The 56,501-nt window shown below is 72.2% G+C and carries 47 protein-coding genes and 4 pseudogenes (1 of these 51 running past the window's edge); 18 read left to right on the forward strand and 33 right to left on the reverse strand.

What is annotated here, in order from left to right; genetic code table 11:
- Positions 1–5: 5 nt before the first annotated feature.
- Positions 6–890, forward strand: coding sequence for an ABC transporter permease (locus ACIGDI_RS28420; RefSeq protein WP_399903077.1), 885 nt, complete (start codon positions 6–8; stop codon positions 888–890).
- 6 nt (positions 891–896) lie between these two features.
- The gene (locus tag ACIGDI_RS28425) at positions 897–1,646 is read left to right on the forward strand and encodes a sirohydrochlorin chelatase (protein WP_399902281.1); all 750 of its coding nucleotides are present in this window, start codon (positions 897–899) and stop codon (positions 1,644–1,646) included.
- Between the two features lie 21 nt (positions 1,647–1,667).
- Here the strand turns inward: ACIGDI_RS28425 and ACIGDI_RS28430 are convergent, their stop codons facing one another.
- The 4 genes from ACIGDI_RS28430 to ACIGDI_RS28445 form a co-directional block, all read right to left on the reverse strand.
- Positions 1,668–2,294, reverse strand: coding sequence for a DsbA family protein (locus tag ACIGDI_RS28430; protein ID WP_399902284.1), 627 nt, complete (start codon positions 2,292–2,294; stop codon positions 1,668–1,670).
- A 72-nt stretch (positions 2,295–2,366) separates the two neighbouring features.
- Complete coding sequence (locus tag ACIGDI_RS28435) at positions 2,367–2,960, reverse strand: TIGR03086 family metal-binding protein (RefSeq protein ID WP_399902287.1); 594 nt, start codon at positions 2,958–2,960, stop codon at positions 2,367–2,369.
- A 25-nt stretch (positions 2,961–2,985) separates the two neighbouring features.
- A complete protein-coding gene (locus ACIGDI_RS28440) occupies positions 2,986–4,008 on the reverse strand; it encodes a ketopantoate reductase family protein (protein ID WP_399902288.1) in 1,023 nt (340 codons plus the stop codon).
- A gap of 54 nt (positions 4,009–4,062) precedes the next feature.
- On the reverse strand, positions 4,063–4,611 hold the full coding sequence (locus ACIGDI_RS28445) for a DUF1697 domain-containing protein (protein WP_399902291.1): 549 nt from the start codon (positions 4,609–4,611) through the stop codon (positions 4,063–4,065).
- A gap of 408 nt (positions 4,612–5,019) precedes the next feature.
- Here ACIGDI_RS28445 and ACIGDI_RS28450 point away from each other — a divergent pair, with 408 nt between their 5' ends.
- Positions 5,020–7,275, forward strand: coding sequence for an MMPL family transporter (locus ACIGDI_RS28450; RefSeq protein WP_399902294.1), 2,256 nt, complete (start codon positions 5,020–5,022; stop codon positions 7,273–7,275).
- A gap of 54 nt (positions 7,276–7,329) precedes the next feature.
- Here ACIGDI_RS28450 and mgt read toward each other — a convergent pair.
- The 5 genes and pseudogenes from mgt to ACIGDI_RS28475 form a co-directional block, all read right to left on the reverse strand.
- Positions 7,330–8,575: pseudogene (gene mgt, locus ACIGDI_RS28455) on the reverse strand (macrolide-inactivating glycosyltransferase).
- Between the two features lie 10 nt (positions 8,576–8,585).
- Positions 8,586–8,690: pseudogene (locus tag ACIGDI_RS28460) on the reverse strand (23S rRNA (adenine(2058)-N(6))-methyltransferase Erm(O)); the annotation flags it as partial.
- Positions 8,684–9,967, reverse strand: a complete 1,284-nt coding sequence (locus ACIGDI_RS28465) for an ABC transporter substrate-binding protein (protein WP_399902297.1) — start codon at positions 9,965–9,967, stop codon at positions 8,684–8,686. The pseudogene ACIGDI_RS28460 and the gene ACIGDI_RS28465, both read right to left, overlap by 7 nt.
- The gene (locus ACIGDI_RS28470; RefSeq protein WP_399902300.1) at positions 9,967–10,800 is read right to left on the reverse strand and encodes a carbohydrate ABC transporter permease; all 834 of its coding nucleotides are present in this window, start codon (positions 10,798–10,800) and stop codon (positions 9,967–9,969) included. Before ACIGDI_RS28470 ends, ACIGDI_RS28465 begins: the two co-directional genes overlap by 1 nt.
- Complete coding sequence (locus tag ACIGDI_RS28475; RefSeq protein WP_399902304.1) at positions 10,797–11,738, reverse strand: carbohydrate ABC transporter permease; 942 nt, start codon at positions 11,736–11,738, stop codon at positions 10,797–10,799. The genes ACIGDI_RS28470 and ACIGDI_RS28475 overlap by 4 nt, the downstream gene beginning before the upstream one ends.
- 186 nt (positions 11,739–11,924) lie before the next feature.
- Here ACIGDI_RS28475 and ACIGDI_RS28480 point away from each other — a divergent pair, with 186 nt between their 5' ends.
- Positions 11,925–12,788: a phosphotransferase enzyme family protein gene (locus ACIGDI_RS28480; protein ID WP_399902307.1), complete on the forward strand. Its 864-nt coding sequence runs from the start codon at positions 11,925–11,927 to the stop codon at positions 12,786–12,788.
- Between the two features lie 61 nt (positions 12,789–12,849).
- Here the strand turns inward: ACIGDI_RS28480 and ACIGDI_RS28485 are convergent, their stop codons facing one another.
- On the reverse strand, positions 12,850–13,758 hold the full coding sequence (locus ACIGDI_RS28485; protein WP_399902310.1) for a LysR family transcriptional regulator: 909 nt from the start codon (positions 13,756–13,758) through the stop codon (positions 12,850–12,852).
- Between the two features lie 94 nt (positions 13,759–13,852).
- Here ACIGDI_RS28485 and ACIGDI_RS28490 point away from each other — a divergent pair, with 94 nt between their 5' ends.
- The gene (locus ACIGDI_RS28490; RefSeq protein WP_399902313.1) at positions 13,853–14,812 is read left to right on the forward strand and encodes a DMT family transporter; all 960 of its coding nucleotides are present in this window, start codon (positions 13,853–13,855) and stop codon (positions 14,810–14,812) included.
- Complete coding sequence (locus tag ACIGDI_RS28495; protein WP_399902317.1) at positions 14,782–15,279, forward strand: YbaK/EbsC family protein; 498 nt, start codon at positions 14,782–14,784, stop codon at positions 15,277–15,279. Before ACIGDI_RS28490 ends, ACIGDI_RS28495 begins: the two co-directional genes overlap by 31 nt.
- Positions 15,280–15,304: 25 nt before the next feature.
- Here ACIGDI_RS28495 and ACIGDI_RS28500 read toward each other — a convergent pair whose 3' ends face one another.
- The 4 genes from ACIGDI_RS28500 to ACIGDI_RS28515 all read right to left on the reverse strand — a co-directional run bounded on the left by ACIGDI_RS28500 (position 15,305) and on the right by ACIGDI_RS28515 (position 19,671).
- Positions 15,305–16,027 (reverse strand): 3'-5' exonuclease, encoded by a 723-nt coding sequence (locus ACIGDI_RS28500; protein ID WP_399902320.1) that lies wholly within the window; start codon positions 16,025–16,027, stop codon positions 15,305–15,307.
- A 102-nt stretch (positions 16,028–16,129) separates the two neighbouring features.
- On the reverse strand, positions 16,130–17,377 hold the full coding sequence (locus ACIGDI_RS28505; protein ID WP_399902323.1) for an SAV2148 family HEPN domain-containing protein: 1,248 nt from the start codon (positions 17,375–17,377) through the stop codon (positions 16,130–16,132).
- A gap of 103 nt (positions 17,378–17,480) precedes the next feature.
- Positions 17,481–18,800, reverse strand: a complete 1,320-nt coding sequence (locus ACIGDI_RS28510; RefSeq protein WP_399902326.1) for a copper amine oxidase — start codon at positions 18,798–18,800, stop codon at positions 17,481–17,483.
- Positions 18,801–18,858: 58 nt separating this feature from the next.
- Positions 18,859–19,671, reverse strand: coding sequence for a Tat pathway signal sequence domain protein (locus ACIGDI_RS28515; protein ID WP_399902329.1), 813 nt, complete (start codon positions 19,669–19,671; stop codon positions 18,859–18,861).
- A gap of 179 nt (positions 19,672–19,850) precedes the next feature.
- On the opposite strand from ACIGDI_RS28515, the gene glgX reads away from it, so the two are divergent.
- The 4 genes and pseudogenes from glgX (at position 19,851) to ACIGDI_RS28535 (ending at position 26,684) form a co-directional block, all read left to right on the forward strand.
- Positions 19,851–21,977, forward strand: a complete 2,127-nt coding sequence (gene glgX / locus ACIGDI_RS28520; protein WP_399902332.1) for a glycogen debranching protein GlgX — start codon at positions 19,851–19,853, stop codon at positions 21,975–21,977.
- Positions 21,978–22,069: 92 nt separating this feature from the next.
- Complete coding sequence (treY, locus tag ACIGDI_RS28525) at positions 22,070–24,424, forward strand: malto-oligosyltrehalose synthase (RefSeq protein WP_399902335.1); 2,355 nt, start codon at positions 22,070–22,072, stop codon at positions 24,422–24,424.
- Positions 24,425–24,566: 142 nt separating this feature from the next.
- A pseudogene (locus tag ACIGDI_RS28530) lies at positions 24,567–25,199 on the forward strand (FAD-dependent oxidoreductase); the annotation flags it as partial.
- Between the two features lie 234 nt (positions 25,200–25,433).
- The gene (locus tag ACIGDI_RS28535; RefSeq protein ID WP_399902338.1) at positions 25,434–26,684 is read left to right on the forward strand and encodes a M14 family zinc carboxypeptidase; all 1,251 of its coding nucleotides are present in this window, start codon (positions 25,434–25,436) and stop codon (positions 26,682–26,684) included.
- Positions 26,685–26,776: 92 nt separating this feature from the next.
- On the opposite strand, the gene ACIGDI_RS28540 is transcribed toward ACIGDI_RS28535, so the two are convergent.
- From ACIGDI_RS28540 to ACIGDI_RS28550, 3 genes are all read right to left on the reverse strand, one after another.
- Entirely contained in the window at positions 26,777–27,199 is a 423-nt protein-coding gene (locus ACIGDI_RS28540) for an SSI family serine proteinase inhibitor (RefSeq protein ID WP_399902341.1), read from the reverse strand.
- Positions 27,196–28,560 carry a M14 family zinc carboxypeptidase gene (locus ACIGDI_RS28545; RefSeq protein ID WP_399902344.1) on the reverse strand — a complete coding sequence of 455 codons (1,365 nt, stop codon included), beginning with the start codon at positions 28,558–28,560 and terminating at the stop codon, positions 27,196–27,198. Before ACIGDI_RS28545 ends, ACIGDI_RS28540 begins: the two co-directional genes overlap by 4 nt.
- 161 nt (positions 28,561–28,721) lie before the next feature.
- Positions 28,722–29,273 (reverse strand): DUF1707 and FHA domain-containing protein, encoded by a 552-nt coding sequence (locus tag ACIGDI_RS28550; RefSeq protein WP_200703647.1) that lies wholly within the window; start codon positions 29,271–29,273, stop codon positions 28,722–28,724.
- 173 nt (positions 29,274–29,446) lie between these two features.
- Between ACIGDI_RS28550 and treZ the strand changes: the two genes are divergently transcribed.
- Positions 29,447–31,192, forward strand: a complete 1,746-nt coding sequence (gene treZ / locus ACIGDI_RS28555; RefSeq protein WP_399902348.1) for a malto-oligosyltrehalose trehalohydrolase — start codon at positions 29,447–29,449, stop codon at positions 31,190–31,192.
- A 41-nt stretch (positions 31,193–31,233) separates the two neighbouring features.
- Here treZ and ACIGDI_RS28560 read toward each other — a convergent pair whose 3' ends face one another.
- The 3 genes from ACIGDI_RS28560 to ACIGDI_RS28570 all read right to left on the reverse strand — a co-directional run bounded on the left by ACIGDI_RS28560 (position 31,234) and on the right by ACIGDI_RS28570 (position 34,093).
- The gene (locus ACIGDI_RS28560; protein WP_399902351.1) at positions 31,234–32,175 is read right to left on the reverse strand and encodes a phosphotransferase family protein; all 942 of its coding nucleotides are present in this window, start codon (positions 32,173–32,175) and stop codon (positions 31,234–31,236) included.
- A gap of 46 nt (positions 32,176–32,221) precedes the next feature.
- Complete coding sequence (locus ACIGDI_RS28565) at positions 32,222–33,349, reverse strand: M24 family metallopeptidase (protein ID WP_399902354.1); 1,128 nt, start codon at positions 33,347–33,349, stop codon at positions 32,222–32,224.
- A gap of 117 nt (positions 33,350–33,466) precedes the next feature.
- On the reverse strand, positions 33,467–34,093 hold the full coding sequence (locus ACIGDI_RS28570; protein ID WP_399902357.1) for a LysE family translocator: 627 nt from the start codon (positions 34,091–34,093) through the stop codon (positions 33,467–33,469).
- A 136-nt stretch (positions 34,094–34,229) separates the two neighbouring features.
- Here ACIGDI_RS28570 and ACIGDI_RS28575 point away from each other — a divergent pair, with 136 nt between their 5' ends.
- On the forward strand, positions 34,230–34,985 hold the full coding sequence (locus ACIGDI_RS28575; protein WP_399902360.1) for a metallophosphoesterase: 756 nt from the start codon (positions 34,230–34,232) through the stop codon (positions 34,983–34,985).
- Here the strand turns inward: ACIGDI_RS28575 and ACIGDI_RS28580 are convergent.
- From ACIGDI_RS28580 to ACIGDI_RS28610, 7 genes are all read right to left on the reverse strand, one after another.
- A complete protein-coding gene (locus tag ACIGDI_RS28580) occupies positions 34,978–35,562 on the reverse strand; it encodes a PDZ domain-containing protein (protein ID WP_399902363.1) in 585 nt (194 codons plus the stop codon). The genes ACIGDI_RS28575 and ACIGDI_RS28580 overlap by 8 nt on opposite strands.
- A 203-nt stretch (positions 35,563–35,765) precedes the next feature.
- Positions 35,766–37,640: an O-aminophenol oxidase PhsA gene (phsA, locus tag ACIGDI_RS28585; protein ID WP_399902366.1), complete on the reverse strand. Its 1,875-nt coding sequence runs from the start codon at positions 37,638–37,640 to the stop codon at positions 35,766–35,768.
- Positions 37,641–37,759: 119 nt separating this feature from the next.
- A complete protein-coding gene (gene cyc2 / locus ACIGDI_RS28590; RefSeq protein ID WP_399902369.1) occupies positions 37,760–39,916 on the reverse strand; it encodes a germacradienol/geosmin synthase Cyc2 in 2,157 nt (718 codons plus the stop codon).
- A 140-nt stretch (positions 39,917–40,056) separates the two neighbouring features.
- Positions 40,057–40,809: an ABC transporter ATP-binding protein gene (locus tag ACIGDI_RS28595; protein WP_399902372.1), complete on the reverse strand. Its 753-nt coding sequence runs from the start codon at positions 40,807–40,809 to the stop codon at positions 40,057–40,059.
- The gene (locus ACIGDI_RS28600) at positions 40,806–41,618 is read right to left on the reverse strand and encodes an ABC transporter permease (protein ID WP_399902375.1); all 813 of its coding nucleotides are present in this window, start codon (positions 41,616–41,618) and stop codon (positions 40,806–40,808) included. The genes ACIGDI_RS28595 and ACIGDI_RS28600 overlap by 4 nt, the downstream gene beginning before the upstream one ends.
- On the reverse strand, positions 41,615–42,421 hold the full coding sequence (locus tag ACIGDI_RS28605; protein WP_399902378.1) for an ABC transporter permease: 807 nt from the start codon (positions 42,419–42,421) through the stop codon (positions 41,615–41,617). The genes ACIGDI_RS28600 and ACIGDI_RS28605 overlap by 4 nt, the downstream gene beginning before the upstream one ends.
- A 6-nt stretch (positions 42,422–42,427) precedes the next feature.
- Positions 42,428–43,420: an ABC transporter substrate-binding protein gene (locus ACIGDI_RS28610; RefSeq protein ID WP_399902381.1), complete on the reverse strand. Its 993-nt coding sequence runs from the start codon at positions 43,418–43,420 to the stop codon at positions 42,428–42,430.
- A 190-nt stretch (positions 43,421–43,610) separates the two neighbouring features.
- Between ACIGDI_RS28610 and ACIGDI_RS28615 the strand changes: the two genes are divergently transcribed.
- The gene (locus ACIGDI_RS28615) at positions 43,611–44,873 is read left to right on the forward strand and encodes a cytochrome P450 (RefSeq protein WP_399902383.1); all 1,263 of its coding nucleotides are present in this window, start codon (positions 43,611–43,613) and stop codon (positions 44,871–44,873) included.
- A gap of 3 nt (positions 44,874–44,876) precedes the next feature.
- On the opposite strand, the gene ACIGDI_RS28620 is transcribed toward ACIGDI_RS28615, so the two are convergent.
- Together ACIGDI_RS28620 and ACIGDI_RS28625 are read right to left on the reverse strand one after the other, a co-directional pair.
- Positions 44,877–46,046 carry a damage-control phosphatase ARMT1 family protein gene (locus ACIGDI_RS28620; RefSeq protein ID WP_399902386.1) on the reverse strand — a complete coding sequence of 390 codons (1,170 nt, stop codon included), beginning with the start codon at positions 46,044–46,046 and terminating at the stop codon, positions 44,877–44,879.
- A 63-nt stretch (positions 46,047–46,109) separates the two neighbouring features.
- Complete coding sequence (locus ACIGDI_RS28625; protein WP_142143446.1) at positions 46,110–46,757, reverse strand: ScbR family autoregulator-binding transcription factor; 648 nt, start codon at positions 46,755–46,757, stop codon at positions 46,110–46,112.
- Positions 46,758–47,228: 471 nt separating this feature from the next.
- Here ACIGDI_RS28625 and ACIGDI_RS28630 point away from each other — a divergent pair, with 471 nt between their 5' ends.
- Entirely contained in the window at positions 47,229–48,158 is a 930-nt protein-coding gene (locus ACIGDI_RS28630) for a lytic polysaccharide monooxygenase (protein WP_399902389.1), read from the forward strand.
- An 18-nt stretch (positions 48,159–48,176) separates the two neighbouring features.
- On the opposite strand, the gene ACIGDI_RS28635 is transcribed toward ACIGDI_RS28630, so the two are convergent.
- Positions 48,177–48,830 carry a Tat pathway signal sequence domain protein gene (locus tag ACIGDI_RS28635; RefSeq protein ID WP_399902392.1) on the reverse strand — a complete coding sequence of 218 codons (654 nt, stop codon included), beginning with the start codon at positions 48,828–48,830 and terminating at the stop codon, positions 48,177–48,179.
- Positions 48,831–49,503: 673 nt separating this feature from the next.
- Between ACIGDI_RS28635 and ACIGDI_RS28640 the strand changes: the two genes are divergently transcribed.
- The gene (locus tag ACIGDI_RS28640; protein ID WP_142143441.1) at positions 49,504–50,175 is read left to right on the forward strand and encodes a DUF6230 family protein; all 672 of its coding nucleotides are present in this window, start codon (positions 49,504–49,506) and stop codon (positions 50,173–50,175) included.
- Positions 50,175–50,627 (forward strand): DUF6114 domain-containing protein, encoded by a 453-nt coding sequence (locus ACIGDI_RS28645; RefSeq protein ID WP_399902396.1) that lies wholly within the window; start codon positions 50,175–50,177, stop codon positions 50,625–50,627. Before ACIGDI_RS28640 ends, ACIGDI_RS28645 begins: the two co-directional genes overlap by 1 nt.
- 138 nt (positions 50,628–50,765) lie before the next feature.
- On the opposite strand, the gene tatA is transcribed toward ACIGDI_RS28645, so the two are convergent.
- From tatA to ACIGDI_RS28660, 3 genes are all read right to left on the reverse strand, one after another.
- Positions 50,766–50,990: a Sec-independent protein translocase subunit TatA gene (gene tatA, locus ACIGDI_RS28650; RefSeq protein ID WP_200703255.1), complete on the reverse strand. Its 225-nt coding sequence runs from the start codon at positions 50,988–50,990 to the stop codon at positions 50,766–50,768.
- Between the two features lie 126 nt (positions 50,991–51,116).
- Positions 51,117–53,954 (reverse strand): HAD-IC family P-type ATPase, encoded by a 2,838-nt coding sequence (locus tag ACIGDI_RS28655; RefSeq protein WP_399902399.1) that lies wholly within the window; start codon positions 53,952–53,954, stop codon positions 51,117–51,119.
- Positions 53,944–54,294: a metalloregulator ArsR/SmtB family transcription factor gene (locus ACIGDI_RS28660; protein WP_200703257.1), complete on the reverse strand. Its 351-nt coding sequence runs from the start codon at positions 54,292–54,294 to the stop codon at positions 53,944–53,946. Before ACIGDI_RS28660 ends, ACIGDI_RS28655 begins: the two co-directional genes overlap by 11 nt.
- Positions 54,295–54,618: 324 nt before the next feature.
- On the opposite strand from ACIGDI_RS28660, the gene ACIGDI_RS28665 reads away from it, so the two are divergent.
- Entirely contained in the window at positions 54,619–55,632 is a 1,014-nt protein-coding gene (locus ACIGDI_RS28665) for a substrate-binding domain-containing protein (RefSeq protein ID WP_399902403.1), read from the forward strand.
- 170 nt (positions 55,633–55,802) lie between these two features.
- Positions 55,803–56,501, forward strand: a pseudogene (locus tag ACIGDI_RS28670) (nitrate- and nitrite sensing domain-containing protein) (its annotated part continues 1,240 nt past the right edge of the window); the annotation flags it as partial.

Here is a 56,501-nt window from a genome sequence, read left to right on the forward strand (position 1 = left end):
CCGCCATGGCCAGCACTGACACCACACCGGCCCAGGACGCCGGCAGCGTCGAAGCCGGCCTCGACGCCCTGGAGACCACGGCCACCGGCCGGGCGTCCCTGCGGCAGACCCTGGTCAACAAGGTCCTGCCGCCGGTCATCGCGATCGGCGTGGTGCTGGTGGTGTGGCAGGGACTGATCTCCTTCGAGATCGTCGACAACCCCTCCAAGCTGCCCTCGCCGGCCGACGTCTGGCACGTGCTGCGCCAGTCGTGGCTGGAGGGCACGCTGCTGGGTTACATCTGGACGAGCGTCTCGCGGGGCCTGCTCGGCTTCTGCCTCGCGCTGCTCATCGGCACCCCGCTGGGCCTGCTGGTGGCCCGCGTCAAGTTCATCCGCGCCGCGATCGGACCCATCCTGTCCGGCCTGCAGTCCCTGCCCTCGGTCGCCTGGGTACCCCCCGCCGTGATCTGGCTGGGCCTGAACAACTCCATGATGTACGCCGTCATCCTGCTCGGCGCGGTCCCCTCCATCGCCAACGGCCTCGTCTCCGGCGTCGACCAGGTCCCCCCGCTCTTCCTGCGCGCCGGCCGCACCATGGGCGCCACCGGGCTGAAGGGCACCTGGCACATCACCCTGCCCGCCGCCCTGCCCGGCTACGTCGCCGGCATGAAACAGGGCTGGGCCTTCTCCTGGCGCTCCCTCATGGCCGCCGAGATCATCGCCAGCTTCCCCGACCTCGGCGTCGGCCTCGGCCAACTCCTCGAAAACGCCCGCACCGCCTCCGACATGGCCATGGTCTTCGAAGCCATCCTGCTCATCCTCTTCGTCGGCATCGCCATCGACCTGCTCGTCTTCAGCCCCCTCGAACGCTGGGTCCTGCGCAGCCGCGGCCTGCTCGTGAGGAGTTGAGGTTCCATGCGTACGAAGTCCGGCCGCCCCGTCCTGGTGGTGATCGCGCACGGCAGCCGTGACCCGCGGCATGCCGCGACGGTGCACGCCCTGGTCCGCCAGGTGCGCGCGCTGCGCCCGGAAGTCCGGGTGGAGACCGGTTTCCTGGACTTCAACATCCCGTCCGTGCAGGGGGTCCTGGAGTCGCTGGCGGCGGACGGCGTCCGTGAAGTCGTGGCCCTGCCGCTGCTGTTGACGCGCGCGTTCCACGCGAAGGCCGACATCCCGGCGGTCCTGCGGGAGGCGCCGTCGCGGCTGCGCATCCGCCAGGCGGAGGTGCTGGGCCCCTCGCCACTGCTGCTCTCGGCCCTCGAACGGCGGTTGTACGAGGCGGGGTTGTCGCCCGCCGACAAGTCCTCGACCGGGGTCGTGCTGGCCTCGGCGGGGTCCACCGACCCGGAGGCGATCGCGGTGATCGCAGAAATCGCGCGGGAGTGGCGGCACACCGGTTGGTGCGCCGTGCGACCCGCGTTCGCCTCCGCCGCTCTGCCCCGCACCGAGGACGCGGTACGCGAACTGCGGGCCCTCGGCTGCGCGCGGGTGGCCGTCGCTCCGTACGTGCTGGCCCCCGGCTTCCTCCCCGACCGCATCGCGCGGGGCGCGGCCGAGGCGGACGTGCTCGCCGACGTCCTCGGCCCGGCGCCAGAGGTGGCCCGCGTGCTGCTGGAGCGTTACGACGCGGCGCGCACACCCGCGCTGGCGGCTCTCGGCGCCTGACCCCGCGCCCGGCCCGGGCCGTCAGTCGAAGCGGAGCGATCCCGTGCGGGTGCGCTTGAGTTCGAAGAAGTCGGGGTCGGTGGCCAGGACGCGGAAGCTGTCGAAGAGCGCGGCCGCCCGGGCCCCTCGGGGCACGGCCCGCAGCACGGGGCCGAACCACACGGTGCCGTCGACGTGGAGGGTGGGCGTGCCGACGTAGCCGCCCGAGTCGGGCTCGGCGCCGGCCTCGTGGCTGCGGCGGACGGCCTCGTCGTGCGACGGGTCGTGGGCGGCGGCGGCCAGCTCGGCCGGCAGGCCCAGTTCCGCCAGGGACTCGGCGATCACGGCGGCGAAGAGGTCGGTGGAATCGGCCTTGCGCTCGTGGATGCGCGTACCGAACGCGGTGTACAGATCGCGCAGCACCTTCTCCCCGTGCCGCTCCGCCGCGGCCGCGGCCACCCGCACCGGGCCGATCGACCGGTCCACCAACTCCCGGTACCAGTCGGGGAGTTCGTTGCCGATGTTGTGCAGGTACAGGCTCATCGGGTGGAAGCGGAGGTCGAGCGGGCGCTCGCGCTCGACCTCCAGCAGCCAGCGGGAGGTGATCCAGGCGAAGGGACAGGCGGGGTCGAACCAGAAGTCGACGCGGAGGGGTGCGGTGTCGGTCATACCGTCGACGCTAGCCGTGAGGCGGTACAGGGTCTCGTCCCAATCGTTCACGTTTTCATTGGCCCAATTTTTCTATTGGCCCAATTTCGGGTCCCGTCCGCTGGCGGCGAGGGCGCGGTCGAGGACGGGAGCGTCGTCCGGCACCGGCACGGGGTCGGCGAAGCCGTCGTACTGCCGGTAGAGGTCGCCGTGCTTCTCCACCACGTGGAGGACGAAGCGGGCCGCGTCGTCGGAGATCCGGAACGGCTGGCCGGTGGCGGTGGCGACGTCCCAGCCGTGCACCGCCATCTCCTTGATCACCATGGAGGCGATGTCGAGGGCGGGCACCTTGGCCATGCCCAGGTCGACCTCGCCCTCCCACACCGCCGGGTCGGCCCAGGCGGCGACGGCGCGGTCCAGCTGGGTGGCGTAGGCCTCGGCCCAGTCCGGGTCGGCGGTGAAGTCGCGGGCGGTGAGCTCCTCCGGGAGCTGCTTGCGCAGGGCGCGGTGCTCCAGGCCGTGGGAGGTGTAGAGGACCCAGTGATCGACCAGGGCCCTGACGTCCCAGTCGGGGCAGTGGGTGGGTTCGCCGAGGCGTGCCGCCGGGACGCCGCGCGCCACGCGGGCCGCCTCGGCGGCGCACTCGGTCATGTACGTGTGCAGGTGCTTGGGGTCGTCGTACGTCATGCACCCCACGCTAGGAAGGGGCCGCTCAGGACTCTTGAACAAACGCGACAGCCTCGTCGGCGAGCCGGACCAGTTCCTCGACCGGCATCGAGCCGGGCGTCCGGCGCTCGCGTGCGAAGGTGTTGGCGAGCCGCTGGAGGAGGTCGTTGAGCGGGGTCGGGACGCCGTGCAGCCGGCCCAGCAGCGCGATCTCGCCGTTGAGGTAGTTGGCCTCGATGCTGCCGGTGCCGCGGCTGAGGGACTGCCAGGAGGAGCCGCCGCCGCGCGGGGCGCCGTCGAGCGGGACCAGGTCGACCTTGTGGCCGCGCGTCTCCCGCTGCTCCTCGGCGCTCGCGTACGCGATCCCGGCGGCGTCGAGCACGGCCTCGCCCTCGGCCCGCACCCGGCGGTACAGCTCCCCCGCCTCGTCACCGGCGGTCGAGGTGACCGCCTCCAGCGCGTTGGCCAGGTTGGACAGCAGCTTGGCGTACTGCCAGCGCGACACGTCCGGGACGACCGGCGCCTCGAGGAACCGCGTCTTCTCCAGGTCCGCGGCGATACGCCGGGCGGTCTCGTCGGTGCCGTGGGGATAGCGGCCCAGGTGCAGGATGCCGGTGAGCGGGGCGCCGGCCGCGGAGACGCGGCCCGGTTCGACGAAGGTCGCGGGCAGCCACACGCAGACGCCGTACACGTGCCGGAAGACGCGCAGGGCGAGCCGCTGTCCCTCCACGCCGTTCTGGGCGCACAGCAGCGGCAGCCGCTCGGCGGCCGTACCGCCGCCGTCGACCGGCGCCGGTCCCCAGTCCCGCAGGGCGGCCACCGTGTCCTGCGTCTTGACGGCGAGGACGAGGACGTCGTCGGCCCGCAACTCGCCCAGCTCGCCGGGGCCTTCGACGGCCGGCAGCCGGTAGGTGTGCCGCCCGTCCGGCACGGTCAGCCGCAGCCCGCTCTCGCGCAGTGCCGCGAGGTGCGCGCCGCGGGCGACCACGACGACCTCGTGCCCGGCCCCCGCGAGCCGTCCGCCGATCGCCCCGCCGACGGCGCCCGCTCCGATGATGATGTAGCGCATGGCAGGAGCCTCGCACACCGGCGGGGACCACCTGTGGTCCGGGCCCGGGCGCGGTCAACCCGCCGTGAGCTCCACCAGTTTCACCACGGTGTTCCAGTTCCGGGTGGTGGCGATCAGGCCCTTGTTGACGCGGGGCCTGGCGAGCAGTTCGGCGAGCCTGGAGCGGCCCAGGCCGTTCGGCGCGTAGAGGTACAGGGCGCGGTCCCCGAGGCGGAACTCCTCGGGCAGACAGGCCTCCTGGTCGATCTCCGCGAACCGGTCGGCGGTGACCGGTTCGGAGAAGTAGGTGACGTGCAGCTGCTTGGCCTCCAGGTCGGCGGCCGGGAAGGGGCAGGCGTCGGCGATCGCCTTCAGATAGGCGTGGTCGCGCACGATCACGTCGACGGGGAAGCCGAAGTGTTCCTCGACGGCCTGCGTGAGCTCGGCGGCCAGGGACTCCTCGTCGCCGTGACCGGACGCGAAGACGGCCTGCCCGCTCTGCAGGTGGGTGCGTACGGCGTCGTACCCGAGGCCCTCCATGAGCTGCCGCAGCTCGGCCATCGGGACCCTCTTCTTGCCACCCACGTTGATACCGCGCAGCAGCGCCGCGTACATCGTCGTCATGGCGCACACCCTAGGACGGCCGTCGTGCCCCGTGGGGGTGGGCACGACGGCCAAGTCCGCGTGGGGGCGGACTCCGCGAAACTCTGGCCGACCGGGCGGGCCCTCGGCAACCGCTACACGCAGCTGTGACTTGTTCAACAAGGTTTCGTAATCACAAAGAGGAGCGAGACCGGCGGACCGGACACGGCACGGCAGAGGCCGCCACCCTGATCACTACCTCCGAGTAGCCCGGATAGATGTAAGGGGCCTGGGTCCTCCCCAACGGTGAGGGGACCGGGTCCGCGGGGATGAGTTCTGGCCACGGCACTTCACCGGGGAGCACGACGAGAAGGCCTTACCTCGCCCATACCTTCGAAACGGAAGGTGGCGGCACGGGGCTGTCACCGCTCACGAGGGGGCAGGCCCGTCATGGGGAACGAGGAATCGCGGGTACGGGGCATCGCCGCCCGGGCCGGCGGCTGGAGTGCCCGGCACCGATGGGCCGCCGTCGGCATCTGGGTGCTGTTCGTCGTCCTGGCGATGGGACTCGGCTCGGCGGCCGGCCGGGTGGATCTCAAGGACAGCGACCAGCTCAAGGGCGAGACGCACACCGCCGCCAAGATCATCGATGACGCGGGGATCAAGGAGCCGGCCGGTGAGACCGTCCTGATCCAGGCGAAGGACGGCGGCCCGAAGGCCACGGACGCCGAGTTCCGCTCGGCGGTCGCGGCGGTCGTGAAGGCCGTGGACGCCACCGGCCGGGTCACGGACGTGAAGTCGCCGTACACCACGGACACGATCTCCAAGGACGGGCGCAGCGCGCTGGTGCGGTTCGACATGCGCGGCGACGCGGAGACCGCGGGCGACCGGGTGGAGCCGGTGCTGAAGGCCGTCGCCGGGGTGCAGAAGGATCACGGATCGCTGCGGATCGAGGAGATCGGCAGCGCCAGCATGCGCAAGACCTTCGACGACGCGTTCGGGGACGACTTCCAGAAGGCCGAGTACTCCGCGGTGCCGGTGGCCCTCGGCATTCTGCTCATCGCCTTCGGCGCCCTGGTGGCCGCGCTGCTGCCGGTGGCGCTGGCGATCACCGCGATCATGGCGACGATGGGCCTGATCGGCATCGTCAGCCACGTCCAGCCGATGACCGACACCGCCAACTCCGTCATGCTGCTGGTCGGTCTGGCCGTGGGCGTCGACTACTGCCTGTTCTACCTGCGCCGTGAGCGCGAGGAGCGGGCCGCCGGACGCGACGGCCAGACGGCACTGCGGATCGCCGCCGCGACCAGCGGCCGGGCGATCATCGTCTCGGGCATCACGGTGTGCGTGGCGATGGCGGGCATGCTGCTCACCGGGCTCGCCACCTTCGAGGGCATGGGCCTGGCCTCGCTGATGGTCGTCGCCGTCGCCATGGTCGGCTCGGTGACCGTCCTGCCGGCGCTGCTGTCGCTGCTGGGCGAGCGGGTCGAGAAGGGCCGCGTGCCGTTCCTGCACAAGGCCATGCAGCGCCGGGCCGCCCGCTCGGGCGGGCAGAGCCGGTTCTGGAGCGCCGTCGTGCGCGCGGTGCTGGCCAGGCCGCTGGTGTCGGTGGTCGTGGCGGCCGGCGCGCTGCTCGCCGTCGCGGCTCCCGCGCTCGGCATGAAGACCCAGAACCTCACGCTGGACCAGGAGTTCGGCGACTCGCTGCCGATCGTGCAGACGTACAACCGCGTCAACGACGCCTTCCCGGGCGGCTCCGAGCCGGCCGAGGTGGTCGTCAAGGCGAAGGACATCAACGCCCCCGAGGTCAAGAGCGCGCTCGCCGACTTCAAGGAGCGGGCGGTCAGTTCGGGCGCCTCGCGCGGCCCGGTCCAGATCACCCTGCACGACGCGCAGAACATCGCGTACGTCTACGTCCCCCTGGTCGGCGGGTCCGACCTGGACAAGGCGGGTGCCAGCCTGGAGAAGCTGCGCGACGAGGTGCGGCCCGCCACCCTGGGCAAGGTGGACGGCGTCCAGGCGCCGATCACCGGGCAGGTGGCCGGTTCGAAGGACTTCAACGACCAGCTCGGCGGCGCCGTCGTCCCGGTCTTCGCGTTCGTCGTGGTGTTCGCCTTCGCGCTGATGCTGCTGTCGTTCCGCTCGCTGACCATCGCGATCACCTCGATCGTGCTCAACCTCCTTTCCGTGGGCGCCGCCTACGGCATCCTCGTCGCCGTCTTCCAGCACGGCTGGGGCGCCTCCCTGGTCGGCGCGGAGGGTGTCGGGGCGATCATCACCTGGCTGCCGCTGTTCCTGTTCGTGATCCTGTTCGGGCTGAGCATGGACTACCACGTGTTCGTGGTCTCCCGGATCCGGGAGGCACGCCTGCGGGGCCGTACGACGAACGAGGCGATCCACCACGGTGTGGTCACCACGGCCGGTGTCGTCACCAGCGCCGCGGTCATCATGGTCGCCGTGTTCGCGATCTTCGGCACGCTGTCCATGCAGTCCATGAAGCAGATGGGCGTGGGCCTCGCGGCCGCGGTGCTCATCGACGCGACGGTCATCCGGGGCGTGCTGCTCCCGGCCGTGATGGCGCTGCTGGGCGAGCGCAACTGGTACCTGCCGAAGTGGCTGCACCGCATGCCCGACCTCACGCACGACGAGGCGCCGGAGGTCATCTCGCACGCGGCGGAGGACGAGGGTGAGCCCGTGAGGGTCTGAACCCGCCGTTGCTGAGGGCCCGTCGGTCTCCCGGGGGAGCCGGCGGGCCCTCTCTCATGCCCGCGCTCGGGCGCGGCCGAGTTCGGCCTCGATGAGATCGGCCGCCCTCCTGGTGCCGCCCTCCCGGGCCATTCCGGCCTGGATCTCCTTGAGCCGCCGGGCCACTTCGGGGTCGTCGACCAGGGCGAGGGCGGCCGTGCGCAGGCCGTCGGCGGTGGCCTCGCCGGTGTCGAGGCGGCGGGCGACACCGAGCGCCCGCAGCATGTCGGCGTTGCCGAACTGGTCGACGGCCTGCGGTACGGCGATCATCGGCGTGGCGGTGGCAAGTCCCTCCTGGCTGCCGCCCGCGCCCGCGTGCGTGACGAACAGGTCGGCCTGCTTCAGGACCGCCAACTGCGGTACCCAGGAGCGCACTTCGGCGTTCCCGGGGACGTCCCCGAGCCCGGCCGGGTCCACGCGCTCGCCGATCTGCAACACGCAGTGCCAGCCCGGGAGTTCGCCGAAGGCCTGCACGCACTCCCGGTAGAAGTCGGGCCGGTCGGTGAAGGTGGAGCCGAGCGACACCAGCACCACCTTCTCGGCGTCCGCCGGCCGCGCCCAGTCGCCCTGTGCCGCCCGGTCGCCCTGGCAGGCGCCGACGAAGGTGTACACGCGCTCGTCGACCCGGTCGGCGTTCGGCTGCAGCGCCCTGGGGATCAGCACCAGCGACCTGTCGGGCCGGCCGGCGAAGTCATCGGGGTGCAGCGCGATCCCGTTCTCCTCCAGCCAGGCTCGGAAACGGGCATAGTAGGCCTTTCCGCGCGCGGTGCTCTTCGGCTCCGCCCACATCGGCTCGGCCACCTCCTCCTCGTACCCCTCCCAGGCCACGAGGTTCGGCGACAGCGACACGGCGGGCACGCCCCAGCGGTGGGCGAGGACACGGGCGGGGTAGGCCGTGATGTCGTGCAGCACGAGGTCCGGTACGTCACCCTCGTACGCCGCCGCGAGCTGCGGCAGCGCCTGCATCGCGTCGGCGAGGAACAGCTCCACGTGGTCCAGCAGTTCGCTTCCCCAGGCGATGGGGTCGGCGCCGGGTCCGGGGAGCGTGGAATTCCACGGCTTCGGCTCGGCGCCGGTCTCGGCGACCTTGTCGACGAAGGCCTGCGGGATCGCGTAGGTGACCCGGTGGCCGCGTGCGACGAGCTCGCGGATCACCTCGAGGCTGGGGTTCACATGGCCGTGGGCGGCGATGGAGAACATGGCGATGTGGGCGGGGGTGGTCATGCGACCGACCGTAGACGAGACGATACGTCTCGTCCAACCTTTTACGTTCACCGTGGCGGTGCGGTCGGTATCACGTGCAGCCGCAGCCACTTCTCCGGTGCCACCTCGCCCACCAGGGCCTTCGGATCCAGGTCCGCCGCCCGGATCACCGCTGGTAGCGGGCGAGGACCAGATTGCCGTCCGTCTCCAGGCGGTGGCGCAGTTCGTCGAGACCGATCGCCCCGCTGTAGTACTCCTGGAAGGCGGGGGTCGCCACCTTGTCCTTCCACTCGGAGTAGCCGCGGACGGACTGCGCGGGCGCCGAGCGGAGGTGGGCGGCGAGGGCGGTGCCGGTCGCCCAGCCGTCCTCGGCGGTGTGCAGCGCAGGGTCCTTCAGGGCCCGGGTGCCGGTGGGCAGCATCCAGTCGCCGAGCGCCAGCCGCACCATGTTCCTCGGCCGCAGCAGGAAGTCGACGAACGCGGCCGCCTCCTTCTTGTGCGGGCTGTCGGCGGCGATGGACAGCGTCTGCGGGCTGACGCCCTGGGCGAGCCCGTCCGCTCCGGCCGGGGCGGGCAGCACCTGCCAGGCGAAGCCCTTGGGGGCCTGCTGGGCGATCTGCTGGCGGTAGGAGAAGCCGAGCGGGACCATCGCGTACTTGCCGCCGAAGAACCCGGGCAGGGTCTCCGAGCCGCCGCTGCCCAGGGTCGTGGGCGAGGCACTGCGGTCGGTGTTCGCCTGGTCGTGGATGGTGCGGGGCACCACCTGGTCGGACGCCCCGAATCGGACGGTCACCTTGCCGTCCGCGCCCCGGTGGAACAGCTCGCCGCCGGCCGACAGGGACAGGTTGAGGGTCGCGGAGACGGGCTCCTTGAGCGGCCAGGCGACGCCGTACCTGCCGTCGCCGCTCAGCTCCTTCGTCACCTGCTCGAACTCCCGCCAGCTCCAGGGGTGTTCGGGCGTCGGGATGCGCACTCCCGACTTCTTCAGCCAGGTGGCGTTGGCGACGAGCACCCGCGGTTCCTGGAGGAACGGCACGCCGTACACGCCGTCGCCGAAGGTCGTGGTCCGCCAACTGCGCTGCGGGATGTCGGACTTCAGGCGTCGCGACAGCAGCCCACGCAGGTCGGCGAGGTAGCCGCCGTAGGCGAAGTCGGCGAGGTCGTCGGAGGCGTCGTGGATGATGTCGGGGGCCTCACCGCCCTCGAAGGAGGTGAGGAGCTGGTCGTGGACGCTGTCCCAACTTCCCTGTACGTACTCGACCTTGACGTCCGGATGCGCGGCGTTCCACTCCTTCACGAGCTCCTTGTTGGCCGCGACGGACTCCTGCTGCCAGGCCAGGGACTGGAAGCGGAGGGTGATCCGGCCGCCGTTCGCCGCGTCACCGCCGCCCGTGCAGCCGGCCAGCAGCAGGACCAGGGTGAGGATGCCGGTCACGAGTCTGGCGCGCATCAGTTCTTCACCGCCCCGGTGAGCATGCCGCCGGTGATACGTCGCTGCACGACCGCGAACACGACCAGCGAGGGCAGCGTCGCGAGGAAGGCGGCCGCCGCGAGCGGGCCGAGGTCCGCGACGCCCTCGGCGCCGATGAAGTGGGTGAGGACGACCGGCAGGGTCTGTTTCTCCGATGTCTTCAGCAGCACGAGCGCGAAGAAGAACTCGTTCCACGCGGTGACGAAGGCGAACAGCCCCGTCGCCACGATGCCCGGCGCGAGCAGCGGCGCGACGACCGAGACGAGCGTACGGGCCCGCCCGGCGCCGTCGACGGCCGCCGCCTCCTCGACCTCGGCCGGCACCGCCCGTACGTACCCGGCGAGCATCCACAGCGCGAACGGCAGCGCCCACACCACGTACACCAGCGTCAGCCCGGCCAGGGAGTCGATCAGCCGCAGGTTCTTCAGCACCAGGAACAGCGGGATGATCACCAGGACCAGCGGGAACGCCTGGCTGACCACCACCCACCCGGTGGCGGCCCGGGTCAATGCGGTACGGCGGCGGGCCATGACGTAGGCCAGCGGGGTCGCGATCACCACGGCGACGACCGCGGCACCGGCTGCGGCCAGCAGGGAGTTGTAGGCGGCGTGCGGCAGGGGCTGCGCGTCGAAGGCCTGCCGGAAGTTGTCGAGGGTGGGGTGACGCGGGATCCAGGTCGGGTGCGGACTGCCCAGCTCGCGGGGCGACTTGAAGGCGGTCGAGACCAGCCAGAGGAACGGGAAGGCCAGAAAGGCGAGATAGGCGAGCAGGGCCGCGTACTGGCCGGCGCGGACGGTCGTCGAGGTCCTCACGCGTCGTCGCCTCCTCTGAGCCGGCCCACCAGGAACAGGGCGAGGAGCACCGAGATCACGGCGACCATCACGCAGCCCATCGACGCCGCGTAGCCGAACTGGCCGTAGCGGAAGGCCTCTTCGTAGGCGAACAGCATGGGCAGCCGGGTGCGGCCCCCGGGGCCGCCGCCGGTCAGGACGTAGACCAGGGCGAAGGAGTTGAAGTTCCAGATGAGGTTGAGGGCCGTGATGGCGAGGGCGACCGGTCTGAGGGCGGGCCAGGTGACTGTGCGGAAGCGGCGCCAGGCGCCCGCTCCGTCGACGGCGGCGGCCTCGTGCAGCTCGCGCGGGGTGTTCTGCAGGCCGGCGAGGAGCGCGACCGTGGTCTGCGGCATGCCGGCCCAGACGCCCACGACGATCACCGCGGGCAGGGCGGTGCCCAGGCCGCTGAGCCAGTCGTGGCCGCCGCCGAGGCCGAGGTCGTGCAGGGTCTCGGTGAGGACGCCCGCGTCCGGGTTGTAGACCAGCCGCCACATGATGCCGACGACCACCTCGGGCATGGCCCACGGGATGATCGCCAGGGCACGCGCCAGCCACCTCAGCCGCAGGTCCTTGCCGAGCAGCAGGGCTAGGCCGAGTGCCAGCAGGAACTGCGGCACGGTCACGCCGACCGCCCACACCAGTCCGATGCGGAACGACTCCCAGAACAGTGTGTCGTGCAGCAGGTCCTGGAAGTTGAGGCCGCCGATCCACCGGGTGGGCTGGGTGCGGCCCGACTGGGAGTCGGTGAAGGCCAGCAGGATGCCGTAGAGCAGCGGTCCGACGCTCAGGACGAGGATCGGGATCAGCGCGGGCAGGACGAGGAACCAGGCCCCGCGGTCGCGGAGCGGCCGGTCCGGGCCGCCGGCGGCGCGCGGGGTGCGCTGCGCCGACCGCTTCGTCGCGGTCACCAAGGTCACGTCATCGGCTCCTTCGCGCGGCTCGTGACGTTCGCACCCGGCGGGCCCGTGTCATGGTCGTGAAGGAGACATGCGCCGTCAAGGCAGCGCGCACACCCCCCGACCTGTGCGAATGCGAGACTGGCCGATGGATGGCGCGATCTCGACGCCGTTCACCGGGGCATACGCGGACATGGGAGGCGGACGATGGACGAGGCACGGGCGCGGGACGTACTGGCCGCGGCGGACGTGCTGCCCGGCCCGGCACGGGACGCGCGGCTCCTCGCCCTGGGCGAGAACGCCGTGTTCGCCGCCGGTGACCTGGTCGTCAAGGTGGGCCGGGACGCGGAGCTGCTCGACCGGGCGCGGCGCGAACTGGACATCGCGCTGTGGCTGGCCGAGGCCGGCGTGCCGGCGGTGCGGGCGGCGCGGCCGAAGCCGCTGCTGGTCGAGGGGCATCCGGTGACCGTGTGGCAGCGGATGCCGGACGCGGTGCGGCCCGCCGAACCCCGGGATTTGGCCGAACTGTTGCGGGTCGTCCACGCCCTGCCAGCGCCCGCGTTCGCACTGCCGCCGCGTGAACTGCTGGGCGGGGTGGAGCGGTGGCTGCGGCTGGCGGGGGACGCGATCGACCCGGCCGACGCGGCGTATCTGCGCGAGCGGCGGGACGGGTTCGCGGCGGCCGCGGGCGCGTTGACGCCGCGGCTGGCTCCGGGGCCGATCCACGGGGACGCGTTGCCCCGCAATGTGCACGTCGGTCCGGACGGGCCGGTGCTGGTGGATCTGGAGACCTTCTCCTCGGACTTCCGTGAGCACGATCTGGTGGTGATGGCTCTCTCCCGGGACCGGTACGGGCTGGCGGCCGAGGCCTACGACTCGTTCACCGAGGCGTACGGCTGGGACGTACGGGAGTGGGAGGGGTGCTCGGTCCTGCGCGGCGCCCGGGAGACGGCCAGTTGCGCGTGGGTGGCCCAGCACGCGCCGAGCAACCCCAAGGCGCTGGCCGAGTTCCGGCGCCGGGTGGCGTCGCTGCGGGACGGGGACGAGAGCGTGCGGTGGTATCCGTTCTGACGAAGGCGGTGCCGGGGACGAGAGCGTGCGGTGGAACGGTTCCGACGAAGGCGGTGCCGGTCTAGGCGGTCTCCCCGTTCCGGATCGTGTGTGCCGCCCGGCGAAGCTCCGTGAGGACGGTTCGCACCGCTGCCCGGGCCGTGCGTTCGGGGCGGTGGAGGGCGTCGATGTGGCGTCTGGCCTGTACGCCGCTCAGTGGCCTCAGGACCAGTTCCGGATGCGGTCGCATCGTCCAGCGGGGCATCAGGGCGAGGCCTCCGCCGGCTGCCACCGCCTCGGCGACCACCGTGAACTCGTTGATGCGGTGGGCGAGTCGAAGGCGCCGGCCGGCCGCGGCCGCGATCGCCTCGATCGTCGCCAGGACCGGGAAGCCGTCGTGGACGGTGATCCACGGCTGGTCGGCGACATCGCGCGGGGTGACCCGGCGTCTGGCGGCCAGCGGGTGGTCGGCGGGCATCGCCACGTCGAGGGGTTCGCGCAGCAGCGTGGTCGCCGTCACCGTGTCCGGCCAGGGCGGGGCGTGGTCCAGGCGGTGGGCGAGCACCAGGTCGTACTCGCGGGTGAGGCGGGGGAAGTCCTCCTGGGCCACGTCCTCGTCGGCGAGCCTCACGACCGGGGCGCCCGGCCCGCCGAGCGCGCGCAGCAGGAGCGGGAAGAACGCCGTGCCCGCGCTGTGGAACGCCGCCACCGAGACCTCGCCCTCCCCCTGGTCCAGGAACTCCCCGACGCTGTGCCGGGCCCGGGCAAGGGCCGTCTCCACCTCGATCGCCGCCCTCGCCAGTGCCTGACCGGCGTCGGTGAGCACCAGCCGTCTCCCCTGGCGCTCGGTGAGCGGCACCGGGATCGACCGCTGCAGCAGCCGTAGCTGCTGGGAGATCGCCGACGGGGTGACCAGCAGCGCCTCGGCGACCGCCGTGACACTGCCCAGCTCGCCCAGCTCCCGCAGGATCCGCAACTGACGTTCGTCCATGGTGCGAGTGTAGGAAGTCGATGTAGGGCTTCTAAAAGATCGTTTCAGTAAGTGGTACTGGGCTTCAGGGACCGTCCCGGTGCACCGTGGGCGGGTGACCGATGTCCGCCGCACCGATGCCGTGCTCCTCCTTGTCGCCGTCGTCTGGGGGTCGAGCTATCTCTCCGCCCAGACCGCCACCTTCGCGCTTTCCGTCCTGTCGGTGCTGTTCGCGCGGTACGCACTGTCCGCTCTGACCTGCCTGGGGCTGGTCGCCGCCCGCCGCGGGCCGCGCCGATGGACCCGGGACGAGCTTCGGGCCGGGCTGCCGCTGGGTGTGACGCAGGCCGCGGTCCTGGTCGTGGAGACGTACGGCGTCGCCCACACCAGTGCCGCCAACGCGGGGCTGATCATCAGCCTCACCATCGTGCTCACCCCGCTCCTCGACCGCTCGCGCGGCGCGCTGCCTCCCTCCTATTTCGCCGCCGCCGGCGTGTGCGTCCTGGCCGTCGGGCTGCTGATGTCCGGCAGCGGATTCCACACCCCACGCCTCGGCGACCTCCTGATGCTGGCCGCCGCGGTGATACGGGCGGGCCATGTCGCTCTCGTCGGACGGCTCACCGGCGGCCGGGCCGTCCGTCCGCTGCAACTGACGACCGTGCAGGCTCTCGTCGGCACCTGCCTGTTCCTGCCCGGCGCCGCGAACGATCTGCCCGTGCTGTCCCGGGCCGGCCTGGCCACCTGGACGCAGCTGGTGTATCTCGCCCTGTTCTGCAGCGTGTTCGCGTTCCTCGCGCAGACCTGGGCCGTGCAGCGCACCTCCGCCAGCCGCGCCAGCCTGCTGCTGGGCACGGAACCGGTCTGGGCCGTCGCGGCCGGCATCGCCCTCGGCGGCGAGCGCTACGGCATGCTCACCGTCCTCGGCGCGGCCCTGCTCGTCGCCGGCACCTACTGGGGGCAGTCCGTGGAACGCGCGGACCGCCGACGGCGCATGGAAAGCCGGGACCGCCTCGTCACCACCCGTCCGCCCGAAAAGGACCTCGCATGCCCGAGTACGACACCTACGAGCGCCTGATCTCCCTGCTCGACACCGCCTGCGTCGACTACGGCCTCATCGACCACCCGCCCGAGGGCGCCACCGAGGCCGTCAGCACGCTGCGCGGCCACTCCCCGTCCGAGGCGGCGAAGTGCGTCGTGCTGCGGGTCAAGGTGGACCGGCGGACCACCCGGCACGTCCTGGCGGTCGTCCCGGGGGACAGACGGGTCGACCTGGACGCCGTGCGGGCGCTGTTCGGAGCGCGGTACGCCGGTTTCAGCGACGCGGAGACCGCCGGGCGGCTGGCCCGCGCCGTTCCCGGCGCCATCCTGCCGTTCAGCTTCGATCCCGCACTCGAACCGGTCGCCGATCCCGACGTCGTCGCACGACCCCGGCTGTACTTCAACGCGGCCCGGCTCGACCGCTCCCTGGTCATCTCGGGCGCGGACTACGGGCGACTGGCCCGGCCCCGGGTCGAACGCATCGCGAGCCCCGCAGGAGAGTGAGCGGTGGCGGCCTGTCGGCCGTGGCTCAGACCGGCTCGTCCGTCAGCTCGCGCAGCGGCCAGGTCCCGTCCACCACCGCCGTCGCATCGCCCTTGCGGCGCAGGAAGTTCTGGAAGTCCGCCGCCCATTGCGCGTACCACTCGATCTGGCGGCGGTGCAGTTCCGCCGGGCCGAGGGCCGCGATCTTGGGGTGGCGGTCGGCTATCGCGCAGGCCAGGCCGGCCGCGGCGAGGGCGTCGGCCGAGGCGTCGTGGGCGGCCTCCAGGGGGACGCCGTACTCCGTGCAGACCGCTTCGAGGTTGCGCTTGCCGCGGCGGTACCGGTCCACCCAGCGGTCGATGGTGTACGGGTCGATGACCGGCGCGGGGTCGAGGCCGCCGAGGCGGTCGCTCAGGGAGGGCAGTCCGTGGCGGCGCAACTCGGCGGAGAGCAGGCTCAGGTCGAAGGCCGCGTTGTAGGCGACGACCGGTACTCCCGCTTTCCAGTACGAGGTGAGCACGTCCGCGATGGCGTCGGCCACCTGGTCGGCCGGGCGGCCCTCGGCGCTCGCGCGCTCGTTGCTGATCCCGTGCACGGCCACCGCGTCGGCGGGGATCTCCACGCCCGGATCGGCCAGCCATTCCCGGCGCCCCATGGGCTGTCCGCCCCTGACCTCGATCACGGCCCCCGTGACGATGCGCGCCTCGCGCGGATCCGTACCGGTCGTCTCCAGGTCGAAGCCGATCAGCAGCTCCTGGTGCCAGGCCATCGGCGGCCCCCCTTCTCGGTGGTGCTTTCCCCCAGTGGTCTCCACCTTCCCATGCGCCACTGACAATCAGAGGACCGCATTCCGCTTACCGCTTCGGACAGTTCAGGACACGGGACGCGAATCCACCCAGGCCGTTTCGAACTCTTCGCGGTATGTCGGGAAGAGACCACTGTCGACCCCTTCGTTCTTCTCGTCCGACTTGACCACACGGCTGCCGTTGCGCAGGACGAGCACCGGCGCCTCCATCCCCCGGGACCGGCGCAGGTACGACTGCACGACGGCGACGCCGTCCGCGCCGTCGCCGTCGACGAGGTAGGCGGAGAAGCGCGGCGTCTCGTCGTAGACCTGGATCTGGAAGGCGCCCGGGTCGCGCAGCCGGGAACGCACCCGTCGCATGTGCAGGATGTTCATCTCGACCGCGCGGCTGAGTTCGCCGCGTTTCATGCCGAGTTCCCGCTCGCGCCGTTTGACCGCGCTGGAGGCGGGGTTGAGGAACAGCAGCCGCACCCGGCAGCCGGCCTCGGCGAGGCGGACCAGACGGCGGCCGGAGAAGTTCTGCACGAGCAGGTCGAGGCCGATGCCGACGGCGTCGAGACGGCGGGCGCCGCCGAAGATGTCCTCGGCGGGGAACTGCCGCAGCAGCCGCACCCGGTCGGGGTGCACGGCGACCACGTCGGCGTACCGGTCGCCCACCAGGTCCTCCACCGCGTCGACCGGCAGGCGGCGGGCCGACGGCACGTCACCGCCCGCGCCGAGGGCGTCCAGCAGCCTGGCCGAGGCCCGCTCGGCCTGGTTCAGGACGGCTTCGGACAGGGCCCGGTTGCGGGAGACGACGTTGCGGGTCACCTCCAGCTCGTCCAGGGCGAGTTCGACGTCGCGGCGGTCGTCGACGTAGGGCTCGAAGCACGGCCAGTGCTGCACCATGAGCTCACGCAGCTGGGGCAGGGTCAGGAAGCTGAGGACGTTGTCGTCGGCCGGGTCGAGCAAATAGCCCTTGCGGCGGCTGACTTCGCGGACCGCGACCGCTCGCTGCACCCACTCCTGACCGGCCGGCCCGGCCGCGGCGATCACCCACTCGTCCCCGTGGACGGGTTCGTAGATGGGACGCAGAACAGCGGCCACGACCGCGCGCAGCCGCTGTTCGACGAGGTTCAGCCAGATGTAGGCCCGGCCGGCCCGCTGGGCGCGCGTACGCACCTCGCGCCAGGCGTCGGCGTCCCAGTCCAGCTCCGGTCCGATGGAAGTCGTCTCCATCGGCCTGGCCAGGGACACCGTGCCGGGCGGGACGTCTGCGGAGTTCCCCTCGTGACCCTCGTCACCAGGGGGCAACTCCAGCCCTCCCGAGCCCACCCGCGCACCGCCTTCCGCTCCCCCGAGCACTCCCCTTGCCAACGATCAAGGAAGGGTACTCCGGGACCGGTCGGCGATGCAGCCGGATGGACAGGGTCGTTTCTCAACTGCGCGGTCGCCAGTGGCCGTTCTGCCAGGAGAGCTCGTCCGGAGTGAGCGGATTCATAGCCGTCACGTCCCTGGGGGCGATGGAGAATCCCTGCCAGTGGACGGGCATGGGCTGCTGGTCCTCGTCACGCGCTATGTGGTGGAAGCCGACGTTCATCCAGACGATCGGGTGCGTGAGCGTCTGGCCGTTCACCCACTTCTCCACCGACTTGCCCGCTCCGGCGGCGCAGTTGCCGGTGTTGTTGGTGGCGAACTGCTCGCACTTGTTGTACTCGGTGAAGTACACGTCGTGCTTGGTGAAGCTGCGGCCGGCGTACTTGGTGGTGGGGCCGGGGACGATCTCGTACGAGCGCGCGTGGCCGTCCTTGTTCTTGCCGGTGGCGCTGACCATCCGCCACCAGCGGTAGGCCTTGTAGTCGCCGCCGAGTTCCTTGGTGACCTTGGTGCGGGTGGTCTTGGCGCTCGGCGCCTCCTGGCCGTGCGCGGGCGCGCTGACGGTCGAGTCGTACTGCTCGACCTTCGTCTTGGAGGAGCCGTCGAGGCCGAAGTCGAGCCGCCAGAAGACGTTGTGGCTGTGGCTGGTGGCGTAGGCCTTGGCGCCCTTGCCCAGCGGCCAGCCGCGGCCGTCACCGGCGTCGTAGTCGTCGTAGGACAGGCTGCCGGTGGCGCCGACGTTCATGTTGATGGTGCCGTCGTCCTGGAAGCGCCACTCGGTCATGTACTCGTACCAGCCGACCTGGTTGACTGTGTAGACGAGGAGGTCCTTGCCCTGGGCCTGGTAGACCTTGTTCGCGGTGTCGCCCTGCATCCGGTACGCGTGCCCGCGCGAGCGCGTCGTGGTGCACAGGCCGTTGACGTTCGGGTGCTGCGGGTCCCACGCGTCGGGGACCTTGACCGTCTTGATGGTGCCGCCGGGGCACTCGCCGGGCGCGAGGTTCATCAGGCCCTGGGCGAAGCCGAAGCCGGTGAGGTCGTCGTACTCGACGCTGCCGTCGTCGTAGGGGACGTCGATCTGGGCGAGCCGGGCGCTGTTGAGGACCTTGATCGGCGCGCTCTCGCCCTTGGGCTGGTAGGAGACGTTGTCGAGGACCAGACCGGCCTTGCTGTCGTAGCGCCAGCACATCCGCCAGGTGGTGCCGCTGGAGAGCTTCTGCTCGATCTTGTAGGCGGCGCTGCAGTCGGCGGCCGCCGCGCCGGCGGTCCTCGGCTGGGCGGTGGCCGGGCCGGCTCCGGTGGTCGCGCCGGCGGCCAGCGCGGCCACCGACAGGCCCACGGCCGCCCGGGTGCGGGCGCGGCTCATTCTCTTGACGGGCATGACGAGGTGACTCCCTTGCACAGGAGGAGCAAGTTGGAAAAGTGGATGGCGTGCGGGCTCAGCCGCGCTTGAGCTGGGCGACCTTGTGGGCGCTCAGGTCGATCACGAAGGACCTCGCGTCGATCCACGGGCCGTTGACGACCTTGGGGAACAGCCGCACGCACCGGTGCTCGCCGCACTTGTCGAGCACGGCGGGCTGGGCGCCCGGCGTGGCACGGTAGACGGCGCCGTTGAGCAGCAGCTGGTCGGCGGAGGTGAGGTCCTTGCCGGTGGCGTCCTTGTAGTCGGCCCGCAGACCCTTGCCGAGCGGGTCGGCGATCAGCAGCGTGGCCGCCTCGGCGTTCTCGGCGCGGCTCAGCGGCGGCTGCACGCCGTGCTGCACGCCGGTGTCCTCGACCTTGCCGGTGTCGAGGTTGACGGTCTTGGTGACGAGCGTGTCGTTGCTGTAGTCGTAGAACGTCACGTCGGCCCGCCGCGGCGCGGCCGGGTCGTCGGTCTCGTCGTTCTCCGGGTCGGCGAGGTCGACCGTCAGGCGCTGCGGGCCGCGCTTGCCGTCGACGTTCTCGGCGGAGTTCAGCAGCTGCCGGTTCACGGCGATCTGCTCGGCCCGCTTCATCTCGTCGTCGGTCAGCGGATCACCGCCCTTGCCCTTGTCCCCCTGGGCCGGCGCCTGCTCGACGACGCCCGCCGGGACGGTCCCGTCCTGCCCCTGGCCCGCCTGCTGCCCCGCCCGGGTGCCCGTTTTCCCTCCCGTCTCGTCAGCCCCTGCCGTTCCCGGCAGCGTGATCCCGACCATCACAGCGGTCCCGGCCACCGCTATGGCCGCACCGGCCACCACCTTGCCCAGATGGCGGTGCACTATCTTGCGCACATCTTCCCCCTACTCCCCCTTGGTCACGGGAGTACGTGTCTGCCCCACTGGTTCGGCATACCGCGTATGCCAGGTCGATCGGTAAGAGGGGCGTAAGTCATAGGTGGTTCCATCACTTTCGGGGAGACTCGAGGCCAAGGCGCCACCTGGGGCGCGCTCCACCTGAAAGAGTCGTATCCATGCAGGTCTGGCCTGGCGAGGCGTATCCACTCGGTGCCACGTACGACGGCGCCGGCACGAACTTCGCGGTCTTCACGGAGGCCGCGGACCGAGTAGAGCTGTGTCTGCTGCACGACGACGGCTCGGAAACGGCGGTGGAACTGCGCGAGAGCGACGCGTTTGTACGGCACGCGTATGTGCCCGGCATCATGCCGGGCCAGCGCTACGGCTTCCGGGTGCACGGCCCGTACGCCCCCGAGCGCGGGCTGCGCTGCAACTCGGCGAAGCTGCTGCTCGACCCGTACGCGCGCGCGATCAGCGGTTCGATCAGCTGGGGCGAGGAGGTCTACGGCTACCACTTCGACGCACCCGACCGGCGCAACGACCTGGACTCGGCGCCGCACACGATGACGTCGGTCGTGGTCAACCCGTACTTCGACTGGGGTGACGACCGCCGCCCCCGCCGCGGCTACCACGAGACGGTGATCTACGAGGCCCACGTCAAGGGCCTCACCATGCGGCACCCGGGACTCCCCGAGGAACTGCGCGGCACCTACGCGGCCCTCGCGCACCCGGCGATCATCGAGCACCTGGTGGAGCTGGGCGTGACGACGCTGGAGCTGATGCCGGTCCACCAGTTCGTCAACGACCACCGGCTGGTCGACATGGGCCTGAACAACTACTGGGGCTACAACACGATCGGCTTCTTCGCCCCGCACAACGCGTACGCCTCCTGGGGCGACCGCGGCCAGCAGGTCCTGGAGTTCAAGTCGGCCGTCCGGGCGCTGCACGAGGCCGGCATCGAGGTCATCCTCGACGTCGTCTACAACCACACCGCCGAGGGCAACCACCTGGGCCCGACGCTGTCCTTCAAGGGCATCGACAACCCGCAGTACTACCGGCTGACCGACGACCCCCGCTACTACATGGACACCACGGGCACCGGGAACTCGCTGCTCATGCGGTCCCCGCACGTCCTGCAGCTGATCATGGACTCGCTGCGGTACTGGGTGACCGACATGCACGTCGACGGCTTCCGCTTCGACCTCGCGGCGACGCTGGCCCGGCAGTTCCACGAGGTCGACCGGCTGTCGTCGTTCTTCGACCTGGTGCAGCAGGACCCGGTGGTCTCCCAGGTGAAGCTGATCGCCGAGCCCTGGGACGTCGGCGAGGGCGGCTACCAGGTGGGCAACTTCCCGCCGCTGTGGACCGAGTGGAACGGCAAGTACCGCGACACCGTGCGCGACATGTGGCGCGGCGAGCAGCGAGCGCTCGCGGAGTTCGCGTCCCGGCTGACCGGCTCCTCCGACCTCTACCAGGACGACGGCCGCCGCCCGCTGGCCTCGATCAACTTCGTGACCTGCCACGACGGCTTCACCCTGCACGACCTGGTGTCCTACAACGACAAGCACAACCGGGCCAACGGTGAGGACAACCGCGACGGCGAGAGCCACAACCGGTCGTGGAACTGCGGCGTGGAGGGCGAGACCGACGACCCCGAGGTGCTGAAGCTCCGGGCGCGGCAGATGCGCAACTTCGTCGCCACCCTGATGCTGTCCCAGGGCGTGCCGATGATGAGCCACGGCGACGAGTTCGCCCGCACCCAGAACGGCAACAACAACGCCTACTGCCAGGACAACGAACTGTCCTGGGTGAAATGGCCCGCCACCGAGGAGGACGGGGACGACGACGGCGGACTGCTCGCCTTCACGCGCGCGATGGTGTGGCTGCGCAAGGACCATCCCGTCTTCCGGCGCCGCCGCTTCTTCCACGGGCGGCCCGTGGAGGGCACCCACGACGACCTGTCCGACATCGCCTGGTTCACCCCCGACGGCCGGGAGATGACCCAGCAGGACTGGGACTCGGCGCCGGCGTCGGCGCTGACGGTGTTCCTCAACGGCAACGCGATCTCCGAGCCCGGCGCCCGGGGCGAGCGGATCACCGACGACTCGTTCCTGCTGATGTTCAACGCCTCGCCCGAGCCGCTGGACTTCGTCGTTCCGGTCAACCACGGCCGGCAGTGGCAGGTCGTCGTCGACACCGCCCGCACGGACGGCGTACCGCCCGCCGAGGGCCCGAAGGTGACGGCCGGCGACCGGCTGACCCTGGTGGACCGCAGCCTGACCGTGCTGCAGCGGCCGGTCTAGAGCGGTGTGCCCGGCCGCCGGGCCGGGCACCCGCGCCGGCTCTCGGCGCAAGAGGTGACACGAAGAGCCGCGGGGCGGGTACGTAGGTCTGCATGACATCTGTGCGACCCGACCCCGCGGTGCCCACGGCCACCTACCGGCTCCAGCTGCAGCCCGACTTCCCGTTCACCGCCGCGGCGGCGGCCGTACCGTACCTCGCCTCCCTCGGCGTCTCGCACCTGCACCTGTCCCCCGTCCTGGAGGCCGTGCCCGGCTCGGCGCACGGCTACGACGTCGTCGACCACGCGCGCGTGCGCGAGGAGCTCGGCGGCGAGGAGGGGCTGCGCGCGCTGGCCCGCACCGCGCGCGAGCACGGCCTCGGCCTGGTCGTCGACATCGTGCCGAACCACATGGCCATGTCCCCGCGCCACAACCACGCCCTCTGGGAGGTGCTGCGCGAGGGCCCGAAGTCGCCGTACGCGCGCTGGTTCGACATCGACTGGGAGGCGCAGGACGGCCAGGTGCTGCTGCCGGTGCTGGGCGGCCCGCTCGGCTCGGTCGTCGACGAGCTGCGGGTCGACGGTGACGTACTGCGCTACTACGACCATGCGTTCCCGCTGCGCGAGGGCACCGAGGAGCTGCCCCTGCCGCAGCTCCTGGACGCCCAGTGGTACCGGCCCGTGTGGTGGCGGCTGGCCCGGACCGAGCTGAACTACCGGCGCTTCTTCAGCATCTCGGAGCTGATCGGGGTGCGCGTCGAGGACCCCGAGGTTTTCGAGGCCACGCACGCGAAGATCCTGCAGCTGCTGCGCGAGGGCGTGGTCGACGGGCTGCGCGTGGACCACCCGGACGGCCTCGCCGACCCGGACGCCTACCTGGCGCGGCTGCACGAGGCGACCGGCGGGCGCTGGACGGTCGTGGAGAAGATCCTCGCGGACGGCGAGCCCCTCCCGGCCTCCTGGCCCGTCGCCGGCACCACCGGCTACGACGCCCTGCGCCACATCGACGGACTCTTCACCGACCCGGCCGGGTGCGGGGAGCTGCTGGGCCAGTACCGGCGCTTCGCCGCCCCGCAGACGGACCGGGGCGGCGACTGGGCGGCGACGGTGCGGCGGGCGGCGTACAAGGTGCTCGCGCACGAGCTGGCCACCGAGGTCGACCGGCTGACCCGGGCGGCGGTCAAGGTGTGCGCCAGCGCCCCGGACCCCGCCCTGCGCGACCGTGCCCCCTGGGCGCTGCGCACGGCTCTCCAGGAGCTCCTGGTCCGGCTGGAGGTCTACCGGCCCTACACCTCCGGCGACCCGGCCCTGGTCGTCACCGAAGACGCTGCGGCCGAGGCGCGGGGGGCCTTCGCCGTCCCGGAGGAGGCCGGCGCGGTCGACGTGGTGCGCGACCTGGTGCTCGGCCGGGCCGGCGCCGGTCCCGAGCAGGTGGAGTTCTTCACTCGGTTCGCCCAGACGTCATCCGCACTGCGCGCCAAGTCCGTCGAGGACACGGCGTTCTACCGCTACGTCCCGCTGCTGTCGGCGAACGAGGTGGGCGGCGACCCGGGGAGCCCGTCGGTGTCCCCGGACGACTTCCACGCCTACTGCGCGCGCGTGCAGCGCGACTGGCCGACGACCGGCACGGTCGTCTCGACGCACGACACCAAGCGCAGCGCCGACGTACGGGCGGCGCTGGCCGTGCTCACGGAGTGCCCCGGGCGCTGGGCGGACCTGCTGGCCGACGTGACCCACGCCGAGGAGAGCGTGCCGGACGCGCAGCTGGCGTGGGCGGCCTGGCAGACGGTGTTCGGGCTCGGCCCGGCGGACGCGGAGCGCGTACAGCAGGCCCTGCTGAAGCACGTGCGCGAGGCGGGCCTGTTCACCAGCTGGACGGAACAGGAGCCCGCCTACGAGGAGGCCGTCGCGGCGTTCGTGGCGGCGGGCCCGTGCGGGGCGCCGGCCGAGCACGTCGCCGCCCTGCGCGGCGCGCTGGAGCCACACATCCGGGCCAACGTGCTCGGCACTGCCCTGGTGCATCTGACGATGCCCGGCGTGCCCGACGTCTACCAGGGCACCGAGAGCGAGTACCTGGCCCTGGTCGACCCGGACAACCGGCGGCCGGTGCGGTACCCGCCGGAGGACCCCGGCGACAAGGGGGCGCTGACGGAGGCCGCCCTGCGGCTGCGCGCACGGCGGCCCGCCGCCTTCGGGGACGCGGCCACGTACACCCCGCTGCCGGCGGAGGGACCGGCGGCGGAGCACTGCCTGGCGTTCGCACGGTCCGGCGAGGTCGTCACGGCCGTGACGCGCCTGTCCCTGCGGCTGGCGGAGGCGGGGGGCTGGCAGGACACCCTGCTGCCGCTGCCGCCCGGACGCTGGTCGGACGTACTGGCTCCGGAGCGGGAGTTCACGGGGCACGCACGCGTGGAGGAACTTTTCGCACGGCAGCCGGTGGTGCTGCTGGAGCGGGTCGACGAAGGTTGAGCCGCATGGGGGGCGAGGGATGGGCGCTGCGGGCCGAGGGAGGCTGAGTACCACGGGCCCGACGAGGGCTGGGCGCCACTGGGAGGTCGGAAGCTGAGAGCTGCGGGCCGGCCGCAGCGGTGGCAGGCGTGCGAGAGGCGGGGGCCTGGAGGCGCATCTCTCGCACGCCGGCGTGCGGGTCGTGCGGGGCAGCGCGCGTCTGACGGGCAAGCGCACGGTGCGCGTCGAGGGCGCGCGTGAAAATTCCGCGCCCCGCGCGCACGACCTCGCCGCGCGCCGCGGCATCGTCCTGGCGACGGGCTCGCGCCCGCGCACGCTCCCCGGGTTCGAGCCGGACGGCCGGCGCGTGGTGACAAGCGACGACGCGCTGTTCACGCCCGGGCTCCCGGCGTCCGTGCTGGTGCTCGGCGGCGGCGCGATCGACGTCGAGTACGCCTCGATCCACCGCTCCATGGGCGCGGAGGTCACGCTCGTGGAGGCCGCGCACCGGATCGTGCCGCTGGAGGACGCCGACGTGAGCCGTCACCTGAAGCGCGGCCTGAAGAACCGCGGCATCGACGTTCAGGCGGGTGCCCGGCTGCCGGACACCGAGCTGCTGGAGAACGGCGTACGCGCGCGCATGCGCACGGCCCGCGGCGAGACCCGCACGGTCGAGGTGGAGCGGCTGCTGGTGGCGGTGGGGCGGGCTCCGGTCACCGAGGGCCTGGACCTGGCCGGCGTGGAGTCCGTCCCTGTCGGCGTTCCTGACACTGGCCGGACGCGGACTGCACCAGCAATGAGCCGGGTCCCGCGCACCCCGCCGTACGAGCCTCACACCCAGCCGTACAAGCCCCGCGCTCCCGCCGTACGAGCCTCACACCCCCCGCCGTACGGCCCCCGCGGTGACGCCCCGTCGCGTCGGGCGGTGAATGCATCCGAGCGCCCCCTGGAGCCTCCCCGGGTGCCAGCTTGACAGTTCCCGGAGACCGTGGGGTACTGCGGATTGCGAGGCCGGGCGGATGTGTCGGGGGTGAGTCTCCTGCCGGTGCTGCGCTACCCCACCGTGACCCAACTCATCTCGTCCGCAAGTGCGTTGGCCGCTCATCGACCTACCCTGTGCGTGCTGAGGCAAGTGGGTTTCTCACGCGCGGGCAGGCCCCTGCATCTGCTGTCCGTGGGCCGTGCCCGGCGGGCCGTACTGGTCGTCGCCGGCGCCCACGCCAATGAGCCCACGGGCGGCCCCACCTTGCTCGCCCTGGCCGAACGAGTGCTGCGGGAGCGGGAGTTGCGCACCGACACCTCGTGGCACTTCCTGCTGTGCGCGGACCCCGACGGGGCGAGCCTGCACGTCACCCCGGCGCCGCACAGCCTGTTCGACTACCACCTGGGGTTCTTCCGGCCGGCGGCCGAGGAGCAGCCGGAGTGGGCGCCCTCGGTGCTGCCGCCGGACCGGTTGCCGCCCGAGACGCGGACGCTGACCCGGGTCATCGACGAGTTGCGCCCCTATCTGCAGGTGACGTTGCACGGGACGGACCTGGGCGGCACCTGGGTGCAGCTGACCAAGGACGTGCCGGGGCTCGCCGAGCCGTTCGCCAAGTCCGCGGCGGAGCTGCACATCCCGGTGGAGACGGGCGCCTCGGACGCGGCGGGCTGGGCGGCGTCCGGGCCCGGCGTGCATGTGATGCCCTCGCCCGGAGCGGGCGCCGCGTATCCGAGCATGCCGGACGACGCACGGCGCAGCACCTGGTACCGCACCCATCGCTACGGCGGTCTGACCGCGGTGGTGGAGGTGCCGATGTGGGCGAGCGACCTGGTGGACGATCCGGCGCCGCATCCCGCGCCCGCCGAGGCGATACGACGGCTGGCGAGCCGGCTGCTGCGGGACGGCCTGGAGGTGGAACGGGTCCTCGCCGACGCGCTGCCGCGCCTGGAGGGCGTCGACGGGCCGCTGCTGCGGGCCGCGAGATGGGCACTGGACCTGGTCCCGGGGCTGGCCGAGGACTGGATGCGCACGCCGCCCGCCGACGACACGATGGCGTACGTCGGCAGCGTGGACGCGTTCGGGCGGCGGCTGCCCCTGAGGGCGGCGGCGATGCTGCTGCGGGTCCTGCAGGAGACCGACGACCGTGCGGCGCCGCACATGGAGCGGCTCGTGGCGACGTGGAGCGATGCCTTCGCCGAACGTTTCCGCGCCCGCTGGGTCCCGCTGGAGCACCAGATCGAGCACCAGGCCCGCACGGTCGTGGCGGCGGCGCTGCACGCCCGCGACCGCACCGCCTGAGCCCCAGGGCCGCGAGACCGCGAGACCGCGGGTCACGCACGCGCGTGCCGTCAGCCCTCGGCGCTCGGCACTCAGCCCTCAGCCCTCAGCCCTCACCCACCGAACGCGAACACCGAGCCCGTGCGCGCCGACATCGCGCACCGGTTGGGGAAGGTCTGCGCGTACTCGATCTGCCGGCCGTCCCACATCCCGCGCGCGTGGACGGTCACCGGCGCGTAGACCATCGGGCAGAACACGTCCTTGGGCGGGAGTGCCGCGATGTCGCCGTCCGCCGCGGCCAGTTCCGCGCACGCCTCGGCGGCGAGCGTGTGCCCCTGGGGCGGGTCGCACATGAGGAGGGTGCCGCGCGTGTCGCTGGAGCGTGCGTCGCCCTTGGTGACCGTGAGGTAGAGGTAGTCGCCGGAGAGCGAGTGGGGCGGCGCGGCCGTCGCCTGCGCCGGGGCCGCGCCGGCCAGGAGGAGGACGGCCGTCAGCAGACCGCCCCGTACCGTTTTCGCTGTGGTGCTGATCGTCATTCCAGATGCATCGGCACGGCGGCCTGGGAACCCCAACCCGACTCACCCGAACGGGAGCACGCGGGCGCTTGCCCGACGGCGAGTTCGAAGGCGGCGAGCACCACCCGGGACTGGTACTCCACCTGGCGCGTGACCGGTATCCAGCGCGCGCCGCAGCCGTCGCGGTAGTCGACGCACCACTCGTCGATCAGGCGGTCCAGCTCCGGCAGCACGCCCGCCGGATCGCGTCCGGCGCTGGTGACGAGCTGGTGCAGCAGGCCGGCCGTGCGCAGGGCGAGCCGCCGTCCGGCGATGCGCAGGGCGGCCAGGTGGGCGGTGCTCATCGGCGGAAGCGGGCGCGCCCCGTCGGCGACGTCGGGGTCCCACGTGTCGGCGAGGCCGGGGCAGACCAGTAAATAGTCGTCCACCGGGGCGAGCAGACGGGCCGCGTCCGGCACGTCCGCGAGGTGGGGCCGGATCACCGCCAGGAGCCGCTCCAGGAACCGTGTGTCCTGGCGCAGCGTGTGGCTGACGGTGCGCAGCACACCGGCCGCGTCGGCGGGCGGGGAGCCGTCCTCGACGGCGGCGACGCCCCACATGGGCGCTTCGACGATGGCGGTCACCGTGCCGTACCGGTAGGGGTGGTACCAGGTCGACTCGACGGCGGCCTCGGTGATGGCGGCGGCCAGGTCGCCGATCCGGGGCGGCGGGATGCGGTAGACGGCGGGGCCCAGGCTGGGCCAGTACAGGGTGTCGTAGGGGCCGAGTTCGCGTGGGACGCGCAGGCGGGCGGCGGTGCCGGCGACGCGCTGGGCGAGGCCGGGCAGGTCGTGGGTGAGCTCGACGAACCCGCCGCCGACGTCGACGCCGTGCAGCGAGCACTGCAGGAAGGGCCGCAGTTCGTCCTGGAGGTGGAGCAGGGTGCGGGTCTCCGGCAGCGCGGCCCCCGCGGCACCGTCGGGCAGCCATTCGGGCTGTTCGTGGAAGCCGGGCCGGAAGAAGTTCCGGAAGTAGCGGCCGAGGGTGTACGGGCCCCGCAGCCAGCCCTCGTTCCGGCGCAGGCCGTCGGGGTCGAGGGAGAGCAGCAGGTTCCAGGTGGCGTCGGCGCCCTCGGTGTAGCGGGGGTCGGCGAGCGCGCGCTCGGCGAGGCGCAGGACCGTGGCGCCGCCGACGGGCTCGTTGGCGTGCGGGCCGGCGACGATCAGGGCCTGGCGGCTGCCGTGACCGATGGAAAGCAGCCACATGGGAGTGCCCGCGCGGGAGGTGCCCACGCGGCGCAGCCGCGCGCTGCGCGGGTGGCGGGCGACGAGTGCGGCCGCCCGGGCGCCGAGTTCGTCGACGGTCGGGTAGCGCTGGAGGGGCGGCAGGGCACACCTCCACAATGCGGTGCCGTCGGTTCACCTGACGTACATGGCGTACGCACAGTCAGTCACGAGTTGAGGGGTACGTCAACACCGCGGAGAGGAAGAGGATTTGAGCCATCACACCAGGTCAACCCGGTGTCATGCTCAGGCCAAAGCTAAGGTGCGGCTCACTCGTCCGCTCAGTCGACGGCGAGCCGGAAGGACATCCGTCCGAAGCCGACCTGGTCGCCCTCGCGGACGACGGCGGCGCCGATGACCCGCCGGCCGTTGACCGTCGTGCCGTTGGTGGAGCCCAGATCCCGCAGCACCCACATGCCGCCCTGCCGGCTGAGCTCGGCGTGCACCCGCGAGACCGTCTCGTGCGTCAGGCGCAGTCCGTTGGCCGGATCCCGGCCTATCCGCAGCGCATGGCCGCCCGCCGGGTGCGGCAGCAGCAGCTTGGGCAGGCGCTCGGCCTGCCATGCCCTGCGCAGCCGCACGGTGAAGCCGGAGACGGCCTCCACGGTGCCGAACACGAGGCGGGAGACGCGGCTCTCCTGGGGCAGGTCGGCGGTGAGGACGGCGAGCTCGTCCGGGCGGCGGGCCGCGAGGGCCAGCTCCATGCGGCGGATGAACGTGTCGTGCGACAGCCGTCCCATGGCGACGCCGTCACGTAGGACCTTCAGCGCCTTGTCGCGCTCCGCGTCCGAAAGCCGCGCGGGGTACGTGTTGAACTCGAAAGACGACGTCACGTTGGTGATTGTCGGTCAGTGAACCCCGGGTGTCCAGAAAACGAGAAAACGGCCGCCACGCGTGCGTGCGGGACGAGACCCGCCGTAAAAGAGGCCATTGGAAAGCGGATTGATCTCGTTTGAAGCACCATGGACGGGCTACATCACGGTGAGCAGACGAAGGGGAACCGTCCGTGCAGTTCGAGGTGTGGGCACCGCAGGCCGGCCGCGTGACGCTCCAGTGCGATGACGTCACGCGCGCGTTGGAACCCGATCCGGAACGGGAGGGCTGGTGGCTCGGCGAGGCGGAGGCGCGGGACGGCTCGCGGTACGGGTTCGCGCTGGACGACGGCCCCGTGCTGCCCGACCCGCGCTCGCGCAGGCAGCCGGACGGCCCGGACGGGCTGAGCGCCGTCGTCGACCACGGCCGGTACGACTGGCGCGCCGAGTGGGCCGGGCGTCCGCTGCCGGGTGCGGTGCTCTACGAGCTGCACGTGGGCACGTACACCCGTGAGGGCACCCTGGACGCGGCCGCCGAGCGGCTCGGGCACCTCGTGGAACTCGGCGTCACGCACGTCGAGTTGATGCCCCTGTGCCCCTTCCCCGGGCGGCACGGCTGGGGCTACGAGGGCGTGTCCCTGTGGGCCGTGCACGAGCCGTACGGCGGCCCGGAGGGGCTGAAACGGTTTGTCGACCGGGCGCACGAGCTGGGACTCGGGGTGGTCCTGGACGTCGTACACAACCATCTGGGGCCGTCGGGCAACTACCTGCCGGCGTTCGGGCCGTACTTCACGGACACGCACCAGACTCCGTGGGGCTCCGCGGTGAACCTGGACGCGCCGGGTTCGGACGAGGTCAGGGACTACCTGCTGCAGAGCGCGCTCGCGTGGCTGCGGGACTACCGGATCGACGGGCTGCGGCTCGACGCCGTGCACGCCCTGAAGGACACGCGCGCGTGCCACTTCCTGGAGGAGCTGTCGACGGCGGTGGACACCCTGTCCGCGGACCTGGGGCGGCCGCTGTTCCTCGTCGCGGAGTCCGACCTGAACGACCCGCGGCTCATCACGCCCCGCGAGGAGGGCGGCTACGGCCTGCAGGCGCAGTGGAACGACGACTTCCACCACTGCCTGCACACCGCGCTGACCGGTGAGTCCCAGGGCTACTACGCCGACTTCGCGCGCGCTCCCCTGGCCGCGATCGCCAGGACGCTGACCCGCGGCTACTTCCACGACGGCACGTACTCCAGCTTCCGCGGCCGCCACCACGGGCGTCCGCTCGACAGCACGCGCGTGGCCGCGCACCGGTTGCTGGGCTACAGCCAGACCCACGACCAGGTCGGCAACCGCGCCCAGGGCGACCGGCTGTCCGCGACGCTCTCCCCCGGCCTGCTGGCCTGCGCCGCCACGCTCACCCTCACCGCGCCCTTCACGCCGATGCTGTTCATGGGCGAGGAGTGGGCCGCGGGGACGCCCTGGCAGTTCTTCACCGACCACACCGATCCCGAACTCGCGGAGGCCGTACGGCGGGGCAGGCGGCGGGAGTTCGCGGCGCACGGCTGGGCCGAGGAGGACGTGCCCGACCCGCAGGACCCGGCGACCCGGGACCGGTCCTGCCTCGACTGGAGCGAGCCGGAGCGCGACCCGCACGCGCGCGTGCTCGCCTGGTACCGCCGGCTGATCGCCCTGCGGCACGAACAGGCCGACCTCACCGACCCCGACCTCGGCGACACCAAGGTGGCCTACGACGAGCGGGAACGCTGGCTGGCCTTCCGGCGCGGGGACGTACGCGTCGCCGTGAACCTCGCCAAGGGCCCCGCGGCGATCCCGCTCGGGCCGCGCCACGCGCGCGTACTGGCCGCGTGGGAACCGGTACAGCCACCGGGCGCCGACGGCGTACTGCACGTACCGGGCGAGTCCGCGGTGGTACTGCTGCAGGGGTGAGTCCGGGGGCGGGCGGTCTCACGGGGCGGGCCTGTCGGGCGCTACGGCTCCTCGCCCTTCTCCTCGTCCCTCAGTTCCGTCACCCGTTCCAGGAGGATGGCTTCCCAGGCGTGGCGGAGCTGGAGTTGCAGGAGCGGCGGTGGGGCGGTGCCGCGGGCGTCCAGGTGGCCGGCCAGGCGGATCACCGTGTCGCAGCGGGCCAGCCACAGGCCTCGCAGGCAGGGGCGGGCGCCGTAGCCGGCGAGAGTGGCGGCGCGGACGGCGGCCGGGGAGCCGACGGCGACGGCGAGACCGGCGATGTCCTCCGCGGGGTCGCCGACCGCCGCGGCGGTCCAGTCGAGGACGCCGCGGACCCGGCCGTCGGCGCTGACGACCAGGTGCTCGCCCCTCAGGCCGTGGTGGACGAGGACCGCGGTGCCGGGCTGCGCGGCGAGCTGGACGGCGGCCGGCGAGGTGAGCTGGTGCAGGCGTGCGGGATCGAACTCGTCGGCCGCGGCCAGCCGCACGGCGGCCCGCTCCGCGGCCCTGCGCAGCGCCTCCAGGGAGCGCGGGGCGGCACGCGGGACGCCGAGTGCCTCGGCCTGCCGGACGGGCACCTCGCGCAGCCCGGTGAGCAGTCCCGCCAGGTCGGCCTCGCCGACGGCCGACACGTCGTGCTTCTCGGCGGTGCCGCCGGGCACCTTGGTGTCGAGCGTGTACGTCAGCCCGGGCGCCCACTCGCCGTGCGCGACGCTGGTCGGCACGGCGAGCGGGAGGTGCGGGCGCACGACGTCCCGCAGGCGCAGTTCGCGGCGCAGGCGCAGCGCGGCGTCGCGGTCGGGGGCGAGGCGCAGGACGTGGCGGGTGCCGACCCACCAGGTGCAGTGCCCACCGCCCTCGGCGACCGGCCGCACCTCGGGCCCGGCGGTGCCCGTGCCGTCCTTGAGCAGGGAACTCACCAGTCGGCGGACGGTGTCCGCGGTGGGTGTCGGTGCCTGGGTCATGGTCGCGCCGTTGTCACTCGGGGGTGTACGGGGGCTCATGGATCGCTCAGTCCACTATGACCATCTCGCGGTCGGTGTCGTTGAGGCGGCGGCCGCCGTTCGCGGTGACCGTCACGATGTCCTCGATGCGTACGCCGAAGCGGCCGGGCAGGTAGACGCCGGGTTCCACCGAGAAGCACATGCCGGGCACGAGGGGCTGCAGTTCGCCCTCGATCATGTACGGCGGCTCGTGCGTGGTGACGCCGATGCCGTGCCCGGTGCGGTGGATGAAGTACTCGCCGTACCCGGCGTCCTCGATGACCGCGCGGGCGGCACGGTCGACCTCCTGGCAGGCGGCCCCGGGCCGGACCGCCCGGAAGCCGGCCTCCTGGGCCTCGCGCACCAGGTCGTGCACCTTGCGTTCCTCGGCGGTGGGCTCGCCGACGTGCACGGTGCGGGAGGTGTCGGAGCCGTACCCGTCCTTGAGGCCGCCGAAGTCGAGGACGACCATGTCGCCGCGTTCGATGACGCGGTCGCCGACCTCGTGGTGCGGATTGGCGCCGTTCGGTCCCGAGGCGACGATGGTGAAGTCGACCTGGGAGTGGCCGAACCGCCGCAGCAGCTCGGCGAGATCGGCGCCGACCTCGGACTCCCTGCGGCCGGCGAAGGGAACTTTCCGGATCTCCTCGAACGTCGCGTCGGCAGCCGCGCCCGCGGCTGCCATCAGTTCCAGTTCCGCCTCGTCCTTGACGGCCCGCAGCATCGGCAGTGCCTCCGTGAGCGAGGCGTACGTGGTGCCGGGCAGCGCCCGCTGGAGGCCGAGCAGGTGCATCGCCCAGGCGTTGTCGCTGATGCCGAAGCGCCCGTCGACGTCGAGGAGGGCGGCGGTGGCGGCGTAGGGGTCCTTGCCGTCGGTCCAGTCCCGCAGGCTCAGGGCCGAGGCGCCGGCCGCCTTCGCCGCGTCCGGGGCCTCCAGGGTGGGGACGACCAGGACGGGGGCGCGTCCGGGGGCCAGGACCAGGAGGGTGAGCCGTTCGGTGGCCGCGGGAGGCGCGTAGCCGGTCAGCCACACCAGGTCCGGTCCCGGGGCCACGAGGAGCCCGGCGAGCCCCGCGTCGGCCGCCGCCCGCGCGGCGCGGTCCATGCGGGCCCGGTAGTCGTCGGCGGTGAAGGGCGCGAGCGTGCTGCCGGTCATCCGGGCCTCCCTGGTCGGGTGAAGGGACCACAAGGGACTACGGGCAGCATCCTGCCCGCACACCGGGGGCGGCGCGACCGGTCTGCGGATCTTTCGACCGTCTCGTCGCTCACGGCGTCAGCCCTCCAGGGCGAGCCGGACGCCGAGGAGCAGCAGCACGCCCCCGGAGACCTGCTCCAGGCGCCTGCGCGCCCCGGCACGGGACAGCACGCCGCGCAGGCGGCCCACGAACCACACGTACAGGCCGTAGTAGCCGACCTCGTAGACCGCCCAGAGCGCGGCGAGGCCGATCATGGCGGGCAGGTGCGGGGCGCCCGTGGGCACGAACTGCGGCAGGAAGGACATGGCGAAGACGGCGGCCTTGGGGTTGGCGAGGTTGAGCAGCAGCCCGCCGCGGTAGGCGGCCCAGCCGGTCCTGCCGCGGCTTTCACGGAAGTCCTCGACCTCCTCGCCGTCTCCGCTGCGCCGGGCCCGCCGCAGCGCCTGGACGCCGAAGACGACCAGCACGAACGCGCCGGCGAAGCGCATCACGCCGTAGGCCACCTCGGAGGCCGCGAGCAGCGCGGTCAGCCCGAGGGCGGCGACGACGCCCCAGAGGAAGACCCCGGTCTCGTTGCCGAGGACGGTCAGGAAGCCCGAGCGCCGGCTGCGCAGCGACTGTTTGACGATCAGCACCGTGCTGGGCCCGGGCGAGGCGGCGATGAGCGTGCACGCGCCGAGGAAGGCGAGGAGGGTGCTCAGCATGAGGGCCATCGTGGCCCGGGGCGGAGGCCGGGACCAACGCTTTTCCCGCACCTAACGTCAAGCACCTCGCCAACCATTAGCAACTAATGCTTAGATGCTCACAGACCATTAGGCAGCTCTTGGGAGGCATACGACCGTGCTCGTACTCGCGCACATCAGCGATCTGCATCTCGACGGAAGCCCGCGGGCGACGGAGCGCGCCGAGCGGGTGCGGGACCGGCTGTGGGGGCTGCCGGGGCGGGTGGACGCGCTGCTGGTGACCGGCGACATCGCCGACCACGGGACGGAGGCGGAGTACGAGGAGGCGGCCCGCATCCTGGGGCTGCGCGACGGCGAGGCGCCGTTCCCGGTGCTGACCTGCCCCGGCAACCACGACGTCCGGGCGCCGTACCGCAAGGCCCTGCTGGGGCGTCCGGCGGCGGACGGGCCGGTCAACAGCGCCCACGTCTTCGACGACGGAGCGGTGCTGATGTGCGACTCCAGCATCCCGGGGCGGGACGAGGGGGCGCTGGACGAGGAGACGTACGACTGGATCGAGACGACCCTTGAGGAGCTCGACGGGAGCCTGCCCGTGCTGCTCGCCTTCCACCACCCGCCGGCCGTCCTGCACCACCCCCTGCCCGACGCCGGCCGGCTGGCCGGGCCGGACCGGCTGGCCGCGCTGCTGAAGCGGCGGCCGGAGATCGCGGGGCTGATCACCGGGCACGCGCACACGGGCGCCGCGAGCGTCTTCGCCGGGCGGCCGCTGGTCGTCGGCCCCGGAGTGACATGGACGCTGCGGCTGCCGTGGGAGGGCGAGGGGGCGGCCGACCGGGACGCCCCGGTCGGACTCGCCTATCACGTGCTCGACGACACCGGGCGCCTGACCACGCACTTCCGGGCGGTCACGTGACGACGCCGGGTACGGCGGTCAACTGCTGGTAGCCACCGCTGCGGTGACGGATCGTCAGGGTCACCCGGGCGCCGGGGCGGGCGTGGGCGACGGCGCGGGCGAGGTCGGCCGCCGAGTCGATGCGGGTCCGGTCGAGGGCGAGGAGGACGTCGCCGCGGACCAGGCCGGCCGTGTACCCGGGACCGGGGACATGAACGCCGACGACCAGGGCGCCGACCTTCTCCGCGTCGACGGCCTCCAGCCCGAGGGTCGCCGCCGCGGGCGCGGGGGACGCGGTCGCCGGTGCGGGCCTCGGCGAGGGCGCGGGGTGGACCGCGCCGGCCGGGCCGCCCGGGATGCGCGCCTGACGTTGCAGGTCGGCGAGTCTGCCCATGCCGATCGCCGTGACGCCGACGGCGCCGAGGCCGACCCCGGACAGCACCAGGAGGGTTCCGGTGAACAGCGCGAACAGCGCGGTCCTGAGCCGTCGGCCCCTCCGTCGCGCGGCGTGCGGCCGGCGCGCGGGCGCCCCGGGCGCGGGGCCGCCGCCGGGGTCCTGGCCGGGCATCGGCTTCGGACGCAACGCAGTCTGTTCCATGTCTCGCCTCCGGCAGGAGCCCTACCCTGCGCCCCGGCGCACGACGAGCCACGAACGAGTGAGACTGCCCGCCGCCCGCAGGCGGAAGGCCGACCCGAGACCCGAGGCCGACGGGAGATCGGCGGCGACCGCCGGGGGCCGGCGCTCGCGCCCGCACCCGATGGTCCGGGCGCCGGCGCGAGCCGCCGTGGAGCGCGTGGGCGTCAGCCCGTGTGACCCTCGCCGTGGCCGCCGTGCGCCCCGCCGTGGTCGAACCTCATCGCCTCCTCGGGCATGACGACGAAGGGCCGCATCATGCCCATGTCCTCGTGTTCGAGGAGGTGGCAGTGGTACATGAACCGGCCGTACGCGCCGTCGAACCTCCCCATGACGCGCAGGATCTGACCGCCCGGCACCCGGAACACGTCCTTGTGGCCGAGTTCGTTGGGTGCCAGCGGCAGCCGGACCGCCGGGTCGAAGGCGATCGGCGTGCGCGTGCCGCCCACCGCCGGGTCGAAGCCCGAGACGTCGTAGGCGTCACGGCCCAGCAGCTGGAAGTCGGCCAGGTGGATGTGCATCGGGTGGACGATCGGCGCGAGGTTCAGGAAGCTCCACTGCTCGTAGGAGCCCTCGGCGATGGTGAAGCCAAGGCCGTCGTTGAACGTCCGGGAGTTGCGTCGGTACGTCTTCGTCGTGCCGTCGGCGCCGGTGAGCTGGATGACGCCGTCCGAGGGGATCTGTATGTCACCGGGGTCGTCGACCTCGGTCATCTCCCAGATCTCCGGGTGCCCGCCGGAGCCCTTGGTGCCGGGCACGGTCAGCACGATCAGGCGGTGGCCGTGCGGGATGTCGTGCGTGAGGCGGCGGAAGGAACCGGAGAGCACCTCGGGCAGTTCGAAGGTGTCCGGGCAGCCGTCCTCGCCCACGCGGAACTCCATCACCGCCGGGTAGCGCACGTCACCCGCCGGGTCGGGCACGCCGGGCGGCTGGTTGCGTCCCTTGTTGACCAGGCGCAGCCTCCGGCCGGCGAGGCCGCGGAAGTCGACCAGGAGGTCGAAGCGCTCGGCCGGCGCCACGGTCAGCGTCGGCAGCGCGCCGTCGAAGTCGACCGGCACCGGCCGGGGCAGCAGTCCGCCGTCGCTGCCGATCTGGTGGACGACGCCCGGCACCGGGTTGCCGTCCTCGTCGACCAGGGCGAGTTCGTAGATGCGCGCGTTGGACGCGTTGACGAGCCGGAAGCGGTACCAGGCGGCGTCCACGTCGGCGTACGGCCAGATGCGGCCGTTGACCGTCGTGTACGGGCCGGTGAACGGGATGGAGACCGGCTTGCCGGTCTCCGGGTTCCGCTGCTGGACGATCACCGTCTTGTGCAGCAGCCTGCCGTTGAGCCGGCCGTCCTCGTCGGTGTCGAGGTTGCGGTCGGCGAGCAGCAGCGGTATCTCTCGCTGCCCGGAGGGGAGTTGCAGGGCGTCCTCCTCGTCGTCACGGACGAGGTAGGTGCCGTACAGGCCCGTGTGCACGTTCCACCGGGTGATGTTCATGGCGTGGTCGTGGTACCACCACTGCACCGCCTGGTGGTCGTTCGGGTACTCCGACAGCTGGGCGTCGCCGGATCCGACGGCGTTGTCCGCCCAGCCGTCGTTGCCGCCGCCCGTCTGCGCTCCGTGCAGGTGTGTCACCGTCCACGCGGGCAGGGCGGCGACGTCCTTGTTCGGCTCCGCTCCCTCGCGGCCCGGCTCGGTGCTGGGCGGCGGGGTGCCGGGCGTGCGGGCGGGCACCTCCACCGAGGTGACCGGGTACTCGCTGCCCTTGGGAACCCGGTTGGTCCAGGCGATGCGCACGCGCTGCCCGCGCCGGACCTCGATGGTCGGACCCGGCACGTGTCCGTCGTAGCCCCACATCAGGGTCGGCGGAAGCTGCGGGTGCAGGCGGACCCAGGTGGGGCGCACCGCGATCTCGGTCTCGCGCAGCACGTCACCGGTGCCGGGCCGCAGGACGGGCGGGACCGGCAACGGCGTGACGTACGGCACCAGTTCGTCCGGAGCCGGTGCCGCTTCCCCCGCGCCGTCGCCGGCGATCCTCTCGATGATGTCGGTCAAGGTCGAACACCCCCGTGTGTTCTGTGGTCTTGTCCTCTCACCTCACTGGACTCGTGGCGCCTCGGCAAAGTTCCCGGAATACCGCATTCCGCGCGAAATGTCGGAAAACTCTCGGTGCTTCAGTGAACGGGTACGGCAGCCGGCAGGTCCGGCAGGAAGCCGTGGGTGCGGCGGGCCAGGTAGTCGGGCTTGTAACGGTCGACCTCGCGATGCCAGTTGAGGATGCCCGACAGCCAGTTCTGCAGGTCCGTCACATAACCCCGCATGATCTCCCGCGCCTCGTCGGACAGGGCGAAGTCGTCGTAGACGACGGGGAGTTCGTTCGCAGCGACGTGCTCGAACTGCTCCATGCGCCGGGTCATCAGGTCGTGGACGACGCGCAGGGCGGCCGGGTAGTCGATGCCGAAGAAGTTCTGCACCACCAGGATCGCGTTGTGGATCTCGCCCTCGTACTCGATCTCCTTCTGGTACGAGAAGACGTCGTTGACCAGGCAGGCGTAGTCGACGGCGGCGTTCTCCAGGGAGCGGACCGGACCGCTGCGGTAGACCTCGGGCGGGACGGCGGGGCCGTGCCCCATGCGGCACAGGCTCATGGTCAGGTCCGCGCCGAAGGTGGCGCGGCGCATCTCCAGGTAGTCGACCGGGTCGGGGATGCGGTTCTGCAGCTGGTTGGACAGCTCCCACACCCAGCTCTCGGTCATCACGTCCACGGCGTCCTTCAGGATGCGCCGCTGGTCCGGGGTCATCAGCGCCGTCGTATGCGCCCACAGGTCGGTCAGGCCGCGTTCCATGGCGTTGACCGGGGCGAGGGCCTGTTCGCCGTCCAGGGGCATGCACTGCGACAGGCGCCGCGTCGTGAGGCGGGCGGCGGCCAGGTCGCGCCGGTGGCCGAAGACGAGCGGGTAGTAGTCGTCCCCGTAGGTGCCCCAGGCGAGCCACCGGGCACTGAGGTCGAGGGCTTCGGGTGTCGCGTCGGGGTCGAGGCCGGCCGAGCAGAGCGGGAGGTCGTAGGCGGCCAGCTTGTCCTCGTCCCACACGCCCTCGTGGAGGATGCCCATGGTGTGCGCCCAGGCCGCGAGACGGGTGCGGGCGCCGTCCAGGTGCGGGCTCAGCTCCACCTGGAAGGGCATGTGGAAGTCGGGCAGCAGCGAGGGGCCGACCCTCTGGTACGGCACGTGCGTGTACGCGCGCAGCCGCTCGGCGCCGGCCGACGCGAGCAGGGCGCCGACGTCGGCCGCGGAGGTGCCGGGGCCGGTCGGACCGTGCCAGGGACCGGTGGCACGCGCGCGGGCGTTCATGTAGCGGCTGGAGCGCATGTGCCACTCGTGGCCGCCGGACTGCCAGTCCTGCAGGCCCTGCGTGTACTTCGCGACGGCCGCGACCTCGGCCGCGGTCAGGCCCCGGTCCAGGGCGAGCGCCGGCACCTCGGTGAGCGCGGTGTGCTCGAACTGGTGGAGGCGTGAGGTCAGCACGTCGTTGACGGTGTCGGCGGCTTCCTGGGTGGTGCAGCCGAAGAAGGTCTCCAGGACGAGGACGCCGTTGCTGTTCTCTCCCTCGTCCTCGACCTCGCGCTGGTAGGAGAACAGGTCGTTGCGCAGGTGGACGGCGTCGGAGAACGTCTCCATCAGCACCCTGAGCGGCCTCGATCCGGCGACGGACGCGGGCACTTCGGCCGTCGCGTACTCCACCAGCCCCGCCGACCAGGGCGCGCCGCCCACCTTGCGGCGCATCTCGATGTACTCGACGGGGTTGGCGATCCGTCCCTCGTTGATGTTGGACAGTTCCCACAGGGACTCGTTGAGCAGGTGCTCGGTGGCCACGGCGAAGCGGCGGCGCCAATCGGCGGACATCGACGGCACCGTGCGCGCCCACAGGTCGGCGAGCCCGGCCTCGACCGGGTTCCGCGGCTCGGGTACGGCGGTGGCGAGGTCGAGCGGCATGAAGAGCGGGAGCCGGTCCAGATAGGCCTTGCCGCCGGCCCGGTCCTGGGTGCGCTTGAAGGTCTCCAGGAAGTGGTCGTCGAAGAAGAAGACCCACACGTACCAGTCGGTGATCAGCGACAGCGCGGGGCCGTCGCAGTCGGGATGGGTGTAGGCGCAGAGCAGTCCGTAGTCGTGCGCGTCGAGGTCCGACTGCTCCCAGATCCCGGATCCCTCCAGCATGCCCATCTCGCGCGCCCACTCGGTCGAGTGGGCCCGCGCCTCGTCGACGTGCGGGTTCAGCCGCGCGGGATACGGCATGTAGAAGTGCGGGAGTTCGAAGGGCTGGTGCGTCATGGCCGGGCCCTACCCGTGGCCCCGCGGCGGCATCCGCGCAGCGGGACATGATCACACCATCGCGTGAACCGGGGCCGATCCGGGAGCGTCCGCGGGGACTTGGGGCGTTCACGCTTCGGACGGGTCCGGCCGGCGTGTTCTCAGGCGCCCCGTACGGCCCGCCCCACCCGCGACCTGAGCGCGACGAACTCCGGCAGGCCGCGGGTGCCGATCTGGTCGCGCTTGCCGGGGAGTTCGACGGGGAGGTCGAGGACGACGCGGGCGCCGGGGCCCGCGGACAGGACGACGACGCGGTCGCCGACGTAGACGCTCTCGTCGATGTCGTGGGTGACGAGGAGGATGGTGGTGTTCTCGGTGCGGTGCACTTCCAGGAGGAGGTCTTCGAGGTCCTCGCGGGTCTGCGCGTCCAGGGAGCCGAAGGGTTCGTCCATGAGCAGCAGCGAGGGGCGGCAGACCAGGGCGCGGGCGATGGCGACGCGCTGCTGCATGCCGCCGGACAGCTGCCAGGGGTGCCGGCGGCCCGCGCCGTCGAGGCCGACGCGTTCCAGGATGCGCTCGGCCTCGGCCCGCCGCTCGGCACGCGCCAGTCCGCGGCGGCGCAGCGGAAGGGCGACGTTGTCGCGGACGGTGAGCCAGGGGAAGAGGGAGCGGCCGTAGTCCTGGAAGACGACGGCGAGGTGGTCGGGCACGCCGGTGACGGGCGTGCCGTCGAGGGTGACCGTGCCCTCGTGGGCGGGCCGCAGCCCCGCGACGGTGCGCAGGAGTGTGGACTTGCCGCATCCCGACGGGCCGACGACGCACAGGAGTTGACCGTCGGGGACGGTGAGGGTGACGTCGTGCAGGACGGGGTGGTCGCCGTAGCGCTGGCCGAGGGCGTCGAGGCGGAGGGTCATGCCGTCGTCCTTCCCCGTCCGAGCAGCCGCCGCTCGACCGCGAGCAGGGCGGTGTTGAGGACGTAGCCGAGGACGCCGAGCAGGAGCAGGGCCGCCCAGACGGTGAGCAGGTCGGAGCGGGACTGGGCGTCGGTGAGGGTGAAGCCGATGCCGTCGGCGGTGCCGGGGAGGAGTTCGGAGAAGACCATGAGGATCAGCGAGAGGGAGAGGCTGAGGCGGAGACCGGCGAAGATGCGGGGCAGGGCCGACGGGAGGAGCAGGAGGCGGAGCCGTTCGAACGGGCCGAGGCGGAGGACGGCGGCGACGTCCAGCCGGAGCGGGTCGGTGTTGCGCACCCCTTCCGCCGTGTTGATCAGCACCGGCCATACGGCGCTGAAGGCGATCGCCGTGATCTGCATGGGGGTGCCGAAGTCCAGGACCACGACGAAGACGGGCACCAGGGCCGGCGGTGGCACGGCGCGGGCGAACTGCAGCACCGGGTTGCACAGCGCGTACGCCCACCGGGACCGCCCGACCGCCACGCCGAGGCCGATTCCGCAGGCGGCGGCGATCCCGAATCCGGCCGCCATCCGCCCCAGGCTCGGCAGGACGTTCCCCACGGCCGCGTCGGTGAGGAAAGCGTGCCGGACGGGACCGGAGAACCACAGGTCGTGGGCGCGGCGCGCGATACAGCTCGGGGGCGGGAAGTAGACGCTGCCGCGGGCTCGCGCGGCCGACTGCCAGACGGCGAGGGTGAGAAGGAGGACCAGGAGCCGCAGGAGGAGGGCGCGGCCGGACGTGGACGACGTACGCCCCTTCCCTCCGTTCACGCTCCCACCTCCCGGGCGGTCGTCGCCTGCCGTTCCGGTGTCCAGGGGAACAGCCGGTGTTCGCCCCACACCAGCACGCCGTTGACGGCGAGCCCCAGGGTGCCGGCCCAGACCACGCCCGCGAGGACGTCGCGGGTTCCGTCGGTGGCCAGTCCGGCCTGGGCGATGAAGATGCCGAGGCCCTCGCCGAAGCCGGAGAGGAGTTCGGTGGCGACGGCGAGGATGAGGGCGACGGCGGCGGAGATACGGACGCCGGCGGCGATGAAGGGGGCCGTGCCGGGGAGTTCGACGCGCAGCAGGACCGAGAGCCGGCCGAAGCCGAATGCGCGCAGGGTGTCCTTGGTGAGCGGGTCGGTCTCACCGAGGCCATAGATCGTGTTGAACAGGACCGGCCAGACGGAGGCATAAGCGATCAGGGCGACCTCGGTCTCGGTGCCGGTGCCCAGCAGCAGGGACACCAGGGGGATCAGTGCGACCGACGGAAGCGGCCGCAGGAACTCGACGATCACGCGTACGGCGGAGTCGACGACCGGCAGACTGCCGAGCAGCAGCCCGAGCGGTACGGCGATCGCGACGGCGAGCCCGAGCCCGAGCGCCCACGCACGCAGGGTGGCACCGACGCCGTTCAGGAAGGACCGGTCGCCCGCCAACTCGACCGCCCGGACAATGACTTCGGAGGCAGGCGGGAGGTAGCTCCGCCGCACGAGGCCGACTCGCCCGACGACCTCGCAGATCCCGAAGGCGATCAGCACTCCGGCCGGACCCAGCCACGGCTCCCGACGCCGTCCCGCCCGCCCGTTCACCTCGCGTCACTTCACCAGCAGCGTCGCCGGGTCGAGGTCCTTCTGCAACAGCCCCTGTTTCCGCATCAGTTCGGTGAGCCGGCGCAGCTGGGCCGCATCCGCGGTCGCGGGGTAGGACGGCAGGCGGATGTTCTTGGCCTGCTCCGCGGTCACCTTGGTGTACTCGGGGAGTTCGGCCCGTACCGCCGAGGGGTCGGTGGCGGCGATCTTCGAGGCGGCCTCGATGGCCCGCCGGAACGCGGCCGCGGCCTTGGCGTGGCCGGTGGCGAACTTCCGTGTGGTGACGTAGCCGCTGATGGGCAGCGACCGTACCGGCGCCGTCGCCCCGTCCAGCAGCACCCTCGCCTTCAACTGCCCCTGTATCGCGCTGTCGAAGGGTTCCACGGCGTGGACGGCGTCGACCTGGTTCCGCTCCAGCGCCGGGCCCATCTGCGGGAAGGCGATCTGCCGGTACTCGGGCCGGCCGACACCCTGCCGGTCGAGGATCGCATTGAGGGTGAGGGACTGGATGTTGTTGAGGATGTTGACGGCGACCTTCTTGCCCGCGAGGTCGGCGACGCTCTTGACGCCGGAGTCCCGGGGCACGAGGACGTCCATCATGTGCGGCGCCGTACGAACGCCCTCGGCGAGGATCCGCAGGTCGAGGGTGCCCTTCTCGTGGGCCTGCAGGAACGTCACATAGTTCGCGCTCGCGATCACGTCGACCTGCCCCTTGGACAGGGCGGGCAGCGCCTGGATGCTCTGCTGGACGGGCTGGATCCGGACGCTCAGCCCCTCCTTCTTGAACAGCCCGCGGTCCCGGGCGAGATAGAGCGCCGCCGAGTCGGTCAACGGCAGTGCGGCGACCTTGATTTCGGTCAGTCCGCCGCTGCCGGTGGAGCCGGAGCCGCCGCCGTCGCCGCAGCCCGCAAGGAGCAGGGCCAGAGCGGCCACGACGGCCGCCGACCCCCGGATTCCCGCCACCCCGGACCGGCGCCCCGCGCGCACCAGACTTCCCACCCGCAATCGATGTAACGCCATGCGGGCATGCCTATCAGGGATCTGTCATGATCACCACAGATCGATCGGTGGAACCGCGGCTATTCGAAGAGGATGGAAGCATTCCCCACCGCGATCCGCCCGTCGCACCCCGCGGCCCCTTGGTTTCCGGTGCCTTGCCGCACCTCGGCCGTCACGTCACCGTGGTCCCATGAGCGCACGTGAGGCCCCGCCCGTTCCGGACGTCTTCGATCCCCGGCAGTACGCCGTCGAGGTCCCGTACGGCGCCTATCGCGTCCTGCGCGATCACCACCCCGTGGCCCGGCAGGCGGAGTCGGAGGTGCTGGGCTGGCCGGCCGGGCCCGGATTCTGGGCGGTGACCCGGCACGCGGACGTGGTGCGGGTGCTGAAGGACTCGGCGACGTACTCCTCGTACCTGGGGGCGACGCAGATCCGCGACCCCGATCCCGACGACCTGCCCTTCATCCGGCGCATGATGCTCAACCAGGACCCGCCGGGCCACGGCAGGCTGAGGCGCCTGGTGAGCCGTGCCTTCACCCCCGGCCGGGTCGACCGCTTCACGGCCGTCGCCCGGGAGCGGGCCCGCACCCTGCTCGCCGACGCACTGCGGGCGGCCCGCGCGGGCGACGGCACGGTCGATCTGGTCACCGCCGTGACCGACGAGTACGCCCTCCTCAACCTCGCCGACCTGCTCGGCGTCCCGGCGGCAGACCGCGGACTGCTGCTGCACTGGACCCAGCGGATCATCGGCTACCAGGACCCTGACGAGGCGGGGCCGCCCCTGCTGGACGCGGCGGGCAGGCCGGTGAACCCGCGCTCCCCCGCGGCCCTGCGGGACATGTTCGACTACGCCCAGCGGCTGGCCGCGCACAAGCGCCGCCACCCCGCCGACGACGTGCTGACCACCCTCGCCCACGATCCCGAACTGGCCGACGCGGAGCTGGAGATGTTCTTCTTCCTGCTCACCGTCGCGGGCAACGACACGGTCCGCAGCGCGGCACCGGGCGGACTGCTGGCCCTGGCCGAACACCCGGAGGCGTACGAGGGCCTTCGCGCCGGGAAGTTCGAACTCGCCCCCGCCGTCGATGAGTTGCTTCGTTGGCATCCACCCGTGCTCACCTTCCGCCGTACCGCCGCCCAGGACACGGAGCTGGCCGGCCGGCGCATCCGCGCCGGGGACAAGGTGGTGGTCTTCCACGCCTCCGCCAACCGCGACGAACGGGTCTTCACCTCCCCCGACCTCCTCGACCTCGCCCGCACACCCAACCCGCACGTCTCCTTCGGCGACGGCCCGCACGTCTGCCTCGGCGCGCACTTCGCCCGACTGCAGCTGCGGGTGCTGTACGAGGAGGTCCTGCGGGAGCTTCCGGTCCTGCGGACGGCGGGACCGGCCCGGCGGCTGACCTCCAACTTCATCAACGGCATCAAGTCGCTCCCGGTGAGCACGACTTGACGCCTATGCGCGCACCTGGACCAGCGCGTGCGTCCCGCTGGTCCGCCACCGCTGCCCCTCCGCCGCCACCAACCCGGCCACCGTGTCGGCGTCGAGGCCGGTGATCACGTCGGACTTCAGTGTGCGCAGGGCGGCCACCGGCCCCGGGAAATAGTCGGTGACCTCGGCGAACGGGGTCGTCGGCGGCCACCGGCGATCACCCACCAGACGCCGGTAGTTGAGGTCGCCCTTGACCACGGTCAGCGCGGCACCGGCGAGTTCCCGGCGCAGGTCCTCCGGCATGTCGGCGTACGGCAGCGGAGCGCAGGAGAAGGGGTGGGCGCGGACGGTGAGGCGGCCGTCGGTCATCGCCGACCAGAGCGTACGGCCGTACGCGGCCGCCGCACCCGGCGCGTCGGCCAGCCGCCGGACCGCGTCGAGGACGTCCGCCGGGGTGGCGTCGGAGACGTAGTAGGGGTAGGGCTTCACGTGCAGCACCGCCCGCTCCACGCGTCCGCCGTCGAGGAGGTGGGCGATCAGCAGCAGGTCGGGGACCAGTTCGCGGCCCGCGTTGTCGGCGATCAGGACCAGCGTGCCACTGCCGGAGGGCGGGAGCAGGGACCACAGGACGTCGCTGTCGTCGGCCACCAGTCCGGGGACGGCCGCCGCGGTGCCGGCGCCGGCGTCGGAGAGCCGGAAGCCGAGGTCGGCGCGGTTGCCCCAGAGGGAGCCGTGGAGCAGGGCCTGGCCCGTGTCCCGCGTGGACAGGCCGTCCAGGGCGGCGAGTTCCTCGTCCGTCTCCGGGGCGTCGAGTTCGGCGAGCTTGAAGGGGCGGAACGGATCGATGCCCTGCCCGGGGCCCGGCTCGAAGTAGCCGACGGCATCGAGGAGTTGGCGGTAGAAGTAGCTCTCCGACCACAGCCACGGCACGTCGTACCAGGAACGGCCCGCATAGTCGGCGAGGCCCCAGGACTCCCAGCGATCCCGGTCACTCGCGGTCGCCGGGAGCGGTTCGATCACGCCCTTGGTGCAACTGTCGAGGAGCGCCTCGAGCGCGCGATGCGTCGCGGGGCCGTACGGGAAGGCTTCGCGCACCTGCCGGATGATCGCGGGATGGCGCTCGGCGAGGACGCTGCGCGGGAAGGAACCCGGCTCGTTGCCGAGGATCACGGGCGCGGACGGGGCGTGGGGCATGCGGCTCACCGTATCGCGCGGCCCGGACGACCCCGGGCTCCCGCCGCAGACGCGCGGCGAGGGTCAGACGGTTCTCGGTTCGCGCTCCAGGCGCGCGGCGAGGCTCAGGTAGCGGGCGCGGCGGGTGACCGGGACCAGGCCGCGGATCATGACCTGCCACATCTCCGCGACCCGGCGGGGCTGGCGGGCGACGGGTTCGAGGGTGCGGCCCACGACGCGGGTGCCGACGAACCAGCTGACCAGGGCGTGCGCGGTGGCCTCGATATCGATGTCGGGGTGGATGTCGGACTCCTTGACAGCGCCGTGGAGTTTGCGGGAGGCCAGATCGCGCCATTCGGTGAAGGGATGGGCGAGCGGCGGGCGCACCTCGACCGGACCGGTCGCGAGACGGAGTCCGGCCCTCTGTATCGGACCCTCGACGGACATGCGGGAGATGCCGAACGTGATGCGCATCAGGGTCTCCAGGGAGGAGTAGCCCCGGCTCTCCACCTCGTTCGCCACCTCGCGCGAGGCCTTGGACTGGAGCTCCATGATGGCGTGGGCCAGGTCCTCCTTCGCCGCGAAGTGGAAGTACAGCGCGCCCTTGGTGACTTGGGCGTGCTCGACGATGTCGCTCAGGCTGGTCGATTCGTAACCGCGACGGTCGAACAGTTCTGCTGCGGCTGTGATGATCGTCGCGCGGGTCTGCTCGGCGCGTAACTGCCTCGCCATCGACTGAACTCTCCTGGGACCGGAATCGAACACTCCTGGGAAAGACTTGAACCCTCCCGGGACTGGAAAGAACGGGGCATGCCGTTTGTTTCTTACTCCCCGTACACGATATCTCACCGTGCGACGGCACGGACGGTGCCCTTTCAGGACCGTCGACTCACCTTAGCTGCCGTGGAGTTGGCCCACCGCGCCGCCTCGGGCGGCTCCCGACGACACGTGTAACCCTGCGCTTCGCAAACCGGTGGGCCGCCAGGGTCTGTTGAGGCATTCCCAGCGGGGACCCCGCGAAAACGGATGAGGACCCGAGGGCGGCACACCGGCGCGGGCGGCCGGGAGAGTACAGGGCGACCGGTTGGTTTTCAGAGAGTCGAGGAGCACGCGCCCCCGACGCCACGGGGTGAACGCATGGCGCCGGTTCGCCGTACTCCACGGGAGCAGCCCGTTCCCGCGCCGGCCGAGGAGACGATCCGGATGCCCCGGATGACCGCACACCGCACCGCCCTGGCGGCCGCCATCGTGACCCCGTTCCTGCTGCCGCTGTGGGCGGCGGGCCCGGCGCAGGCGCACGGCGCGCCCACGGACCCGGTCAGCCGGGCGTACGCCTGCTCCCCGGACGGCGGGGCGAACGCGAAGTCGGCGGCCTGCCGGGCGGCCGTGGCCGCGAACGGCGCACCCTTCACCTTCTGGGACAACCTGCGGGTGGCGGACGTGAACGGGCGGGACCGGCAGACCATTCCGGACGGAAAACTGTGCAGCGGAGGCCTGCCCGCCTACAAGGGCCTGGACGTGGCCCGCACGGACTGGCCGGCGACGCAGCTGAAGCCGGGCGCGACGCTGACCATGAAGTACGCCTCCACGATCCCGCACACCGGCACGTTCAAGCTCTATCTGACCGAGCAGGGCTACGACCCGGCGAAACCGCTGACCTGGTCGGAGCTGCCCGAGCGGCCGTTCGCCACGGTCAAGGACCCGGCGCTGACGAGCGGCGCCTACCGCATCACCGCCAAGCTGCCGTCCGACCGGACGGGACGGCAGGTGCTCTACACGATCTGGCAGAACAGCAGCACGACGGACACCTATTACTCGTGCTCCGACGTGGTGTTCCCGGCGGCCGGGGGAGCCGACACCCCGGCCGCCGGGCAGAAGAACGGCAGCACTCCGACGGCCGCGCGGAAGAACGGCGGCTCACCGTCCCCGACGGCCGAAAAGCGCCGTACGCGGACCGTTCCCGCGCAGAACACGGAGGCGACGACGGCGCCGTCGAGTCCCGACAGCACCCCCGTCGCCTCCACCGGGACCGCGGACTCGGGTCCGTCCGCGCCCCTGCTGGCGGGCGGCGCCGCCGCGGTGCTGGTGCTCACCGGCGGCGCCGCCCTGGCCCTGCGTCTGCGTCGACGCTGAACCTCGGCCCTACGTCGGTCAGTTGACGTAGACCGCCGCGCCGTTGTCGGTCACCGGGGCGTACTTGGCGGTGAAGTAGCCGCTGCTGAAGCAGAGCGACGAGCCGGACACCTTGGTGAACTGCTGGTTGGTGAAGTTGATGCTGTTGTCGGCGTTGTCGGCCTTACCGGTCAGGGCGGCGGCCTGGTAGACGCAGGTGATGCTGCCCAGCAGTGTCTTCAGCTTGACCGTGGTCTGGATGGTGGAGCCGCTCGCCGGGCTGACCGTGAGGGTGCCGTCGGAGGCCACGGTGGTGGTGTACGGCAGGTTGTCCACCGTGATGCTGCTGACGCCCGTCACGCCGAGAACGTTGCTGGTGCAGCTGCTGCTGTCGAAGGTCTGCCCGCTGACCGACTCGGTGGCCGTGCCGGGCGCCGAGGGGTTGTCCGTGACGGCGGCGCTGAAGGTCGAGGAGCTGCACGACACACCGCTCGTGCCGGTCGCGCTCGAGTACAGGGTGGCGTTGGTGCCGCTGGCCAGCGGGGCGGTGAGGGTGTCGCCGACCGCGACGGCGGCGCCGCCCGCGGAGCCGGTGGTGAGGACCGCGGTGTCGGCCGCCGAGGCGGGGGCGACGGCGGGCAGGGAGAGCGCCGCGACGGTGCCGACGAGGGTCAGAAGGGTGCGAGTGCGCATGCGTCAGTGCCTCTTTCGAAGTGGGGGTTGTTCGAGGGTGGGTGGGACGTGGGGGGTCGCTGGAAACAGCGGGCGCCAGTCCGCGTCCGCCGTTGCCGGCCCGTGACGCCTTCTCCTTACGTCACGGGCCGGCGACGGCGACCGGCCGGCGGTCGGCCGCAGACCCGTGGGGAGGGCCGTCGGCCGGGCCGGCCGGGAAGTCGGCCCGGCGCGGGACCAGGGGGGAAGTGCCCGTGCCGGGCCGTGGAGGGTTTGTGTCGGGCGATGAAGTGCCCGCACTGGACAACAGGGGTCCGGGAGACGCGGACGATGCCGCGTGGCGGGATCCGGCGCCACGGATCCGGGGGAAGCCAGGGGCAGTTGTAGACCTGATACTCAGTCAACGTCAAGCAGCCATAGGGGAGTTGACGATCGTTCTAATAGGACGCACAAGAAGAGAGGGACAACGGTCGACTCGCGACCCATAGGCGACCCACAATCGACACCCTTTTTTCACAACTGCCTTGACCCTCGAAAGTAACCACGGGTAACTTCCTCGCTGGCTACTGCGGAGTACGAGAAAGCCCTTCCACCCGCCGGGAGTTGGGAGGCGCCGTGCGTCCGCAGGCTGTCCGCGCCAGGACAACGCGCCGCTGACGCCCAACCCGCACTGACTATGCACATGGGAGCAGAAATGGCCTCGTCCCCGGACGTCACCTCGTCCGCCGACCTCACCCCCGAGAACCCCGAAAGCGGTTCCTCGTCCGAGCCCGCCAGACGCGGCCGGGTTCGCGCCCGCCGCGCCGCGGTGATGGCGGTGCCCGCCGTCGCCGCCCTCGCCGGCCTCGGCATCCTCACCGCCCAGGGCGCCCTGGGGGTGTCGTTCTCGATCTCCGGCATGCCCTTCACGGTCACCGCCAAGTCGCTGGACGGCACCGGCTTCGAGCAGTTCGGCGCGCTCGACAGCATGATCGACAACAGCCCGAACGCGGGCGACACCGGCGGTCAGGTCCTGGTCGTGACCTCCGCGATCAAGAACGCGACGCTGGACAGCCTCTGCCAGAGCGTGGACCTGGGCGGCACGAACCTGCTCATCACCGCGGGCAGCGGCTCCTCGAAGGTGCAGGCGAGCAACCTGACCACCGACTCGACGCAGCTGACCGGTGACGCCTCGTTCAACAACATCGAGATCGGCAACGACGCGAGCACGCTCACCAAGGCCGGGGTCAAGGGCCCGGCGGGCGTCTTCAGCCAGCAGGCCGACACCGTCCACATCGACAACCTGCGGCAGACCAACTACGCCACCACCGCAGGCGTGTTCAAGCTTCCGGGCCTCAAGCTCCGGTTCAGCGACTCGGGTTGCTGATGTCGGGCACCCCGAAGCAAGGGTTCGGTCCCGCCTTCCGTCGCTGGCGGGCGGGCCGGCCGTTCTGGGGCGGGCTGCTGCTCACCCTGGGCGGGGCGGAGATCCTGCTCACCGAGAAGGCCTCGCTGAAGGTCATCATGCACATCGGTATGCAGGGTCTGGCCGGCTACCTGCTGCCGGTCGTGATGGTGCTGTGCGGGCTGCTGACGCTGCTCAGCCCCGGTCAGCGCCTGTTCTACTCGATCATCGGCGTCATGTCCTCGCTGGGCACCTGGCTCACCTCGAACCTGGGCGGCTTCTTCATCGGCCTGCTCCTGGGCGCGGTGGGCAGCTGCCTCGTCTTCGGCTGGCTGCCCGACCAGGAGCCGCGCCGCAGCCGCCGGCAGCGCCGGAAGGAAGCGGGGGCTGCCTTGGAAGCGGGGGCGGTCGCCGAAGCGGTTCAGGTGCCGTAGCGCGGCCGCGGAAGCGGTTCAGGTGCCGTAGTACGGCCGCGGAACCGCCACCGAACAGCCGTAGGACACACGTGCAGGCCGACCCGGAGTCGTAACCGGGTCGGCCTGCACGTGTGCGTGTGCGCGGGGAGCGGCGGCTCAGGAGGCCGCGGCTCCCTTGCTGACCTCCGTGGGCTCCACGACCGTCTGCGCGGGTGCCGCGGCGGGGTTCTCGTCCTTCATCGCCTTCGCCTCGCTCTTGAGGATGCGCATCGACTTGCCCAGGGCGCGGGCGGTGTCGGGCAGCTTCTTCGAGCCGAAGAGCACGATCACGACGATGGCCACGATCAGCAGGTGCCAGGGTTCCAGTCCGTTGCGGAGCATGCCGCACCCTCCCTTTCCTCAACTACGTCAACGTCGGCGCAGGACGGTCGGCGTTGCTCGCACACCCGTCAACGGTTGCCACTTTGCGCAACTGTACAACCAAGGGGCGGGTGTGCCGAGCCCCTGTCATCCGTGCCGTCGCTCGTACCAGGCCCTGGCCGCGAGCAGGGCCAGCGCGTACACGGCGAGCACGACGGTGAGCAGGACGTGGTAGGCGGCGGGCAGGGCCGTCAGGCCGAGGGCCGTGCCGAGCGGGCTGAGCGGCAGCAGGAGGCCCACGGCCGCGAGGCCGGTGGCGGACCAGCCGAGCGGGCCGGGCGCGCGGCCCTCGGCGAGACGTCGGCCGGTGCGCAGCAGGAGCATCACCAGGGCCTGGGTGAGCAGGTTCTCGGTGAACCAGGCGGAGTGGAAGACGGGGGCGTCGTCCACCGCCTCGGAACCGGGCAGGGCGAGTGCGAGGACGGCGAAGGTGGCGAGGTCGGCGACGGCGTTGAGGACACCGAAGCCGGTGATGAACCGCAGGAAGGCCCGGGGCCGGAGGCCGGCCGGGCGGCGCAGGGCGGCGGCGCCGGGGCGGTCGTGGGCGAAGGCGAGCTGGGCGGCGTCGAAGCAGAGGTTCTGCACCAGCACCTGGGCCGGGAGCATCGGCAGGAACGGCAGCAGCAGGCCGGCCGCGAGCATCGCCAGGACGTTGCCGAGGTTGGAGGAGAGCGTGACGCGCAGATACGAGGCGATGTTGCCGCTGCTGTAGCGGCCCGCGGTGACCGCGTGCCCGATCGCCGTGAGGTCCTTCGCCGCGAGCACGACGTCGGCGCTCTCCCGGGCCGCGGCCACGGCGTCCCGCGGCGCGATGCCGACGTCCGCGGCCCGCAGCGCGGGCACGTCGTTGACGCCGTCCCCGAGAAACCCGACGGTGTGCCCGGCGGCCCTCAGCCCGGCGACGACACGGGCCTTGTCGTCGGGGGTGCAACGGGCGACCACGACGGTGGAACACACCGGGCCCTCCGCTCCGGCGCCCTCCGGCGCGCGGGCCACGGCCGCCACGGGTTCCACGGCTCGGAGGGGTTCTCGGCCCCCGGGGCCGATGCCGTCGCCGGCCGCGAAAACGCCCCAGGCATCCGTCGCCGGGCCGTCCCCGGACTCCCCGACCGCCCCGGCGGCCGGTCCCGACGCGTCACCGGCCAACCCGGCATCCGCCCCCGCCCCGCCCCCGGCCACCGTGACACCCACGGGGCCCGCCCCGAAGACATCCGCCGCCACAGCCGCGTCCCCGTCGGTCGGGTTCAAGGCGTCCGTCGCGATGTGCACCCGGCCCGGTTCCAGGCCCAGGTCCCGGCAGACACGGGCCGTCGTCGCGGGGTGGTCGCCCGTCAGGATGTGGACGGCGACGCCTCGGGCGGTCAGTGCGCGCACCGCCTCGGCCGCGCTCGGTGCGAGGGCGTCGCGGAAGGTCACGAAGCCGCGGAAGTCCAGGCCCTGTTCGTCGGCGGGCGTGCGGTCGCGGGGGCGGGCGGGGCGCTGCCTGGTGGCGACGGCGAGCAGTCGTAGCCCCGAGTCGGCCTCGCGCGCGGCGAGGGCGAGCAGCCGGGCGCGCTCGCCGGGTGTCGTGGCGCACCGGTCGAGTACGGCCTCCACGGCGCCCTTGACCACGACTGTGTGCGTGCCGGGGCCGGGACCCCGTACGACCGCGGTGGCCAGGCGCCGGACCGGGTCGAAGGGGACGGCGCCCACCCCGTCGTACTCCTCGCCGACCTCCCCCGCCGCCCGGAGCAGCGCCTCGTCGAGGGCGTCCGGGGCGGGGAGTTCGGCGAGTTGCAGGCTCCACCAGGCGCCGACGGCGGCCCAGCGCAGGACGTCGGGGTCGTCGTGGCCGGCCGGGCCGAGGGAGCGTACGACGACCGGCCGGTCCTGGGTGAGCGTGCCGGTCTTGTCGACGCACAGGACGTCGACCGCGCCCAGGTCGTGCAGGGCGGGCAGCCGTTTGACGATCACGTCGTGGCGGCGGGCGAGCAGCGCGGCACCGCGGGCGAGGCAGGTGGTGACGATCACCGGAAGCATCTCGGGCGTGAGCCCGACGGCCACCGCGACGGCGAACGGCAGCGTCTCCAGTCCCCGCCCGCGCAGGGCGGCGCCCGCCATGAGCACCAGCGGCGGTGTCAGCAGCATGAACCGGATCAGCACCCAGGAGATGCCGTGCACGGAGCGGTCGAAGGAACTGGCCTCCGGCGGCGCCGTCCCGGAGCGACCGGCGCGCGTTCGCCGTGCCGCCCGCGGTCGGGCGTCGTAGGCGGCGCCCAGCCGGGTGCGCGGGCCGGTCGCGAGTACGACGGCGGTGGCGCTGCCCGTCGCGACGCCGCTGCCCTGGTAGCACAGGTGCGGCTCGCCGAAGGGGCCGTCGGCCGAGGCGCCGGGGCTCTCGGTGGCGGACTTGGCGACCGGCGTGCTCTCGCCGGTGAGCGCGGCCTGGTGCACGGTGAGACCGCGGGAGCGCAGCAGCCGTACGTCCGCGGGGACGAGGTCGCCGGGGCCGAGCCGGATCACATCGCCCGGCACCAGTTCGGTGACGGGTATCTCGCGGGCCGCCTGTCCGCCCTCGCCGCCCCGCAGCACGGTGGCGGTGCCGGCGACCAGGCCGCGCAGCGCGGCCATCGACCGGTCGGCCCGGTGCTCGCCGCTCGCCCGCAGCACACAGCTGACGGCGACCAGGGCGAGGATGACGGCGGCGGTGCCCCAGGAGGCGACGGCGGCGGACACCAGGCCGAGCACGAGCAGTACGGCGGTGAAGGGGTCGCGCAGACCGCGTGCGCACCGGCGCGCCCAGGACGGGGTGCGCAGTTCGGGCAGCGTGTTCTCGCCGGCCTCCGCCAGCCGGGCCGCGGCCTCGGCGTCGGTCAGCCCGCGCGGGCCGGTCTCCAGGTGCCGCAGCACCTGCAGCCGGGTGCCGGCGGCGGGCTCAGAGGCCACGGAGGCGGGGTGCCGGGATGTCGCCCTCCCGGCCGGCGAGCCGGTCCACCATGAGCTTCACGACGTCCACGACGTCCGGGTCGTCGACCAGGTACACCTGGCGGCGGCCCTCGCGGCGGGCGCGGACCAGGCCGGCCAGCTTGAGCTTGGTCAGGTGCTGGCTGACGGCGGGCAGCGCGCCGCCGACGCGCTCCGCGAGCCCGGTGACATCGCTCTCGCCCTGCGCCAGCGCCCACACGATGTGCAGCCGGGCTGGCGAGGCCAGCAGCCCGAAGGCCGCGGCCGCGCGGTCGAGCACGTCGGCGGAGGGGTCCTCGAAGCCACTGCCGGCTGCCGCCACGTCGTCGCTCTCCTGTCGGGGTCCCTGTCGTACGAACCGCACCAGTTTAGGTGCCGCGCCCCGGCCCACCGGTCCTGGGAGACGGCCGGAATCCGCTCGGCGGACGGCATTCGACATGCAAACGGTCTGACGCGGTCCGCAAACATCACGAAGCGGCAGCAGTAACTCACTGAAAGTGGCTGCTCACTTGACTACCGGCGGTCACACGCGATTGGCTCCGGCCAGCGAGAGTCGCCTCGGCGGTGTACGACCCGTCGGACGTCGTCCGGAGCCGTGCTCGCGCTGTTCCTCCAGCTCGGCCGCACAGCGAGGTGCCGCACTTCGATGAAGACTCCTCCCCCACCGTCTGCCTCCCACAGACCGGTTCGTCTCGCGGCCCTGGCCGTGGTCGCCGGGCTGCTCGTGGCGGGCTGTTCAGCCTCCGGCGACCGGTCGGAATCCACCACCGGCTCCGTCGGGAAGGCGGGCGGCAACTCCCGCATCAAGATCACCATGGTCACGCACGGCGCGAAGGGCGACGCCTTCTGGGACCTGGTGCGCAGGGGTGCCGAGGCGGCCGCGGCCAAGGACGGCGTGGAGCTGACCTACGCCAGCGACCCCGACACGGCCGGTCAGGCCGAACTGGTGCGCGACGCGGTCCGCAACAAGGCCGACGGCATAGCCGTGACCCTCGCCAAGCCGCAGGCGATGAAGGCGCCGATCGCCGCGGCCCGGGCGGCGGACATACCCGTGGTCGGCATCAACTCCGGTATCGACTCCTGGCAGTCCGAGGGGCTGCTGGAGTACTTCGGCCAGGACGAGAGCGTGGCGGGCCAGGCCGTCGGCAACAAACTCGACGCCCTGAAGGTCAAGCACGCCCTGTGCGTCATCCACGAGCGCGGCAACGTCGGCCTGGAGGCCCGCTGCGCCGGCATGAAGAAGACCTTCGGCGGCCGGACCGAGAACCTCTACGTGGAGGGCACCGACGCCACCGCGACCACCGCCGTGATCACCGCACGGCTGCGGCAGGACCCGACGATCGACGAAGTGGTCACCAACGGCGCCCAGTTCGCGCTGCTCGCCGTCAAGTCGGTACGGGCGTCCTCGAGCCGGGCCCAGGTCGCCACCTTCGACCTCAACAAGAACCTGGTCAAGGCCGTCCAGAACGGCAGTGTCCAGTTCGCCGTGGACCAGCAGCCGTACCTGCAGGGCTACCTCGCGGTGGACGGGCTGTGGCTCTACCGGACCAACGGCAACATCAGCGGCGGCGGTGTCTCCCCCGTACTCACCGGACCGGCGTTCGTGACGAAGGCGAACGTCGCCGCGGTCGCCAAGTTCGCGGCGGGCGGCACCCGCTGAGGGGCCGCCGCGCGACATTTCACGGCTCATTGTCTCGAAAGATTCTTCGGGCCCGTGGCTCATGCGGTCACTTGTACGGATAGCATCCTGTGCACCCCATCTCTCCCCCGCTCACGGCCACCCCCGTAGCCCGCTCTCCTCTCCGCTCCCGCTGATCGCCTAGGACGACGATGTCTCCACGGACAGGTGCCCGGCCCCGCCGTCTCGGCTCCATACGTCTCTCCCTGATCCTGCTGGCACTGGTGCCCAGCGTCACGCTCGCCGCCATGTGGGGCGTGACGACGACGCAGATGTTCACCGAGGGCCTGCGGCTGCGCGGACAGACCCAGCTGAGCCGGTCCACCGGCGCGATGGGCACGGAGGCCACGCTCGCCCTGCAACGGGAGCGCAGTCTGTCGGCGGCCTGGCTGTCCGGTGACCCGCGCGGCTCCCGCGCCGCCCTGGAGGCGCAGCGCCGGGCCACGGACAAGGCGGTCGCCAAGCTGGTCGGCCAGTCCGACGCGATCAGCAAGGCGCCCGCGCGCATCTCGGACCGGCTGTACTCGGTGCTCGGCTCGGTCGGCAGCCTCGAGTACTACCGGGGGCAGGTGGACAAGCCGACCGACATCACCTCCGCACAGGCGCTCGGCCAGTACGGCTCGATCATCGACGACCAGATCCACGCCTTCCAGGAGCTGTCCCAGGTCGACGACGGCGACCTCACCTCGCAGGCCGGCCCGCTGGTCGCGCTGGAGCACGCGGCGGAGCTGGTCGCGCAGGAGGACGCGCAGCTCACCCTGGCCTGGCCGACGGGGAAGCTGACGGAGAAGGAGTGGTCGGCGTTCTCCCAGCTGGTCGCCACCCGGCGCTGGCTGGTGGAGGACCAGATC

Origin of the sequence: Streptomyces sp. NPDC085900, from assembly GCF_044540925.1 — a bacterium.
Classification (GTDB): Bacteria; Actinomycetota; Actinomycetes; order Streptomycetales; family Streptomycetaceae; genus Streptomyces; species Streptomyces gilvifuscus.

What these genes read in the sequence shown, in the direction of transcription:
- ACIGDI_RS28420 (WP_399903077.1), top strand. Translation starts at nt 6, where the DNA reads ATGGCCAGCACTGACACCACACCGGCCCAGGACGCCGGCAGCGTCGAA.
- ACIGDI_RS28425 (WP_399902281.1), top strand. Translation starts at nt 897, where the DNA reads ATGCGTACGAAGTCCGGCCGCCCCGTCCTGGTGGTGATCGCGCACGGC.
- ACIGDI_RS28430 (WP_399902284.1), bottom strand. Translation starts at nt 2,294, where the DNA reads ATGACCGACACCGCACCCCTCCGCGTCGACTTCTGGTTCGACCCCGCC.
- ACIGDI_RS28435 (WP_399902287.1), bottom strand. Translation starts at nt 2,960, where the DNA reads ATGACGTACGACGACCCCAAGCACCTGCACACGTACATGACCGAGTGC.
- ACIGDI_RS28440 (WP_399902288.1), bottom strand. Translation starts at nt 4,008, where the DNA reads ATGCGCTACATCATCATCGGAGCGGGCGCCGTCGGCGGGGCGATCGGC.
- ACIGDI_RS28445 (WP_399902291.1), bottom strand. Translation starts at nt 4,611, where the DNA reads ATGACGACGATGTACGCGGCGCTGCTGCGCGGTATCAACGTGGGTGGC.
- ACIGDI_RS28450 (WP_399902294.1), top strand. Translation starts at nt 5,020, where the DNA reads ATGGGGAACGAGGAATCGCGGGTACGGGGCATCGCCGCCCGGGCCGGC.
- ACIGDI_RS28465 (WP_399902297.1), bottom strand. Translation starts at nt 9,967, where the DNA reads ATGCGCGCCAGACTCGTGACCGGCATCCTCACCCTGGTCCTGCTGCTG.
- ACIGDI_RS28480 (WP_399902307.1), top strand. Translation starts at nt 11,925, where the DNA reads ATGGACGAGGCACGGGCGCGGGACGTACTGGCCGCGGCGGACGTGCTG.
- ACIGDI_RS28485 (WP_399902310.1), bottom strand. Translation starts at nt 13,758, where the DNA reads ATGGACGAACGTCAGTTGCGGATCCTGCGGGAGCTGGGCGAGCTGGGC.
- ACIGDI_RS28495 (WP_399902317.1), top strand. Translation starts at nt 14,782, where the DNA reads ATGCCCGAGTACGACACCTACGAGCGCCTGATCTCCCTGCTCGACACC.
- ACIGDI_RS28500 (WP_399902320.1), bottom strand. Translation starts at nt 16,027, where the DNA reads ATGGCCTGGCACCAGGAGCTGCTGATCGGCTTCGACCTGGAGACGACC.
- ACIGDI_RS28510 (WP_399902326.1), bottom strand. Translation starts at nt 18,800, where the DNA reads ATGCCCGTCAAGAGAATGAGCCGCGCCCGCACCCGGGCGGCCGTGGGC.
- glgX (WP_399902332.1), top strand. Translation starts at nt 19,851, where the DNA reads ATGCAGGTCTGGCCTGGCGAGGCGTATCCACTCGGTGCCACGTACGAC.
- treY (WP_399902335.1), top strand. Translation starts at nt 22,070, where the DNA reads ATGACATCTGTGCGACCCGACCCCGCGGTGCCCACGGCCACCTACCGG.
- ACIGDI_RS28540 (WP_399902341.1), bottom strand. Translation starts at nt 27,199, where the DNA reads ATGACGATCAGCACCACAGCGAAAACGGTACGGGGCGGTCTGCTGACG.
- ACIGDI_RS28560 (WP_399902351.1), bottom strand. Translation starts at nt 32,175, where the DNA reads ATGACCCAGGCACCGACACCCACCGCGGACACCGTCCGCCGACTGGTG.
- ACIGDI_RS28565 (WP_399902354.1), bottom strand. Translation starts at nt 33,349, where the DNA reads ATGACCGGCAGCACGCTCGCGCCCTTCACCGCCGACGACTACCGGGCC.
- ACIGDI_RS28570 (WP_399902357.1), bottom strand. Translation starts at nt 34,093, where the DNA reads ATGCTGAGCACCCTCCTCGCCTTCCTCGGCGCGTGCACGCTCATCGCC.
- ACIGDI_RS28580 (WP_399902363.1), bottom strand. Translation starts at nt 35,562, where the DNA reads ATGGAACAGACTGCGTTGCGTCCGAAGCCGATGCCCGGCCAGGACCCC.
- cyc2 (WP_399902369.1), bottom strand. Translation starts at nt 39,916, where the DNA reads ATGACGCACCAGCCCTTCGAACTCCCGCACTTCTACATGCCGTATCCC.
- ACIGDI_RS28595 (WP_399902372.1), bottom strand. Translation starts at nt 40,809, where the DNA reads ATGACCCTCCGCCTCGACGCCCTCGGCCAGCGCTACGGCGACCACCCC.
- ACIGDI_RS28615 (WP_399902383.1), top strand. Translation starts at nt 43,611, where the DNA reads ATGAGCGCACGTGAGGCCCCGCCCGTTCCGGACGTCTTCGATCCCCGG.
- ACIGDI_RS28620 (WP_399902386.1), bottom strand. Translation starts at nt 46,046, where the DNA reads ATGCCCCACGCCCCGTCCGCGCCCGTGATCCTCGGCAACGAGCCGGGT.
- ACIGDI_RS28625 (WP_142143446.1), bottom strand. Translation starts at nt 46,757, where the DNA reads ATGGCGAGGCAGTTACGCGCCGAGCAGACCCGCGCGACGATCATCACA.
- ACIGDI_RS28630 (WP_399902389.1), top strand. Translation starts at nt 47,229, where the DNA reads ATGCCCCGGATGACCGCACACCGCACCGCCCTGGCGGCCGCCATCGTG.
- ACIGDI_RS28635 (WP_399902392.1), bottom strand. Translation starts at nt 48,830, where the DNA reads ATGCGCACTCGCACCCTTCTGACCCTCGTCGGCACCGTCGCGGCGCTC.
- ACIGDI_RS28640 (WP_142143441.1), top strand. Translation starts at nt 49,504, where the DNA reads ATGGCCTCGTCCCCGGACGTCACCTCGTCCGCCGACCTCACCCCCGAG.
- ACIGDI_RS28645 (WP_399902396.1), top strand. Translation starts at nt 50,175, where the DNA reads ATGTCGGGCACCCCGAAGCAAGGGTTCGGTCCCGCCTTCCGTCGCTGG.
- tatA (WP_200703255.1), bottom strand. Translation starts at nt 50,990, where the DNA reads ATGCTCCGCAACGGACTGGAACCCTGGCACCTGCTGATCGTGGCCATC.
- ACIGDI_RS28665 (WP_399902403.1), top strand. Translation starts at nt 54,619, where the DNA reads ATGAAGACTCCTCCCCCACCGTCTGCCTCCCACAGACCGGTTCGTCTC.